55 protein-coding genes (1 of these 55 cut by a window edge) are annotated in these 53,827 nt (G+C 69.3%); 24 read left to right on the top strand and 31 right to left on the bottom strand.

Going from position 1 to position 53,827, the window contains the following annotated elements:
* The 4 genes from AC1RL8_RS23000 to AC1RL8_RS22985 all read left to right on the top strand — a co-directional run.
* Nucleotides 1-308, top strand: partial view of a DinB family protein gene (locus AC1RL8_RS23000; protein ID WP_070061437.1) — the 3' portion only. It extends 193 nt beyond the left edge of the window; only the last 308 of its 501 coding nucleotides appear in the window; its start codon lies off the left edge, out of view; its stop codon occupies nt 306-308.
* A 16-nt stretch (nt 309-324) separates the two neighbouring features.
* Nucleotides 325-924, top strand: coding sequence for a cob(I)yrinic acid a,c-diamide adenosyltransferase (locus tag AC1RL8_RS22995; RefSeq protein ID WP_062473752.1), 600 nt, complete (start codon nt 325-327; stop codon nt 922-924).
* Entirely contained in the window at nt 921-1,277 is a 357-nt protein-coding gene (locus AC1RL8_RS22990; protein WP_492686805.1) for a hypothetical protein, read from the top strand. The genes AC1RL8_RS22995 and AC1RL8_RS22990 overlap by 4 nt, the downstream gene beginning before the upstream one ends.
* Nucleotides 1,278-1,578: 301 nt before the next feature.
* Nucleotides 1,579-2,103: a class IV adenylate cyclase gene (locus tag AC1RL8_RS22985; protein WP_492686806.1), complete on the top strand. Its 525-nt coding sequence runs from the start codon at nt 1,579-1,581 to the stop codon at nt 2,101-2,103.
* Here AC1RL8_RS22985 and AC1RL8_RS22980 read toward each other — a convergent pair.
* Nucleotides 2,070-2,447, bottom strand: a complete 378-nt coding sequence (locus tag AC1RL8_RS22980) for a MerR family transcriptional regulator (RefSeq protein ID WP_159279054.1) — start codon at nt 2,445-2,447, stop codon at nt 2,070-2,072. The genes AC1RL8_RS22985 and AC1RL8_RS22980 overlap by 34 nt on opposite strands.
* Before the next feature lie 95 nt (nt 2,448-2,542).
* Between AC1RL8_RS22980 and AC1RL8_RS22975 the strand changes: the two genes are divergently transcribed.
* Nucleotides 2,543-3,001, top strand: a complete 459-nt coding sequence (locus tag AC1RL8_RS22975) for a hypothetical protein (RefSeq protein ID WP_095948440.1) — start codon at nt 2,543-2,545, stop codon at nt 2,999-3,001.
* Here AC1RL8_RS22975 and AC1RL8_RS22970 read toward each other — a convergent pair.
* On the bottom strand, nt 2,979-3,620 hold the full coding sequence (locus AC1RL8_RS22970) for a GDSL-type esterase/lipase family protein (RefSeq protein ID WP_492686807.1): 642 nt from the start codon (nt 3,618-3,620) through the stop codon (nt 2,979-2,981). The genes AC1RL8_RS22975 and AC1RL8_RS22970 overlap by 23 nt on opposite strands.
* A gap of 161 nt (nt 3,621-3,781) precedes the next feature.
* On the opposite strand from AC1RL8_RS22970, the gene AC1RL8_RS22965 reads away from it, so the two are divergent.
* From AC1RL8_RS22965 to AC1RL8_RS22940, 6 genes are read left to right on the top strand one after another with little or no spacing between them, the layout of a single operon-like run.
* On the top strand, nt 3,782-4,969 hold the full coding sequence (locus tag AC1RL8_RS22965; RefSeq protein WP_492686808.1) for an ABC transporter substrate-binding protein: 1,188 nt from the start codon (nt 3,782-3,784) through the stop codon (nt 4,967-4,969).
* Nucleotides 4,970-6,799, top strand: a complete 1,830-nt coding sequence (locus tag AC1RL8_RS22960) for an ABC transporter permease (RefSeq protein WP_489062296.1) — start codon at nt 4,970-4,972, stop codon at nt 6,797-6,799.
* A 17-nt stretch (nt 6,800-6,816) separates the two neighbouring features.
* The gene (locus AC1RL8_RS22955; protein WP_492686809.1) at nt 6,817-7,374 is read left to right on the top strand and encodes an OsmC family protein; all 558 of its coding nucleotides are present in this window, start codon (nt 6,817-6,819) and stop codon (nt 7,372-7,374) included.
* Nucleotides 7,358-8,206, top strand: a complete 849-nt coding sequence (locus AC1RL8_RS22950; protein ID WP_492686810.1) for an ABC transporter ATP-binding protein — start codon at nt 7,358-7,360, stop codon at nt 8,204-8,206. The genes AC1RL8_RS22955 and AC1RL8_RS22950 overlap by 17 nt, the downstream gene beginning before the upstream one ends.
* A complete protein-coding gene (locus AC1RL8_RS22945; RefSeq protein ID WP_492686811.1) occupies nt 8,203-9,048 on the top strand; it encodes an ABC transporter ATP-binding protein in 846 nt (281 codons plus the stop codon). Before AC1RL8_RS22950 ends, AC1RL8_RS22945 begins: the two co-directional genes overlap by 4 nt.
* 37 nt (nt 9,049-9,085) lie before the next feature.
* Complete coding sequence (locus AC1RL8_RS22940) at nt 9,086-9,979, top strand: VOC family protein (protein WP_070061427.1); 894 nt, start codon at nt 9,086-9,088, stop codon at nt 9,977-9,979.
* A 4-nt stretch (nt 9,980-9,983) separates the two neighbouring features.
* On the opposite strand, the gene AC1RL8_RS22935 is transcribed toward AC1RL8_RS22940, so the two are convergent.
* Nucleotides 9,984-10,406: a winged helix-turn-helix transcriptional regulator gene (locus AC1RL8_RS22935; RefSeq protein WP_492686812.1), complete on the bottom strand. Its 423-nt coding sequence runs from the start codon at nt 10,404-10,406 to the stop codon at nt 9,984-9,986.
* A gap of 110 nt (nt 10,407-10,516) precedes the next feature.
* Between AC1RL8_RS22935 and AC1RL8_RS22930 the strand changes: the two genes are divergently transcribed.
* Together AC1RL8_RS22930 and AC1RL8_RS22925 are read left to right on the top strand one after the other, a co-directional pair.
* Entirely contained in the window at nt 10,517-11,107 is a 591-nt protein-coding gene (locus AC1RL8_RS22930) for a dihydrofolate reductase family protein (protein ID WP_492686813.1), read from the top strand.
* A gap of 146 nt (nt 11,108-11,253) precedes the next feature.
* Nucleotides 11,254-11,715, top strand: a complete 462-nt coding sequence (locus AC1RL8_RS22925) for an RcnB family protein (RefSeq protein WP_159279047.1) — start codon at nt 11,254-11,256, stop codon at nt 11,713-11,715.
* A 90-nt stretch (nt 11,716-11,805) separates the two neighbouring features.
* On the opposite strand, the gene AC1RL8_RS22920 is transcribed toward AC1RL8_RS22925, so the two are convergent.
* Both AC1RL8_RS22920 and AC1RL8_RS22915 read right to left on the bottom strand, forming a co-directional pair.
* Nucleotides 11,806-12,072: a hypothetical protein gene (locus tag AC1RL8_RS22920; RefSeq protein WP_062473728.1), complete on the bottom strand. Its 267-nt coding sequence runs from the start codon at nt 12,070-12,072 to the stop codon at nt 11,806-11,808.
* A 113-nt stretch (nt 12,073-12,185) separates the two neighbouring features.
* Nucleotides 12,186-13,130, bottom strand: coding sequence for a CysB family HTH-type transcriptional regulator (locus tag AC1RL8_RS22915; RefSeq protein ID WP_062473726.1), 945 nt, complete (start codon nt 13,128-13,130; stop codon nt 12,186-12,188).
* A gap of 177 nt (nt 13,131-13,307) precedes the next feature.
* On the opposite strand from AC1RL8_RS22915, the gene AC1RL8_RS22910 reads away from it, so the two are divergent.
* The 3 genes from AC1RL8_RS22910 to AC1RL8_RS22900 all read left to right on the top strand — a co-directional run bounded on the left by AC1RL8_RS22910 (nt 13,308) and on the right by AC1RL8_RS22900 (nt 18,037).
* A complete protein-coding gene (locus tag AC1RL8_RS22910; RefSeq protein WP_062473724.1) occupies nt 13,308-13,910 on the top strand; it encodes a TetR/AcrR family transcriptional regulator in 603 nt (200 codons plus the stop codon).
* A gap of 218 nt (nt 13,911-14,128) precedes the next feature.
* Nucleotides 14,129-15,031: an alpha/beta fold hydrolase gene (locus AC1RL8_RS22905; protein ID WP_492686814.1), complete on the top strand. Its 903-nt coding sequence runs from the start codon at nt 14,129-14,131 to the stop codon at nt 15,029-15,031.
* A gap of 90 nt (nt 15,032-15,121) precedes the next feature.
* Entirely contained in the window at nt 15,122-18,037 is a 2,916-nt protein-coding gene (locus AC1RL8_RS22900; protein WP_492686815.1) for an SEL1-like repeat protein, read from the top strand.
* Nucleotides 18,038-18,061: 24 nt separating this feature from the next.
* On the opposite strand, the gene minE is transcribed toward AC1RL8_RS22900, so the two are convergent.
* From minE to AC1RL8_RS22875, 5 genes are all read right to left on the bottom strand, one after another.
* A complete protein-coding gene (gene minE, locus AC1RL8_RS22895) occupies nt 18,062-18,334 on the bottom strand; it encodes a cell division topological specificity factor MinE (protein ID WP_056574726.1) in 273 nt (90 codons plus the stop codon).
* A 2-nt stretch (nt 18,335-18,336) separates the two neighbouring features.
* Nucleotides 18,337-19,152, bottom strand: a complete 816-nt coding sequence (minD, locus tag AC1RL8_RS22890; RefSeq protein ID WP_095747381.1) for a septum site-determining protein MinD — start codon at nt 19,150-19,152, stop codon at nt 18,337-18,339.
* 68 nt (nt 19,153-19,220) lie between these two features.
* Nucleotides 19,221-19,997: a septum site-determining protein MinC gene (minC, locus tag AC1RL8_RS22885; protein WP_139704732.1), complete on the bottom strand. Its 777-nt coding sequence runs from the start codon at nt 19,995-19,997 to the stop codon at nt 19,221-19,223.
* Between the two features lie 131 nt (nt 19,998-20,128).
* A complete protein-coding gene (locus tag AC1RL8_RS22880; RefSeq protein WP_492686816.1) occupies nt 20,129-21,415 on the bottom strand; it encodes a solute carrier family 23 protein in 1,287 nt (428 codons plus the stop codon).
* A gap of 159 nt (nt 21,416-21,574) precedes the next feature.
* Nucleotides 21,575-21,997 carry a hotdog fold thioesterase gene (locus AC1RL8_RS22875; RefSeq protein ID WP_095948453.1) on the bottom strand — a complete coding sequence of 141 codons (423 nt, stop codon included), beginning with the start codon at nt 21,995-21,997 and terminating at the stop codon, nt 21,575-21,577.
* 87 nt (nt 21,998-22,084) lie between these two features.
* On the opposite strand from AC1RL8_RS22875, the gene AC1RL8_RS22870 reads away from it, so the two are divergent.
* Nucleotides 22,085-23,407, top strand: a complete 1,323-nt coding sequence (locus AC1RL8_RS22870) for an AsmA family protein (RefSeq protein ID WP_492686817.1) — start codon at nt 22,085-22,087, stop codon at nt 23,405-23,407.
* Between the two features lie 148 nt (nt 23,408-23,555).
* On the opposite strand, the gene AC1RL8_RS22865 is transcribed toward AC1RL8_RS22870, so the two are convergent.
* The 3 genes from AC1RL8_RS22865 to AC1RL8_RS22855 form a co-directional block, all read right to left on the bottom strand.
* A complete protein-coding gene (locus AC1RL8_RS22865; protein WP_139140391.1) occupies nt 23,556-24,899 on the bottom strand; it encodes a tripartite tricarboxylate transporter permease in 1,344 nt (447 codons plus the stop codon).
* A gap of 41 nt (nt 24,900-24,940) precedes the next feature.
* Nucleotides 24,941-25,396, bottom strand: a complete 456-nt coding sequence (locus AC1RL8_RS22860; RefSeq protein WP_307696823.1) for a hypothetical protein — start codon at nt 25,394-25,396, stop codon at nt 24,941-24,943.
* A gap of 93 nt (nt 25,397-25,489) precedes the next feature.
* Complete coding sequence (locus AC1RL8_RS22855; protein WP_492686818.1) at nt 25,490-26,776, bottom strand: hydroxymethylglutaryl-CoA reductase, degradative; 1,287 nt, start codon at nt 26,774-26,776, stop codon at nt 25,490-25,492.
* Between the two features lie 137 nt (nt 26,777-26,913).
* Between AC1RL8_RS22855 and AC1RL8_RS22850 the strand changes: the two genes are divergently transcribed.
* On the top strand, nt 26,914-28,302 hold the full coding sequence (locus tag AC1RL8_RS22850) for an aminotransferase-like domain-containing protein (RefSeq protein WP_139704741.1): 1,389 nt from the start codon (nt 26,914-26,916) through the stop codon (nt 28,300-28,302).
* 1 nt (nt 28,303) lies between these two features.
* On the opposite strand, the gene AC1RL8_RS22845 is transcribed toward AC1RL8_RS22850, so the two are convergent.
* The 5 genes from AC1RL8_RS22845 to AC1RL8_RS22825 form a co-directional block, all read right to left on the bottom strand.
* Nucleotides 28,304-29,089, bottom strand: a complete 786-nt coding sequence (locus AC1RL8_RS22845) for a crotonase/enoyl-CoA hydratase family protein (protein WP_492686819.1) — start codon at nt 29,087-29,089, stop codon at nt 28,304-28,306.
* A gap of 82 nt (nt 29,090-29,171) precedes the next feature.
* A complete protein-coding gene (locus AC1RL8_RS22840) occupies nt 29,172-30,980 on the bottom strand; it encodes a feruloyl-CoA synthase (RefSeq protein ID WP_492686820.1) in 1,809 nt (602 codons plus the stop codon).
* Nucleotide 30,981: 1 nt separating this feature from the next.
* Nucleotides 30,982-31,929, bottom strand: a complete 948-nt coding sequence (locus tag AC1RL8_RS22835; RefSeq protein ID WP_492686821.1) for a 3-hydroxyacyl-CoA dehydrogenase NAD-binding domain-containing protein — start codon at nt 31,927-31,929, stop codon at nt 30,982-30,984.
* Nucleotides 31,926-33,134: an ABC transporter substrate-binding protein gene (locus AC1RL8_RS22830; protein ID WP_492686822.1), complete on the bottom strand. Its 1,209-nt coding sequence runs from the start codon at nt 33,132-33,134 to the stop codon at nt 31,926-31,928. The genes AC1RL8_RS22835 and AC1RL8_RS22830 overlap by 4 nt, the downstream gene beginning before the upstream one ends.
* Nucleotides 33,135-33,169: 35 nt before the next feature.
* On the bottom strand, nt 33,170-34,090 hold the full coding sequence (locus AC1RL8_RS22825) for a beta-keto acid cleavage family enzyme (protein WP_369645773.1): 921 nt from the start codon (nt 34,088-34,090) through the stop codon (nt 33,170-33,172).
* 170 nt (nt 34,091-34,260) lie between these two features.
* Here AC1RL8_RS22825 and AC1RL8_RS22820 point away from each other — a divergent pair, with 170 nt between their 5' ends.
* Both AC1RL8_RS22820 and AC1RL8_RS22815 read left to right on the top strand, forming a co-directional pair.
* Nucleotides 34,261-34,641, top strand: a complete 381-nt coding sequence (locus AC1RL8_RS22820; RefSeq protein ID WP_492686823.1) for a DUF1090 domain-containing protein — start codon at nt 34,261-34,263, stop codon at nt 34,639-34,641.
* A gap of 14 nt (nt 34,642-34,655) precedes the next feature.
* On the top strand, nt 34,656-35,366 hold the full coding sequence (locus tag AC1RL8_RS22815) for a Crp/Fnr family transcriptional regulator (protein WP_070061409.1): 711 nt from the start codon (nt 34,656-34,658) through the stop codon (nt 35,364-35,366).
* Between the two features lie 39 nt (nt 35,367-35,405).
* Here AC1RL8_RS22815 and AC1RL8_RS22810 read toward each other — a convergent pair whose 3' ends face one another.
* Nucleotides 35,406-37,208, bottom strand: a complete 1,803-nt coding sequence (locus tag AC1RL8_RS22810) for an NAD(P)-binding domain-containing protein (RefSeq protein ID WP_492686824.1) — start codon at nt 37,206-37,208, stop codon at nt 35,406-35,408.
* Between the two features lie 225 nt (nt 37,209-37,433).
* Between AC1RL8_RS22810 and AC1RL8_RS22805 the strand changes: the two genes are divergently transcribed.
* Together AC1RL8_RS22805 and AC1RL8_RS22800 are read left to right on the top strand one after the other, a co-directional pair.
* Entirely contained in the window at nt 37,434-38,078 is a 645-nt protein-coding gene (locus tag AC1RL8_RS22805) for a TetR/AcrR family transcriptional regulator (protein WP_492686825.1), read from the top strand.
* Nucleotides 38,075-39,289 carry a glycosyltransferase gene (locus AC1RL8_RS22800; RefSeq protein ID WP_492686826.1) on the top strand — a complete coding sequence of 405 codons (1,215 nt, stop codon included), beginning with the start codon at nt 38,075-38,077 and terminating at the stop codon, nt 39,287-39,289. Before AC1RL8_RS22805 ends, AC1RL8_RS22800 begins: the two co-directional genes overlap by 4 nt.
* On the opposite strand, the gene AC1RL8_RS22795 is transcribed toward AC1RL8_RS22800, so the two are convergent.
* The 3 genes from AC1RL8_RS22795 to AC1RL8_RS22785 form a co-directional block, all read right to left on the bottom strand.
* Nucleotides 39,286-41,232 (bottom strand): sigma-54-dependent Fis family transcriptional regulator, encoded by a 1,947-nt coding sequence (locus AC1RL8_RS22795; protein ID WP_492686827.1) that lies wholly within the window; start codon nt 41,230-41,232, stop codon nt 39,286-39,288. The two genes, AC1RL8_RS22800 and AC1RL8_RS22795, sit on opposite strands and share 4 nt — an antisense overlap.
* A 162-nt stretch (nt 41,233-41,394) precedes the next feature.
* The gene (locus AC1RL8_RS22790; protein WP_139703453.1) at nt 41,395-41,619 is read right to left on the bottom strand and encodes a tautomerase family protein; all 225 of its coding nucleotides are present in this window, start codon (nt 41,617-41,619) and stop codon (nt 41,395-41,397) included.
* A 31-nt stretch (nt 41,620-41,650) separates the two neighbouring features.
* Nucleotides 41,651-42,391 (bottom strand): SDR family NAD(P)-dependent oxidoreductase, encoded by a 741-nt coding sequence (locus tag AC1RL8_RS22785; RefSeq protein ID WP_492686828.1) that lies wholly within the window; start codon nt 42,389-42,391, stop codon nt 41,651-41,653.
* A gap of 106 nt (nt 42,392-42,497) precedes the next feature.
* Here AC1RL8_RS22785 and AC1RL8_RS22780 point away from each other — a divergent pair, with 106 nt between their 5' ends.
* Nucleotides 42,498-43,409: a LysR family transcriptional regulator gene (locus AC1RL8_RS22780; protein ID WP_492686829.1), complete on the top strand. Its 912-nt coding sequence runs from the start codon at nt 42,498-42,500 to the stop codon at nt 43,407-43,409.
* Between the two features lie 16 nt (nt 43,410-43,425).
* Here the strand turns inward: AC1RL8_RS22780 and AC1RL8_RS22775 are convergent, their stop codons facing one another.
* From AC1RL8_RS22775 to AC1RL8_RS22735, 9 genes are all read right to left on the bottom strand, one after another.
* Complete coding sequence (locus AC1RL8_RS22775) at nt 43,426-44,127, bottom strand: ABC transporter ATP-binding protein (protein ID WP_492686830.1); 702 nt, start codon at nt 44,125-44,127, stop codon at nt 43,426-43,428.
* Nucleotides 44,127-44,879: an ABC transporter ATP-binding protein gene (locus tag AC1RL8_RS22770; RefSeq protein WP_492686831.1), complete on the bottom strand. Its 753-nt coding sequence runs from the start codon at nt 44,877-44,879 to the stop codon at nt 44,127-44,129. Before AC1RL8_RS22770 ends, AC1RL8_RS22775 begins: the two co-directional genes overlap by 1 nt.
* Nucleotides 44,876-45,859: a branched-chain amino acid ABC transporter permease gene (locus AC1RL8_RS22765; RefSeq protein WP_492686832.1), complete on the bottom strand. Its 984-nt coding sequence runs from the start codon at nt 45,857-45,859 to the stop codon at nt 44,876-44,878. The genes AC1RL8_RS22770 and AC1RL8_RS22765 overlap by 4 nt, the downstream gene beginning before the upstream one ends.
* Nucleotides 45,856-46,728, bottom strand: coding sequence for a branched-chain amino acid ABC transporter permease (locus tag AC1RL8_RS22760; protein ID WP_062470301.1), 873 nt, complete (start codon nt 46,726-46,728; stop codon nt 45,856-45,858). Before AC1RL8_RS22760 ends, AC1RL8_RS22765 begins: the two co-directional genes overlap by 4 nt.
* Before the next feature lie 105 nt (nt 46,729-46,833).
* On the bottom strand, nt 46,834-48,009 hold the full coding sequence (locus AC1RL8_RS22755) for an ABC transporter substrate-binding protein (RefSeq protein WP_139703460.1): 1,176 nt from the start codon (nt 48,007-48,009) through the stop codon (nt 46,834-46,836).
* On the bottom strand, nt 48,006-48,830 hold the full coding sequence (locus AC1RL8_RS22750; protein WP_492686833.1) for an alpha/beta fold hydrolase: 825 nt from the start codon (nt 48,828-48,830) through the stop codon (nt 48,006-48,008). The genes AC1RL8_RS22755 and AC1RL8_RS22750 overlap by 4 nt, the downstream gene beginning before the upstream one ends.
* Nucleotides 48,827-50,380, bottom strand: coding sequence for a benzoate-CoA ligase family protein (locus tag AC1RL8_RS22745; protein ID WP_492686834.1), 1,554 nt, complete (start codon nt 50,378-50,380; stop codon nt 48,827-48,829). Before AC1RL8_RS22745 ends, AC1RL8_RS22750 begins: the two co-directional genes overlap by 4 nt.
* Nucleotides 50,381-50,410: 30 nt before the next feature.
* Nucleotides 50,411-51,961: a 3,4-dehydroadipyl-CoA semialdehyde dehydrogenase gene (locus AC1RL8_RS22740; protein ID WP_492686835.1), complete on the bottom strand. Its 1,551-nt coding sequence runs from the start codon at nt 51,959-51,961 to the stop codon at nt 50,411-50,413.
* A complete protein-coding gene (locus AC1RL8_RS22735) occupies nt 51,958-52,452 on the bottom strand; it encodes a 4-hydroxylaminobenzoate lyase (protein ID WP_095743078.1) in 495 nt (164 codons plus the stop codon). The genes AC1RL8_RS22740 and AC1RL8_RS22735 overlap by 4 nt, the downstream gene beginning before the upstream one ends.
* A gap of 168 nt (nt 52,453-52,620) precedes the next feature.
* Between AC1RL8_RS22735 and AC1RL8_RS22730 the strand changes: the two genes are divergently transcribed.
* On the top strand, nt 52,621-53,565 hold the full coding sequence (locus AC1RL8_RS22730) for a helix-turn-helix transcriptional regulator (RefSeq protein ID WP_062470316.1): 945 nt from the start codon (nt 52,621-52,623) through the stop codon (nt 53,563-53,565).
* The last annotated feature ends 262 nt before the right edge of the window (nt 53,566-53,827 follow it).

Below are 53,827 nucleotides of genomic sequence, written 5' to 3'. Positions count from 1 at the left end.
GCCGCACGCTCGCCGAGACCCATCCGACGCTCGCATCGATCGACAGCGAGCCGCTGGCCATCGAGCGCCATTACGGCGCGGCCGACCCTGCAGCGGTGCTCGCCGAGTTCCGCCAGGCGCGCGTGCAGACGATGGAAATCATCTCGCAGCTGAGCGACGCGCAGCTCGCGCGCACGGCCGTGTTCGAGGGCTACGGGCCGCTCACGATGCGCAGCCTCATCCATTACCTGTGCAGCCACGACCATCAGCATCTGGCCGGACTGCAGTGGCTGGCCGGCAAGATCGACGCCGCCGGCCTCACGACCTGAACCGAGAGGAGCGCCCATGGGCAACCGACTTTCCCAGATCGCCACCCGCACCGGCGACGACGGCACCACCGGCCTGGGCGACAACACCCGCGTGCCCAAGGACCACTTGCGCGTGCACGCGATGGGCGACGTGGACGAACTCAACTCGCACATCGGCGTGCTGCTGTGCGAGCCGCTGCCAGAGCCCGTGCGCGAGCTTTTGGTCGATGTGCAGCACCAGCTCTTCAACCTTGGCGGCGAACTCTCGATGCCCGGTTTCACGCTGCTCAAGCCCGAAGCGCTGCTGCAGATCGACAACGCACTGGCCGACCACAACGCCGCCTTGCCGCGCCTGGCCGAATTCATCCTGCCCGCCGGCACGCGCGCCGCGTCGCTGGCGCACGTGTGCCGCACTGTGGCGCGGCGTGCCGAGCGCGCGGTGGTGTCGCTGGGCGCCACCACCGAACTCAACGACGCGCCGCGCCAGTACCTCAACCGGCTCAGCGACCTGCTCTTCGTGCTCGCACGCGTGCTCAACCGCATGAACGGCGGCGACGACGTGTACTGGAAGAGCGAACGCATGGCCCGCGCGGCCGCCGCCGAATCCGAAGACCACTCCCAGGGGACGACGCCATGAAGAAGCTTCACATCACCACCGCATCGCTCGCCGCCATCGCCGCCGCGCTCTGGCTGCCCGTCACCGCACAGGCGCAGAGCGCCGACAACCCGCCCCAGGCCGAACGCGCCCACACGATCAAGTCGCCCTCGCGCAGCGGCAAGGTGGTGGGCAGCGTGCAACGCGGCACCAACGCCGCCGGCCGCGGCGTCAACCGCGCCGATGCGGCCACGCGGCGCGGCGTGAGCAACGTGTCGGAAAAAGCCAGCCGGCCCGTGCGCAACGTGGGCGAGGCCTTCGGACGCAAGCTGGCACCGGGCTCGAGTGGGCGCGCGGCGGCGCCGCCTGTGGGGCCGCAGGGCAGCGCGCCCTGAGTCTTTGCTGTTGTTCGTTCAGGGCGACGCTCCCGCCGACGGGGTACCTTGCTCCGCGAATGTCCTCCGCCCTTCGGGCTCCCCCTTGATTTCGCTGCGCAAGGCACCCCATCGGCGTGAGCGTTGGGCGGTGCAGCCGTTGATCGACCGGCACAACGACAGCGCTCAGCGGGCGCAGGACACTGGGTGCTTCCCGCAGCGAAATTAAGGAGGAGGCCGCAGGCCGGGGGACATTCGCGGAGGGAAGTACCCGGTGGCCTGTGCACGCGCCCCGAACCCAGCCTCAAGAAAACGAGAAGACATGGCCAGAAACATAGAGATCAAGGCCCGCATCGACAGCGTGGACCGCATCGCAGAAATCGTCGCAACGCTCGCCGACCAGGGCCCCATCGAGATCGCGCAAGACGACACCTTCTTCCGCTGTGAACACAGCGCCGACCGCCTCAAGCTGCGCACCTTCGCGCCCGACCGCGCCGAACTCATCTTCTATCGTCGCGCCGACAGCACCGGCCCGAAGGAATCGTTCTACTTGATCACGCCCACCGCCACGCCCGACGCGCTGCGCGAATCGCTCACGCTCGCCTGGGGCCAGGCTGGCCGCGTGCGCAAGCAGCGCCGCCTGTTCCTCGTGGGCCGCACACGCGTGCACCTCGACCGCGTCGAAGGCCTCGGTGAATTCCTCGAACTCGAAGTGGTGCTGCAAGACGGCGAGCTTGCCGACGCCGGCGTGGCCGAAGCCCATGCACTCATGGCCCGGCTCGGCGTGGCCGAAAGCCAACTGGTGCAGGGCGCCTACGTCGACCTGTTGCGCGCGCAGGCCGCCTGAGCCATCGGGCAGCCGGCGGGCACGCGTGCCAGCAGGTCTTGCCGCAGCGCGTTCAGCTCGGCGATCTTCTGGTCGATGACCGCGACCTTGTCGGCCAGCAGCGCCGCAATCGCCTGGTCGGGTGCGGCCGACTCCCACACCGCGGGCAGGTTGTCGCCGATCTCATGCAGGCTGAAACCGAGCTTCTGCGCGGTGCGGATGTAGCCCACCATCTGCACGGTTTCCTTCGCATAGACGCGGTAGCCGTTGCTGCCGCGCTCTGCACGGATCAGGCCGCGCTCTTCGTAGAAGCGCAGCGTGTCGCGGCTCAAGCCCGTCGCCGAAGCCAGCTGGCCGATCTGCATGGTCGTGGTTCCTTCGCCGAAGAATGTGCTTGACCCTGGAGCGTACCCGAGGCTTTAGCTTCCGGGGCTTCTTCACTCCCGCAGGGCTCTTCTTCATGATCGCGCTTCCCACTTACCAACGCATCGTCCGCGCCAGCGCCTGGTACGACCTCGTGGTGACCATCGGCTTCGCCACGCCATGGACCTTCGCCGCCGTGCACACCCTGCTGCTGTGGACCATCCAGACGCTGCAACTGCCGGGCAGCTTTCCGGCCTTCGACCCCGTGCACATGCTGATGGCCAACTTGCTCGGCTCCGTGGTCACCGTCTGGGCTGTGCTGCGCATCCGCGATCCGCGTCTGCGCTATGGCCGCTACGACGCCGTGGCGCGCTTCCTGTTCGCGACCTGGCAGGTCTACGCCGTGACGCAGGGCGCCAGCCTGATCATCCTCGGCTTCACCGCGATGGAGCTGCTATTCGGCGTGCTCGAGAGCCTGCCGGTGCGCAGTGCCACAGCAGGCGCACCGATGCGCTCCAACAGCGCAACAAACCTCAGCGCCAGCCCGCAGCCTTGAGCTGCTCAGCCAATTGCTCCGCCACCTTGGCGTAGCCTTTAGCGTTCGCATGGATGCGGTCCGAGCGCAGGGCCGCATCCGACAGCACGCCCGAATACACACCGGCGACCAGCAACGCCTGCCCCGACTTCGCGACCTCTTCGTAGAACGGCGCGTCGCTGAGCGAGCCGACCACCGCGCGCATCGCATCGGGCGCCGGCGTGGCCAGCACCGCCACGTGCGACGTGTGCGCGCGCGCCTGCTCGATCAATGCCGCAAGGTTCTCGCGCGTGCTGGCGGGCGACACGCCGCGCAGCATGTCGTTGCCACCGATGCCGATCAGGATCGCGTCGTAGCTGCCGGCGGACAGCAGCGCGGGCAGGCGTTCCAGCGCACCCGCCGAGGTGTCGCCGTTGACGCCCGAGTTCTCGACCTGCCAGCCCGTGAGCTCGCCCAGCTTTGCGGGCCACGCCGTCTCGGGCGATGCGCCGTAGCCGAAGGTCAGGCTGTCGCCCAGCGCCAGCACGCGGGCATCGGGCTTCAGCGCGTTGGCTGAGGCCTTTCGTTTGCCGCACGCGGAGAGCAGCAGGGCGGTGGCCGGCACGCCGGCGAGCATCTGGAGGAGGTGGCGTCGCTTCATGTGGCGCGCAGCTTAAACGAGGCCGCGCGGCCGTTGGCGCTTGCCCCTTCGCTTGCTCGGAAAGCGCATAAGCCTCTCCGTTTTCGTTCCTTCCCGGCGCCGGGACAGCGGCGAAGAATCGCGGCCCTGCACATCCCTTCACTGCCACCGAGGTCCGTCCCATGCCGCCGCTGTTCACCCGCCATCGTTTCCTGCGCCATGCGGTCGCACTGTCCGCCGCCTTGCTGGCCGCGCCGCTCGCGGCCTGGGCCGCGCCCGCCAGCGGCGAGCCCGTGTGGTTCGGCGTGAGCGGCCCGCTCACCGGACAGAACGCGCAGTACGGCGCGCAGTGGAAGGCCGGCTTCGACCTTGCGCTCGAGCACATCAACGCGCAGGGCGGCATCCACGGCCGGCCGCTGGCCTACAACTTCGAGGACAGCCAGAGCGACCCGCGCCAGTCCGTCGCCATTGCGCAGAAGCTCGTGAACGACAAGCGCGTGCTCATCGAACTCGGCGACTTCTCCAGCCCCGCTTCGATGGCCGCCTCGCCCATCTACCAGCGCGCGGGCCTCGTGCAGCTGGGCTTCACCAACTCGCACCCCGACTTCACCAAGGGCGGCGACTACATCTGGAGCCCGTCGATCAGCCAGGCCGACGCACAGCCGCTGCTGGCCGACCTGGCCGTGAAGACGCTGGGCTTCAAGCGCATCGCCGTGCTGTTCCTGAACACCGACTGGGGCCGCACCAGCAAGGACGTGCTCGTGAAGGCCGCGCAGGAGCGCGGCGCGCAGCTCGCCATTGCCGAGGGCTACCAGCCCGACGAGAAGGACTTCCGCTCGACCCTGGTGCGCGTGCGCGACGCCAACCCCGACGGCGTGGTGCTCATCTCGTACTACCCCGACGGCGCGCTCATCGCGGGCCAGGTGCGCAGCGTGGGTCTGAAGCAGCCCATCGCCGCCGTGGGCTCGGTGTACTCGCCCAAGTTCATCGAGCTCGGCGGCGCGGCCGTGAACGGCATCCACACCAACACCGCCTTCTATCCCGACGAGCCGCGCACCGAAGTGCAGGCCTTCGTGAAGAGCTTCCGCGCCAAGTACAGCAAGGAGCCCGACGCCTTCAACGCCTATGCCTACGACGCCGTGGTGTACGCCGCCGCCGCGCTGCGCGAAGCCGGCCCCAAGGCTGATCGCAAGGCCGTGCGCGATGCGTTCTACAAGATCAAGGACGTGCCCAGCGTCATCTTCGGCAAGGCCACCTTCGATGCGCAGACGCGCCGCGTGATCGGCGTGAAGAGCGTCAACCTCGTGGTGAAGGACGGCAAGTGGGCGCAGATCGACGAGAAGGCGGCGGCGCTGGCATCGGCCAAGTAGATGAGCTTCACCTCCTTCTTCGACCACACGGTCAACGGCCTGATCATCGGCAACATCTATGCGTTGCTGGCGGTCGGGCTCGCGCTGATCTTCGGCGTCTCGCACCTCATCAACTTCGCGCACGGCTCGGTGTACACCGTGGGCGCGTACATCGGCTGGGCGAGCATCACCTACCTGCACACGCCGCTGCCCATCACTATCGCGCTGGTGGTGCTCGGCTCGGGCGCTCTCGGCATGCTCATCGAGCGCGTGGGGCTGCGGCCGCTGCAGGGCGCCGCGCGCATCGCGCCGCTCCTGGCCACCATCGGCATCAGCTTCGTGCTCGACATCCTCGTGCAGCTGGTGTTCAGCCCCGACCCGCGCGCGCTGCCCACGCAGCTGCCCGACTGGCGCCTGCAGATCGGCACCGGCACCATCGGCGCGCTCGACCTCTTGATTGCGGGCATCGGCATCGCGAGCGCGGCCGTGCTGTTCGGCTTCCTGCGTTTCACGAAGCTAGGCTGGGCCGTGCGCGCCACCGCGCAAGACCGCGACGCCGCGCAGCAGATGGGCGTGGACGTGAACCGCGTGAACCAGACCGTGTTCGCCATCGCCGCCGCACTGGGCGGGCTCTCGGGCCTGCTGGTGGGCATGTACTACAACAACATCAGCCCGGCGATGAGCTTCCAGGCCACGCTCAAGGGCGTGGTGGCGACGGTGGTCGGCGGCGTGGGCAACGTGCCGGGCGCCATCGTCGGCAGCCTGCTGCTGGGGCTCATCGAAAGCTATGGCGTGGCCATTCTCGGCACGCCGTACCGCAACCTCTTTGCCTTCGCGCTGCTGCTGGTCATCCTGGTGTGGAAGCCCAACGGCCTCTTCGGCCGCCAGCGCGCGCTGCCGCCCGAGCCACTCACCGGCACCTTCATCGCACCGAGCAAGCCGTGGCGCGTGCCGCCGCGCCTGTTGCTCGCGCTGTTCGCCGCGGCCGTGCTGCTGCCGCTGTTCGATCCGTCGCCCTACGTGCTGCAGACGCTCACCAACGCGTGGCTCTACGGTGCGCTCGCGTTGAGCCTCACGCTGGTGGCCGGCACCATCGGCCAGATCTCGCTGGGCCACGCGGGGCTGCTGGCCATCGGCGCGTACGCCTCCTCGCTGCTGGTGCTCGACCTGCACTTGCCCGTGGGCACGGGCATCGTGGCCGCGGGCGTGCTCACGTCGCTGATCGGCACCGCATTGATCTTCCCGGCCTTCCGGCTGCGCGGGCACTACGTGTCGATCGCCACGCTGGGCATCGGCGAGATCGTGGCGCTCACCATCCTCAACTGGGAAAGCCTCACGCGCGGGCCCATCGGCGTGTCGGGCATTCCGCCGCTGTCGCTGTTCGGGCGCGATGCGTCGTCGAACGAGGCGATCTACTGGGCCTCGTTCGGCGCACTGGTGCTGCTGGCCCTGCTGCAGTGGCGCCTCTTGCGCTCGCACCTGGGCCGCACCTTCCGCGCGGTGCGCGAAGACGAGGTCGCCGCGCGCGCCTACGGCGTGAGCCCCGACCGCTACAAGGCGCTGGCCTTCGGCTTCGGCGGCTTCGCGGCGGGCGTGAGCGGCGCCTTCACCGCGCACATGTACTCGTACATCAACCACGAGACCTTCGGCTCGCAAATCTCGATCCTCGCGCTCACGATGGTGATCCTCGGCGGGCTCGGGAACATCAGCGGTGCACTGCTGGGTGCGGTCGCGCTCGTGAGCCTGCCCGAGCTGTTCCGCGTGACGGCCGAGTACCGCATGTTGATCTACGGCGTGGCGCTCCTGCTCCTGATTCGCTTCCGTCCCCAAGGCCTGCTCGGCACCGTCTGAAAGAACCACCACACACCATGAGTCACCTCAACGACTACCTCGCCGAGAAACGCGTCGCCGTGCTGGCTCGCAACGCCGCCGTCGCGGCCGGCACCGCACAGCCCTCGCAGCTCAAGGCCAGCGTGCGCGCCGAAGGCCGCAGCGGCGTGCGCCGCCTGCGCATCCGCGAGCACCAGGTCATCAGCGACAGCCCGCCCGATTTCGCGGGCTACAACCTCGGCCCGAGTTCGCCCGAGCTGCAGCTGGGCGTTCTCGGCACCTGCGTGACGCACATCTTCCTGATCCAGGCGGCCGAACGCCAGGTGCCGCTCGAAAGCCTCGAGGTCGAGGTGACGGGCGTCATCGATCCGCGCGGCGGCAAGCCGGGCCACGAGCAGACGCCGATCTGGCCGCACGAGATCGGCTACACCGTGCACATCGATTCGCCCGCGAGCCGCGAGGAGATCGATGCGCTGTTCGAAGCGGTGGAGCGCAACTGCCCCATCCTCAACCTGCTGCGCAACCCGCAGACGATCCGCGCCGAGGTGAAGCTCGTGAACTCGAAGGCGAAGGTCGCCGATGCCGTCGCTGCTTGAGGTCCGCGGCCTCGTGCGCCGCTTCGGCGGGCTCACGGCCGTCAACGCCGTCGACCTGCAGGTGGGCGAGGGCGAACTGCTGAGCGTGATCGGCCCGAACGGTGCCGGCAAGACCACGCTGTTCAACCTCGTCACCGGCCTCGACAAGCCCGATGCCGGGCAGGTGCGCTTCGACGGCCACGACATCACCGGCCTGCCCGCGCAAGAGCTCGCACAGCGCGGCCTGGCGCGCACCTTCCAGCACGGGCGCGTGTTCGCGAACCTCTCGGTGCTCGACAACGTGCTGGTCGGCGCGCACACGCGGCTGCGCGCCGTGAAACCGCGCGTGGGCGGCGTGCCGGGCCTCGGGGCGCTGGCCGAGCTGGCGCTTGCGCTGGTGCAGCCAGGGGCGGTGCGGCGCGAGGAAGAAGCGCTGCGCGACGAGGCGCGCGAGATCATCGCGCTCTTCGGCGAACGCCTCACGCCGCGCACCGACCATCCGGCCTACAGCCTCTCGTACGCCAACCGCCGCCGCGTGGAGATCGCGCGCGCGCTCGCGCTGCGGCCGCGCCTGCTGCTGCTCGACGAGCCCACGGCCGGCATGAACGAGAGCGAGACGGCCGAGATGCTGGAGATCATTCGCGGCCTCAAAGCACGCGGCCAGACCATCCTGTTGATCGAGCACAAGCTGGACCTCGTCATGCAGCTGTCCGACCGCGTGGCCGTGCTCGACGACGGCCGCAAGATCGCCGAAGGGCTACCCGACGACGTGCGCAACGACCCCGCGGTGATCGAGGCCTACCTCGGCCATCGCCATGTCGGCGAAGCGCAGGAAGAGGCGGTGCCCGCATGATCGCCACCGTCGCGCGCACCGGCCTGTCGCCTTCTTCCCTCTGGGGAGAGGGGAGAAACGACGACCTGCCTGAACGTGCCGTCACGCAGGCGCCGGCGGGTGCGGTTGCGCCCCTGCTGCAGCTCAAGAAGGTCAACAGCTTCTACGGCCCCGTGCAGGCGCACTTCGACCTCGACATCGAAGTGCGCAAGGGCCAGATCGTCAGCCTGCTCGGCGGCAATGCCAGCGGCAAGTCGACCACGATGAAGATCGTGCTCGGCCTGCTCAAGCCGCGCTCGGGCGAGGTCCGCTTCAACGGCGAATCGACGCTCGACCTGAGCACGCCGCAGATCATCCGCAAGGGCATCGGCTCGGTGCCCGAGGCGCGCCGCCTGTTCCCCGCAATGACCGTGCGCGAGAACCTGCTCATGGGCGCCTATGCGCGCCGCGACCGCGCGGCCGTGGCCGACGACCTGGACCGCATGCTCGAGCTGTTTCCGCGCGTGGCGCAGCGCCTGGGCTTCCTGGCCGGCACGCTCTCGGGCGGCGAGCAGCAGATGGTGGCCATGGCGCGCGCGCTCATGGGCCGGCCGCAGCTGCTGTGCATGGACGAGCCCACCATGGGCCTGTCGCCGCTGTACGTCGACAAGGTGCTCGAGCTCATCGCGCGCATCAACGCGCAGGGCGTCTCGGTCTTCATGGTCGAGCAGAACGCCAGCCTCGCGCTGCAGATCGCGCACCACGGCTACGTGCTGCAGACCGGCCGCATCGTGCTCTCGGGCCCGGCGCGCGCGCTGCTGGCCGACGCGCGCATCCGCGATGCCTACCTGGGCGGCGAGGGCGCTGCCCGCACCGCCTCCTGACCACGACGACCCCTTTGCCGCGAGGAAGACCTTCACCATGCCCCTGACCCTCGACCACGTCGTCATCGCCGTGCACGACCTCGAACGCGCCATTGCCGACTACGCCGCGCTCGGCTTCCACGTGCTGCGCGGCGGCGACCATCCGGGCCGCAGCACGCACAACGCGCTCGTCGTGTTCAGCGACGGCAGCTACTTCGAACTCATCGCATGGCGCGAACCGGCGCCCGCCGAGCGCTGGTGGCAGCTGCTGCAGCGGCACGGCGAAGGCATCGTCGACTTCGCCCTGCTGCCGCGCGACACCGCCGTCACCGTGGCCGATGCGAAGGCGCGCGGCCTCGTGCTCGAAGGCCCGCTCGACGGCGGGCGCGTGCGCCCCGACGGCGAACACCTGCGCTGGCAGACCGCGCGCGCGCCGTCGGCCGACCTGCCGTTCCTGTGCGGCGACCTCACGCGGCGCGCCCTGCGCGTGCCCGAGGGCGCCGCGCGCGTGCATCCCAATGGCGTGCTCGGCGTGGCCAGCCTGGCCATCGCCGTGCGCGACCTCGACGCCACGCTGGCGCGCTACCGGGCCTTGCTGGGCACGGTCTCCGACGATACGAGCACGCACATCGGCGAGCCTGTGGCGGTGCCTGCCAGCCAGGTGCGCGTGGCGGTGATCGCCCTGGGCAGCAGCGTGCTCGTGCTGTCGTCGCCGCGCGACCGTGCCCCAGCGGCGGAGCTGGGCGGTGACGCGCTCGCACAGCGCCTCGCCGTGCGCGGCGAGGGCCCCTACGCGCTGGTGCTGCACACCGACCGGCCGCAGTCGACCGGTACTTTCGACCTCGCACGTGCGCACGGCGCGTGGATCGAACTCGACCTGCCGCCGGTGGATGCGCTGGAGGCGCAGGGCCGCGTACGCGCCGACGCGGCGAACAGCACGGTGGGCGGGTAGGGCCTTACCTGGCGCCCAGGTGCGCCTTGCGCAGCGCGGCCCGCATCTTCTTCTGCAGCGCCGGTCCGCCCTTTTCCAGCGCAGCCGCGGGCGCGCCGCTCTCGGGCGTCACCGGCCGGTGCTTGCGTCCCCAGATGCCGAGCTGCGTGATCACCGGCAGCAGGTCGATGCCCACCGGCGTGAGGCTGTAGAGCGCCTTCTGCTTGTGCGTGGGGTCGTCGGTCTTGCTGAGCACGCCGTGTTCGACCAGCGTGTTCAGCCGCTCCGTGAGGATGTTCGAGGAGATGCCTTCCTCGGACTGCAGGAACTCGCGGAAGTGCCGCTTGTCGGCAAACATCAGGTCGCGAACGATCAGCAGGCTCCAGCGGTCGCCGACGACTTCGAGCGCGAGGTTGATCGGGCACAGGGACTTCTGCTGGATGGCCATCGGGATTCCGCCGGTTCAAGAAACTGCTTGCATTTTTGCATCGGTTTGAGAATACTGAAACTGCTTGCATTTCAAGAGCGGTTTGCGCAAGCGACTTTCAGGAGGCTCCGATGCGAAAGCTCATCGTGCAAATGCAGATGTCGGTCGACGGGTTCGTGTCGCCGGCCAACGGCGACATCGACTGGCAGCTGTGGGGTTGGGGCGACCGGTGGCGATGGGATGCGGCGCTCAAGCGTGACTTCAATGCCGTGTTCGCAGGCGTCGACACGATCCTGCTGAGCCGCAAGATCCTCGAGGAGGGCTATCTCGATCACTGGGGCCGCGCGGCGACGCGCTTTCCGGCGAACCCCGACTACGCCTTTGCCCAGCGGATCGTCGAGGCGCGCAAGGTCGTGCTCACGAACAAGCTGCAGGCCTCGCGCTGGGAACGCACCGACATCGCGCGCGGCGCCATGGCCGATGAGGTGAACGCGCTCAAGCGCCAGCCGGGCCAGGACATCCTCAGCATCGGCGGTGTCGGCTTCGCGTCGTCGCTCACGTCGGCAGGGCTGGTCGACGAGTTCCAGTTCTTCGTGAACCCCACGGCCGTCGGCGCGGGCCGCTCGGTGTTCCACGACACGCGCCATGGCCATGCGCTGCGCCTGCTCGGATCGAGGGCCTACGACTGCGGCATGGTGGTGAACCGCTACGCGCCCGCGTGAAGTACGTCACGCGCGTGCAGGACAACACGCCGTGGAGATACCTGCGCTTACCGGATTTCATCTGACGGTGACCTGACGCACCCGAAGCAGACACACGCGCTGCACAGAATGGAGGCGTCATCACAGACACACCAAAGGAGTTCCAGATGATCTTTCGTACCAAGCGCCTGACCACTGCCGCCGTTGCGGCGCTCGCAATGTCCCTGGCGGCAGGCAGCGCGCTGGCGCAAGATCGCCGGGGCGACGACCACCGCCCGGGCGGTGGCCGCTACGAGCAGCGCGATGACCACCGTCCTGGTGGCGGTCGTTATGACCAGCGCGACGACCATCGCGGGCATCGCGGCCCTCACGCCGGCTATCGCGGCGACCAGGACTTCCGCGACGGCCGCCAGTTCGACCGCCGGGGCTTCCCGCAGCCGCACAGCGAGTGGCGCCGTGGCGGCCGCGTGCCGACCGAGTACCGGGGCCGCAACTACGTGGTGAACGACTGGCGCGCCTACCGCCTGCAGCAGCCGCCGCGCGGCTACCAGTGGGTGGGCGTGGGTGGCGACTACGTGCTCGCAGCCATTGCCACCGGCCTCATCGCGCAGATCATCGCGGGTCAGTAAGCCTTCGCACTGCGCTCGCACCGCGCACATGCAAAAACCGCCACAGGAGACTGTGGCGGTTTTTCTTTGGGGAACTGGGAGGAGGGCTTGTCAGGCCACCGCGGTGGCGGCCGATTGGGCGCACACGTTGCGCCCGGTGATGGTGAGGCGCAAACCGCCGCCATGCCATTCGAGCCAGTTGAGATCGACATACGCGTCGATGTCGCGATCGTCGATGCGATCGGCCTGGCGGCTTTGCAGCAGCTCGACCGTGGCGGGCAGGGCACGTTTCAGGCGTTCGCGCTTCTCCGCTGCATCGGCCGCCTTTTGGGCGGCCCGGGTGGCCTGTAGTTGCTGCTGCTGCGAAGTCGATGCCATTGCTGATCCGTTCCGGAAGCCAAGGAATTAACCCGAATGTACGCCGCTTGTGTGAAGCTGCGCGCATTCTTTTCAACCCTGGAGCCGGAAGTGTCGATTTCGTTGCGCTTGAGCTAAATCTCGTAGTGAGACACCTTGACCTCGTCGCCCAAGGCCTTCTCGACAATGGCGCGCGTCAAGGTCGGCGCAAACGACTCGATGAACGCATAGACATATTTGCGCAGGTAGGTGCCGCGCCGCACCGCCAGCTTGGTGAGGTTGATGCCGAACAGCCGCCCCGCATCGAGCGCGCGTAGCTGGGTGTCGCGCTCGGCCTCGTAGGCCACGCCGGCGACGATGCCCACGCCCAGGCCCAGCTGCACATAGGTCTTGATGACGTCGGCGTCCATCGCGGCCAGCACGATGTTGGGCTGCAGGCCGCGCTGTTCAAAAGCCTCGTCGATGCGCGAGCGGCCCGTGAAGCCCGTGTCGTAGGTGATCAGCGGATGCTGCGTGAGCGCCTCCAGCGTGAGCGGCGCGTCGAGCAGCGGGTGCCCTGGCGGCACGATCACCGAGTGCGTCCAGCGGTAGCAGGGCAGGGCGACCAGCTGCGGGTAGTCGCCCAGCGCCTCGGTGGCGATGCCCACGTCGGCCTCGCCGTCGAGCAGCATCTGCGCGATCTGCTTGGGCGAGCCCTGGTGCAGGTGCAGTTTCACGTTCGGGAACTGCGCGCGGAATTCCTGCACCGCCACCGGCATCGCATAGCGCGCCTGTGAGTGCGTGGCCGCCACCGAGAGCAGGCCGCTTTGCTGCGCCACGAACTCCTGGCCCGCGTGCTTGAGGTTGCTGCTTTCCATCAGCATGCGCTCGATGATCGGCAGCACGTGGCCGCCAGGCTCGGTGAGGCCCGTGAGCCGCTTGCCGGCGCGCACGAAGAGCTCGATGCCGAGCTCTTCCTCGAGTTCGCGGATCTGCCGGCTCACGCCGGGCTGCGAGGTGTGAAGGGTGTGGGCGACCTCGGTCAGGTTGAAGCCGCAACGAACGGCCTCGCGTACCGAGCGCAGTTGTTGAAAGTTCATCGGGCGCGCAGGAGGTGAAAAGAGGTCCGGACCCCGAGTGGGGCCGACCGGCGATTCTCGGCAGAAGGGCTTATGCAGGGAACGATGCGTTTGTTGGTTCCACATGAGCAAAACATCTATGAGGCCCTTCTGCGTGGGGAGGTTGATATTTCGCACGACTGTGCTAAAGTCCGCCGCATGGACGCCAAGACCCAGAAAAGCGAACTCACCCGTGCCGCCATCGTCGGCGCGGCGATGCATCTCGCGCTGGCCGAGGGGCTGGAGGCGATCTCGCTGCAGGCCGTGGCGAGCCGGCTCGGGCTGTCCAAGAGCGGCGTGTTCTCGCGCGTGGGGTCGCGCGAGGCGCTGCAGAAGGCCGTCATCGAGGAATACGGCCGCGGCTTCCTGGCCGAGGTGTTCGTGCCCGCGATGCAGAAGCCCAAGGGCCTGCCCCGCCTGAACGACATCGTCGCGCGCTGGATCGCCCGCACGCGCGACGTGGAGGCGCAGAACGGCTGCCTCTACGTGGCCGGCGCCTTCGAGTTCGACGACCGCGAAGGCGAACTGCGCGACCTGCTGTTCGACGAGATCACGCGCTGGCGTGCCGCGCTGCGCCGCACGGTGCTGCAGGCGGTCGAGACCGGCGAGCTCCAGGCCGACACCGACCCGGCCCAGCTCGTGAGCGAGATCAACGGGATCATGATGAACCAGCTGCACGACGCGCGCTTCCTGCGCGACGGGCATGCGGCCGAGCGCGCGGGCCAGACCTGGCAGCGCCTTCTTTCCAGCTACCGCGCCTGAGGCGCACCCGCAGACGACGGCCACCGCCTCTTCGTTTGCCTTAATTTCGCACCACCGTGCGATAAAAAAGGAGAAGCACCATGCTGATCATTGCCCTCTTTCTCGCCGCCTACGCGGTGCTCCTCGGTGTGCGCGGCGTGCAGGACACGCTGCGCAGCCTGCCGCGCAGCAACCAGGACTGGGTCTGGTACTGAGCCCCCCGAACGAAAGCCTTCCCCATGACCACCACCACCAGCAGCACCACCGCCCCCGTGGGCTACTACAGCGCCAGTCCATTGATGCGCGCGATGCGCTTCGGCCTCGGCGCCTCGCAGCGCCTGTGGCCCGCGCTCGGCGTGCGCGCGGCCTACCGCGTGTTCGGCACGCCGCTGCCGCCCAAATGGCTGTACCGCGGCCAGCAGCCCGGTGCCGACTGGCGCCGCGAGGCATGGTCCTTCGAGGACGCGAACCTTGGCATCTACCACCTGGCCGCGCAGGACTCGGGGGCCGAGTCGGCGCCGGTCGTGCTGCTGGTGCACGGCTGGGGCGGCCACGCGGGCCAGATGCTGCCGCTGGCGCAGGCCGTCGCTGCGCAAGGCCTGCGGCCCGTGCTGCTGGAGATGCCGGCCCACGGCCGCAGCGCAGGCACGGCCAGCAACCTGCCGCAGTTCGCGCGCGCCATCGACTACGTGGCGGCGCGGCTGGGCGCCGACGGGCACGTGCTGCGCGCGGCGGTCGCGCATTCGCTGGGGGCCAATGCGCTGGCCTATGCGGCGGGGCGCGGGCTGCCGGCGCAGCGGCTGGTGCTGCTGGCACCGCCGGCTTCGCCGCGCGAGTACACGCGCTACTTCGCGCAGGTGTTCGGCCTCAGCGAGCGCACGCGTGCGGGCATGCAGCGCCTGATCGAGGCGCGCGAAGGCATCCTGATGCAGCAGCTGGAGCCCGCCGCCGTGGGCCCGCGCATCGCGCAGCCGACGCTCATCGTGCATGACCGCGACGACCGCGTGAACCGCTTCGCCGACGCCGAGGCCTTTCGCGACGCGATCGCCGGCGCGCGGCTCTTTCCCACGCAGGGCTGGGGCCATCGCCGCATCCTCAAGGAGCAGGCCGTGCTCGCGCAGGTCACGCAGTTCCTGGCGTAGCGGCTGGCGGTCACGTGCGCGTGAAACGGCGCCTCTAAACTGGGCGCCACCCATGGCCTTCGCCATGGACGACACACGCACCGACCACACATGGGCAATCGTTCCTGGCTCTATCTCGAACACAGTCTTCCCGACACCGAAGAAGCATCGGCCGACGAAATCGCCGAAGCCAACAACAACTTCCCCGTGCTCTGGCAGCTCCTGCTGGCCGATGGCGCGGCCGGCGATGCCATCGACCACCAGCGCGTCTTCGGCGATGCCGGCACCGACAACCTCGTCAGCGACGCGCATGCCGCGCTCGCGCGCATCCGGCAGCTGCACGCCTTTGTCGAACGGCATCCGATGCTGCACACGCTGCCGCAGATCGCGCTGCAGTTCGAAGCCGTGGCGCTGCACCTGGCCGAGCTGATCGACGACACGCCCGACGACAGCGCGCCGCGCTTCTCGGCGAACCTCGACGAGTTGTCCTGGCTCGGCGGCGATGCGGATGGCGAGGGCTTCATCGAGCGCAACCGCCGCGAGTGCAATGAACTGTGGGCCGAGGTGCAGCGCTGCATCGACAGCGGCAACCACCCGGGCGTGGACGCGGCGCTCGGCGTCAAACGTTTCGCAGACTGGGAGTCCTGGGCCTGGCAGTTCGGCTTCGGTGGGATGTCGCATCCGTACTTCGACGGCTACGAGGCGCCGCGCGACGAGCGCTTTGCCGATTTCGTACCCGATGAAGAAGACGAAGACGACGGCGAACGCCCCGATTACGACAACCACCTGGGCGAGGACCTCTGGCGCTTCGAGGTCGACGGCCGCTGGGGCGTGATGCGCGTGGTGTACGACGACGACGGGCGCAGCCAGCGCACCACCGTGGTCGAGCCCGCGTGGGACGACATCCGCTACGCCGGCGCCAACGATCCGCGCCTGCTCTGGATCTCGCAAGGCGAGCGCTCCGGCCTGCTGCATGCCGACGCCGAGGCGCCGCGCGTGCTGCTCGAACCGCAGCTCGACGAGGTCTGGGCCTTCGAGGACGACATCGCCACGGCCCTGGTCGGCGACCACGTCGGCCTGCTGCGCACCGACGGCAGCTGGCTGCTCGCGCCCTCGGTCGACGAGGTCTGGAGCTTTGTCGAAGGCCGGGTGCGCGCCCGCGTGGGCCAGCGCATCGGCTACATCGACCTGCAGGGCCAATGGACGATTTCGCCCCGGTTCGAAGAAGCCGAAGACTTCACGCCTTTCGGCCTCGCGCCCGCGCGCGCCGACAAGGGCGGCTGGGGGCTGGTGCGCTCGGACGGCGAATGGGCCGTGCCGCCGCATTTCGAAAGCCTTCAGTGGCGCCATGACTGGGAGGGCTTCGACGCCAAGCGCGACGGCAAGAGCGGTCTGCTCGATGCGCAAGGCCGCGTCGTGATCGAGCCGGTGTACGAACAGGTCGACCTGCTCGAGGAATACCCCATCGAGATCCTGACGACCGAAGACACCGACCCGTCGAACGAACGCGGCACCCCGGCCCGGCCGAAGCGCTTCGCCGTGGAACGCGCCGACGGCCTGTGCGGCCTCGTCGATGGGCAGGGCCACGTGCTCGTGCCCTTCGACTACGGCCGCTTCGAGACCCTGGAGCCGCTGACCGGCCAGGAGCGCGCGCACGCCATGGTCCGGCGCGACCTGGTGCGCGTGGCGTCCAAGGGCGGGCGCACGGCGAAGAACGCGCCGTGGCTGCGCGGCATCTACGACGTGGCCACCGGCCGCGAACTGGTGCCGTGCCGGCACCGCACGCTCCAGCCGCTGGCCTGGGGCACGCAGGACATTGGCTGGCTGGTCGCCGATCCGGTGCCGCGCGCCGCGAAGGTCGAGAAGGGGCAACTCGCCGTGGGCGTGTTGCGCGCCGATGGCGCCGTGCTGCACCCGCAGGCCTACCCGTGGATCACCGCCGCCTTGTCGGTCGCCGACGGCTGGATGGCCGTCGCGGTCCGCTCGCAGCTGTGCAAGCGCTGGAGCGCGGGCGAGCCGGTGCAGGCCGCGCGCAACGACTCCGGCCTGTACGTCTGGCTGCATGCCGACGGCCGCGAGCAGGCGCACGCCGAGCACATGGCCGCGCGCCATGCCGCCGGCGACCTGCGGGCCGCCTACGAACTGGCCTGCCACCTGCGCGACGGCGAGGGCATCGAGGCCGACCCGCGCGAAGCCCTGCGCTGGATGGCGCGCGCCGCCGGCGTGCGCGCGCCCGGCGACGCCCCCGCGACCGCCTCACCCGATGGCCTGCCCGTGGCGATGTGCGAGCTCTCGAAGATGCTGCGCTGGGACACGGCGGGCCTCGGCGCCGAACCCGCCCTGGCGCGCGCGTGGCTGCTGCACGCCATCGCCCACGGCGGCGAGGACGACGCCGCCACGCACGCCCAGCTCGGCTACATGCTGACGGAAGGCGAGGGGGGCGAGCGCGACCTGGAAGGCGGCATGCGGCACTACGAACGGGCCGCAGAGCAGAACAACACGATGGCGCTCTACAACCTCGGCCTGGCGTACAAGCTCGGCGAACCCGGAGAGCCCGACCTGGCCCGCGCGATCTGCTACTTCCGCCGCGGCCACGAAGCCGGCGACGTCAGCGCCACGATGCAGCTCGGTCGCACGCTGTGCCTGCACGCAGGGGCGTTGGCCGAACAGGGCCAGGGAGAAGCGGAAGTGAACGTCCTGTACGCCGAAGCCCTCTATGCGCTGCAGAAGGTGGCGGAAGACAGCACAAAACGCCAGCAGGGCTGGGCCTGCTACGAGCTGGGCTGGATGCGCATGCAGGGTCAGGGCGCGCCGGAAGACGCTGCGGCCGCCGAGCGCTGGCTGCTCACCGGTGCCGCGCTCGATGACTGCGAAGAGAACCTGGAGAGCCAGCGCGCCTGCGTGGAATCTCTGGCGGCGCAGTTCTACGGCGACCGCGAAAGTCCGCTCTTCGATGAGGACAAGGCCCGAGAGTGGGCGCAGCGGGTGGAGGCGCTGCCCGCTGCGGCCCCGGATCAACCGGCGTGAGCCGGTTGATCGGGGCTCTGGCGCTCAGCGCGCCGGAACCGGATCGGGCAGTTCGATCTTGATGTCCAGCACTTCGAGGTTGTCCTGGGTTTCCAGGTGCACCTTGATGTCGTCGGCGTTGATCGACACGTACTTGGAAATCACCGCCACCAGCTCGCGCTGGAGCTCGGGCAGGTAATCGGGGCGCTTCTTGCCGCTGAGGCTGGAGCGCTCGTGAGCGAGGATGATCTGCAGGCGCTCCTTGGCGACGCTCGCAGTCTTCTTCTTCTCACCAAGCAGGAACGAAAGAAACGACATGCCTACTTGCTCCCGAAAATCCGTTTGAAGAAGCCGGGCTTCTCGGCGTCGACAAAGCGCATCGGCTTGTCTTCGCCAAGGAAGCGCGCGACCACGTCGCTGTACGCCTGGGCCACGTCGGTGTCCTTGTCGTGGATGGCAGGCACGCCCTGGTTGGAGGCGTGCAGCACGCTTTCCGACTCGGGGATCACGCCGATCAGCTTGATGCGCAGGATGTCCTGGATGTCTTCCAGCGAGAGCATCTGGCCGCCGGCCACCCGGTTCGGGTTGTAGCGGGTGATCAGCAGGTGCTCCTTGATCGGCTCGCCGCCGTCCTTGGCGCGCTTGGTCTTGCTGCTGAGCATGCCCAGGATGCGGTCCGAGTCGCGCACCGAAGAGACTTCGGGGTTGGTGACGATCAGCGCCTCGTCGGCGAAGTGCATCGCCATCATGGCGCCGGTTTCGATGCCCGCGGGGGAGTCGCAGATGATGTAGTCGAACTCCATGGCCGACAGGTCGTTCAGGATCTTTTCGACGCCTTCCTGCGACAGGGCTTCCTTGTCGCGCGTCTGCGAGGCGGCCAGCACGAACAGGTTGTCGCACTGCTTGTCCTTGATGAGCGCCTGGCTCAGGTTGGCCTCGCCCTGGATCACGTTGATCAGGTCGTACACCACACGGCGTTCGCAGCCCATGATCAGGTCGAGATTGCGCAGGCCCACGTCGAAGTCGATCACGGCCGTCTTCTTGCCGGCGAGCGCAAGGCCCGACGCGAAGCTGGCGCTCGTGGTCGTCTTGCCGACGCCGCCCTTGCCCGAGGTCACCACCACAATTTTGGCCATCGCCATTCCTTCTTGTTTCGATTCAGTTGTCGATTGATGCTCAGCGCTGCCGCGTTCCTGGTTTTTCATCAGGGAATCGCGTCGATCGCTATTTTTTTGCCGTCCAGGCGCACCTGGGCGGGCTTGCCCAGCACGGGCTCGGGCAGCGGCACTTCGTTCGTGCGATAGATGCCCGCAATGGCCACCAGCTGCGCTTCCATGCAGGTCGAGAAGATCCGCGCCTCGGTGTTCCCGCGCGCGCCGGCAATGGCCTTGCCGCGCAGCGGCGCGTACACATGCACGTTGCCGTCGGCGATGACTTCGGCGCCGAAGCTCACGATGGCCGTCACCACCACGTCGCCGCCACGCGCGTAGATCTGCTGGCCCGAGCGCAGCGGCTTGTCGATCAGCAGCGTGCCGTTGGCCGGCACCGGCAGCTCGCGCACGATCTGCGGGGCTTCCGACGGCGCGGGCGCCTCGGCGGGCGGGGCCGGCGGGCGGGGCGCGGGGGCCGCGGGCATGGCGGCCACCGACAGGCCGGCTTCACGTGCCGCGGCATGCTGCTCGGGGCTGCCGCCGCGCACGGCGATCGGCTGGGTCTGGTGGCGCGCCAGCAGGCTGCGCAGGGCGGCAAAGTCGATTTCGGGGGCGTCGGTGCCGCCTTCGGCCGCCTGTTCCTGCAGCAGCGAGAGGTCGATCACCACCGGCTCCTGCTCGAAGAAGTCGGGCGAATCCGCCAACTGGGCGTCGAGCGCCTCGGCCAGCACGTCGAGGTCGGCTGTCTTGAGGATCACTGCGATCAGCGGCAGTGTGGCGCTCTTGAATTCGAAAACCGCCTTGGTACGAGCGGCGGAAACATCGGCCATTGGAAAACGTGTGTGAACGTCGGTGCGAAAAGCGTTGGAGTCTAACGGGCGCCGGCCAAAGCCCGGTGACCGGCACCGCGTTCACTGACCCCGCACAACAGTTATTGCACGAGGTTTCACTTTGTCTGCGCTCAGGCGTTGCGCGAACGGCCCAGCAGGGCGTAGAGGATGATCGCGCCGAAAGTGGCGGTTCCGATGCCGCCCAGCGCGAAGTCGCCGAACTTCAGCGTGAAGTCGCCGGTGCCGATGATCAGCGTGATGGCGGCCACGATCAGGTTCTTGTTCTGCGAGAAATCGACCTTGTTGTCGACCCAGATCTTGGCGCCGGCAATGGCGATCAGGCCGAACACCACGATGCTCACGCCGCCCATCACCGGCAGCGGAATGGCCTGGATCAGCGCGCCGAACTTGGGGCTGAAGCCCAGGATGAGCGCAATGAAGGCCGCCACCACGAACACCGCCGTCGAGTAGATGCGCGTGGCCGCCATCACGCCGATGTTCTCGGCGTAGGTGGTCACGCCCGTGCCGCCCGCGGCGCCGCTCACCACCGTGGCGATGCCGTCGCCGATGAAGGCGCGGCCCATGTACGGGTCGAGGTTGCGCCCGGTCATGGCCGTCACGGCCTTCAGGTGGCCGAGGTTTTCCGCCACCAGGATGATCGCCACGGGCGCGATCAGCAGCATCGCGTTGGCCGTGAACACCGGCGCCGTGAAGGTCGGCAGGCCGAACCAGGCCGCGTTGGCGATGCCGCTGAGGTCGACCGGCTTGCCCAGGCCCATGCCGTTGGTGAGCGCGGCGTACACCAGCGTGGCCAGGATCAGGCCGATGAGGATCAGCAGGCGCTGCACCATGCCGCGCGTGAACACCGCCACCAGGCCCACGCACAGGAAGGTCACGGCCTGCATCCAAGAATCGAAGTTGCTGGCCGCCATGTTCTTGATGGGAATGCCCGCCAGGTTCAGCCCGATCACCGCCACCACCGCGCCCGTGACCACGGGCGGCATGAAGCGCTCGATCCAGCCCGTGCCCACGGCCTGCACGATGGCCCCGATCAGGATGTAGACCACCCCGCAGGCCACGATGCCGCCCAGCGCTACCGCGATGTTGGCGTTGGCCCCCTTGCCCGCGTAGCCGCTGGCCGCGATCACCACGCCGATGAAGGCGAAGCTCGAACCCAGGTAGCTGGGCACCTTGCCGCCGGTCACGAAGTAGAAGATGAGCGTGCCGATGCCGCTCATCAGGATCGCGATGTTGGGGTTGAAGCCCATCAGGATCGGCGCCAGCACCGTGGCGCCGAACATCGCGATCACGTGCTGGATGCCCATCGCGCCGGTCTGCAGCCAGGGCAGCCGCTCGTCGGGCGCAATGACGGCGCCATTGGCCAGTGTGGACACCGGCTTTTCAGTCCAGTTGAACATGTGTTTTCTTCTCCTCGGTTGGTGTGTGTTTGGGGGGTCGACGCGCTCCCTGGGGCGAGATTGTGGTCGATCCACCCCGTGCTGAACACGGGTGCCACCCGCAAGAGGCGTACCAGCGGGAGAAGAAAGAAAAGAAGCGCCCGGAAGGCGCGCCCGCGCTCAGCGCGGCTGCAGCACCGCCATGGTGATGCGCGAGACGCAGGTCAGCTCACCCGCCTCGTTCGTCAGGTCGATCTGCCAGACCTGCGTGGTGCGCCCGCGGTGCACCGGCCGCGCCGTGCCGATGACCCAGCCGCTGGTGGCCGAGCGGATGTGGTTGGCGTTGATGTCCAGGCCCACGGCGCGGTCGCCCTCGGGGGCCGAGTAGTGCGCGCCGCAGGAGCCCAGCGTCTCGGCCAGCACCACCGACACGCCGCCGTGCAGGATGCCGTAGGGCTGGCGGGTGCGCTCGTCCACCGGCACGCGGGCGCGGATGAAGTCGTCACCCACCTCCAGGAATTCGATGCCCAGGGCGGCCACGGCCGTGCCCACGTGGTTGGCGGTCAGCGATTCGACCGAGATCTCTTTCTTCCAGATACGCATGCAGGGGTCTCCGATACAGGGGGTGCGAGGGCACTATAGCGACGACGGCTGACAACCGCAGTCGCCTTTGCGTGCTACCTTGGCCCGATGACCTTCCCTTCGGTGCGGCGGTGGCTTCTGGGCTCGGTGGCGGTGCTGCTGCTGGGCATCGGCGCGCTGGCGCTCGTGGTGGCCGCGCGCCTGCCCGACGACGAGGAGGTGGCGGCCCGCATCGCCGCGGGCTTCTCGCAGCGCTACGGCGTCGAGCTGACGGTGGGCGGCGCCCACTGGTCGCTGTGGCCGGTGCCCGTGCTGGCGCTGTCCGAGCTGGCGACCGACCAGCCGCAACCCATCACCCTGCGCCGCGTGAGCGTGCGGCTGCACCTGTGGCCGCTGCTGCTGCGCCGCGAGGTGGCCATCGACGAGATCGCGCTCGAGAGCCTGGTGCTGCCGCGCGCCTCGGTGCGCGCCTTCCGGGACAAGGGCCCCGAGCCGCAGGAAAGCGAGCGCATCGTGCCGCTGCCCGCGCCCTGGACCCTGGCGCCCGTGCCGGTGGAGCGCGTGCGCTGGCGCGACGTGGTCTGGATCGACCGCCGCGACATCGCGCTGGCCTACGACGGCGAGGTGACGTTCGACGACAACTGGCGCCCTCGCAACCTGCGTCTGGAGCGCGCCGGCGCCGCATCGCCCGTGCGCCTGCGGCTGGACCGCGAGGGCACGGAAGACCGCTGGCGCACCCGCATCGACGCCGGGGGCGGCACGTGGAACGGTGAATCGCGGCTCGAGGTGCTGCCCGAGGGGCGGGGCTTGCGCGTGTCGGCCGAACTCGACCCGCGGCAGGTCGACATCGAGCCGCTGGTGCAGGCCTTCGGGCGCCGCTCGGCGGTGGCGGGCAAGGTCTCGGGCCACACCTCGCTGGTGGCCGAGGCCCGCGAGGTGGGCGCGCTGATCCGCGGCCTGCACACGCGCACCACCTTCTCGGTGCAGCCCGCCACGCTGACCCGGCTCGACCTGGCCAAGGCCGTGACCACCGCCGGCATCAGCCGCGGCGGCACCACGGCGCTGGACGAGCTCACGGGCACGCTCGACACGCAGGGCACCGAAGACGGCATCGTGATGCGCTACACGAACCTCAAGGCGCGCTCGGGCGTGCTCACCGCCAGCGGCAACCTGCGGCTGTTCAACCGGCAGATGTCGGGCGAGATGGCGGTGGACCTGGTCGATGGCGTGGTCGGCGTGCCGCTGAAGATCGGCGGCAGCGTGGCCGAGCCTGAGGTCTCGATGACCGGCGGTGCGCTCGCGGGGGCGGCGGTCGGCAGCGCGGTGCTGCCGGGGGTGGGCACGGCGATCGGGGCGCGCGTGGGGCAGCAGGTGGAGAAGCTGTTCGGCGGGGATGAGCCGGCGAAGAAGAAGCCTGCATTGAAGCGCTGACTGGCTGCCGCCGGGCTCAGGGCGTGTGCCCAGGCCACCGGGTACTTCCCTCCGCGAATGTCCCCCGGGGCTTCGCCCCTCCTCCTTGATTTCGCTGCGGGAAGCACCCAGTGCCCTGGGCACGGGACACGCTGTGGGTGCTCGCCGATCAGGAGAATGCCTTGATCACCGCAGGCACCGTCAACACCGCCGTGTAGTACCCCATGAACTGCACGCCCGTGTTGAAGCCGATGGCGCGCGACAGCAGGCCGCCGAGCAGGCCCATCGTGAGGATCACCAGGAGGCCGAGCAGTTGGCCTTCCCACACGCTGATCACCACGATCAAGCCGACGAAGGTCGCGATGATCGCCTCGTGGCTCACCTTGCGCGACACGAACAGCGCCGCGCGGCGCGCGAAGTTCATCGTGAAGGGGTAGGCCACCAGCGCCGCGAGCACCACGGCCAGCATGCCGTAGCCCAGGAACTCCCAGTGGTTCAGCAGGTTGTGCAGGTTGTGCGTCTGGCCCGTGGCCGAGTCGATGGTGAACACCGGCGGCGCATTGAAGAGCGGCGCGGCGGGGCCGGCCGCCACCGGGCTCAGCGGCAGGCCGATGGCGATCAGCGGGATCAGCGCCTCGGCGATGTAGGTGGCCTCGGTCACGCCGTTGCGTGCGGCCAGCGTGGTCGTGAGGCGGTGGTACGCATGCTTGATGCGCGAGCCCACCAGCTCGCCCAGCACCACCGTCATCGCGACGGGGCTGAACACGAAGGTGGCGCTGGAGATTGCGGCGGTCGCGAAGGTCCACTTCACCTGGCCGCGGTCGAGCACCTTGAACGGGTTGGGGAAGTAGCCCGACCAGCCCTTCACGTCCGGTGCGAGCGAGAAGGTGCGGACCTTGTCGCGCTTCATGCGCGCACGCGCCGCCGGCGAGATCACCGAGAAGAGGTCGGCCACCAGCGGCCCGATCGCAATGCCCAGGAAGTAGCTGATGCTGAGCTTCACGCCGTACTTGCCGGTGAGCGCCTGCAGCGCCACGATCACCATCACGAACGGCACCAGCGTGGCCACCGAGGCCCAGCGCCCGCTCGAGAAGTAGGCGATGGCCACCGCCGCCACCACGAAGATCCACGGCGCCGCCTTGGTGATGGCCGCGCCGTAGGGCGCGAGCAGCACCGCGAACAACACGGCCAGTGGCACCGCGAGAAAGGCCGCGATGATCGCGCCCGACACCATCTTGCGCAGCGCGATGTGCGGCACGCCCAGGTTGCGCAGCACGTTGGCGTCCTGCAGCAGCGGCGTGGCCATGGTGTCGCCCGGAATGCCCAGCAGCGCGGTGGGCACCGCGTGCGTCATGTGCTTGGCCACGGCCGCGGCCAGGAAGAAGGTGAACACGCCTTCGGGCGGCACGCCCAGCAGCACCACCAGCAGGGTGAGCGGTGCGAGCGTGGTGGTTTCGTCGGTGCCCGAGACGAGGCCGATGGCCGCGAACACGATCGCGCCCACGAGGCCCATGCCGGTGGCGACGAGGATCTGGTTGAAGAGGGCAGCATCGATCACGAGGCGGCTCCTTCAACGGCCTTGGCGGCCTGGGGCTTGTACGACGCGAACAGCTCGTAGATCTCGAGCTCCTTCATCTCGCGCACCACCACCGGCGGCAGGTCGTCCACCGAGCCCAGGTCGCCGTGCTCGGCGGCCAGCTCGGCCAACACCTCTTCACGCCAGCGCGGATCGGCGGCGGTGCCTTCGACCACTTCGCGCTTGGGCGTGAAGAGCTTCGCGCAGATCACGCCCGAGACCACGCAGCCGCCCAGGCCCGCGAGCATCGCGTAGGCGCGTGCCAGTTCGGGCGTGCTCACCACGCTCGCGAGCACGCGGCTCGCCACGAGATAGCCCGTGAGGCTCACGGCGACGCCGATCGCGATCGACCACGCGAGGTGGCCCAGGTCGGCCGTGTCGCCCCATATCTCCACCAGCCGCCAGCGGGCGGGCGTTGCACTGTCTGCGTTCATTCGAGTTGTCTCCGTCTGTGGTTGTGTGACGGCCGCGTGCGCGACCGCCGCGGTGTCGGCCGCGGACCGTGGTGCGGGAGGCTCCCGCGTTGCTTACTTCTTGCGCAGCGCGTCGAGCAGCGCCACGGCGCGGTCGGTGCGCACGTCGTGCTCGGCGGCCATCTGTCTGGCGATGGCGTCGATCTCGTCGCCGGTGGCGCCCGCGACGAGCGCGATGTTGCGGGCGTGCAGCGCCATGTGGCCGCGCTGGATGCCTTCGGTGGCGAGCGCGCGCAGGGCGCCGAGGTTCTGCGCGAGGCCCACGGCCACGGCGACTTCGCCGAGCTCCTGCGCCGACTTCACGTCGAGGATCTTCAAAGCGAGCCGTGCGAGCGGGTGCGTCTTCGTGGCGCCGCCGACGAGGCCCACCGGCATCGGCATCTCGATGGTGCCGACCAGCGCGCCGCCTGCGTCCTTCTCCCACGTGGTGAGCGAGGTGTAGCGCCCGCTGCGGCAGGCGTACGCATGCGCGCCGGCTTCCACCGCGCGCCAGTCGTTGCCCGTCGCGACGATCACCGGGTCGATGCCGTTCATGATCCCCTTGTTGTGCGTCGCCGCGCGGTAGGGGTCGATGGCCGCGAAGGTGTAGGCGTCGATCACGCCCTCGACCACCTCTTCGCCGCTGCGCTCGCGCGTGGCCAGCACGGCGGGCGCGAGCCGCACGCGCGCACGCGACAGCCGCAGGTCCGCCAGGTTCGACAGGATGCGCAGGCGCACCGTGCCGCCGGTGAGCTTCTCGACCAGCGGCGACACCGCCTCGGCCATGGTGTTGACGGTGTTCGCGCCCATCGCGTCGCGCACGTCGACGATCAGGTGCATCACCACCATCGCGCCGCGTGGCGTGTCGCCGAACACATGCACCTCGATGTCGCGGCAGCCGCCGCCGAGATCGATCAGCACCTTGTCGCGGCTGTTCGCCACGGCCAGGATCTCGTCGCGCGCACGCAGCAGCGCGAGCCGTGCGCCGTAGGGGTCGGTGATGCCGATCACCTGCACCTGCGCGCGCATCAGCGGCCCGGTGCTCGAGGCCTCGAAGCCGCCGCCTTCGCGCGCCAGCTTGGCCATGAAGGAGGCGGCGGCGACCACCGAGGGTTCTTCCACCGCCATCGGCACGAGGTAGTCGCGCCCATTCACGGTGAAGTTGCCGGCCACGCCCAGCGGCAGCTCGAAGGTGCCGATCACGTTCTCGACCATGCCGTTGGCGCGCTCCACGCCCAGCGCGCCGGGTTGGGCGAGCAGCGCCACCTCGTCGTCGGTGAGCGCGGCGGCCTGTGCGATGTGGGCCAGGCGTTGGGCGGGCGTGAGTGCGCGGAAATTGGGAATGCGGGAATCGGCGGCCATCGGTGCGTGTCTCTTCGGAGGGTGAATTCGGGAGCAGGCAATTTAGGCCGGCTGTACCGCCCGCGGAAGGCACAGTTTGGCGGGACAGTGCGGACAGTGGTGCGCCGCCACGCCTCGCTGTGTCACAGTCCAAACCCATGACCACGATCGCCGATTCGCTCGCCGACACCCTCGCGCGCCAGATCGCGAGCGGCGCCTACAAGGCCGGCGACAAGCTGCCCTCGCTGCGCGAACTCGCGCAGCTGCACGGCTATGCCAAGAACACCGTGGTAGCCGCCTTCGAGCTGCTGGTGTCGCGCGGCCTCGTCGAGCCGCGGCGCGGTTCGGGCTACTACGTGCTGGCGCAGGCCACGGCCACACCCAAGCCGGCCGAGGACGACGCGGGCAGCCTCGGCCGCGCGATGGACATCGTGTGGCTCATGCGCGAGCAGCTCAAGACCCAGCCCGATGCGGTGGCCGTGGGCGACGGCTTTCCGCCCGTCGAATGGCTGGCCGATGTGCGGCTGGACAAGTACCACCCGAAGGTCGTGCGCACGGGGCTCGGTGCGCTGTTCCGCTACGGCAGCCGCTTCGGCTACGCGCCACTGCGCGACCACCTCGTGCGCAAGCTGGCCGACTTCGGCATCGGCGCCGAGCCGCGGCAGATCGTGCTCACGCACGGCGCCAACGAGGCCATGGACATCGTCATCCGCTATTTCGTGCCGCCCGGCGGCAAGGTGCTGGTGGACGACCCGGGCTACTACCCGCTGTTCGGCAAGCTCAAGCTCGCGGGCGCGCAGATGCTCGCGGTGCCGCGCTTGGCCGACGGACCCGACCTCGAGGTGCTGGAGCAGCTGCTCATCGCCGAACGGCCGCGCCTGTTCTTCACGCAGTCGCTCGCGCACAACCCCACGGGCTCCGACATCTCGCCGGCCAAGGCGTTTCGCGTGCTGCAGCTGGCGCAGAAGTACGACCTGCTGATCGTCGAGAACGACCCGCTGGCCGACTTCAAGCCGACGGCGCTGCCGCGGCTCTCGGCGCTCGACCAGCTCGAGCGCACGATCTACATCGGCAGTTTTTCCAAGTCGTTCTCGGCCGCGCTGCGCGTGGGCTTCATCGCCTGCGGGGCGGACCTGGCGAGCGACCTGGCCGACCTGAAGGCGCTGATCCACGTGAGCAGCTCGGAGTACAGCGAGCGCACGGTCGACGTCATCCTGAGCGAGGGCCACTACCAGCGGCACCTCAAGCGGCTGCAGCAGCGGCTGGGCGAGGCCACGCGCGACGCGCTGAAGCTGTTCGACGCCGTGGACGCCGAGGTCTTCGCGCGCAGCCCGCAGTCGCTTTACATCTGGGCTGCGCTGCCCGGCGTGGAGGACTCGCTGGCCTTCGCGAAGGAGCTGCTGCCGCGCAAGATCGTGATGGCGCCGGGGCGCATCTTCAGTGTCGACTCGACACAGGTCTCGCGCTGGTCGCGCTTCAACGTGGGCGCCATGGCCGACCCGCGCTTTGCGAAGGCGCTGCGCACCGCGTTGCGGCGGCGCGCTTGAATCAGCCGGTGAAGGTGCCGTGCCGGCCCGCACCGCCGGCAAAGCGCGCGGCGCCGGCTTCGCCTTCGGCCGCGACGATCGGCACGCCCTGCGCGCCTTCGCGGCGCAGCGCCTCGGCCAGCGGCAGGTCCCACTGTTCGAAGGCGGAGCGGCGGTCGACCAGCATGCATTGCTGCGGAAAGGCGGCGATCTGCTGCGCCAGTTCCTGCGCGGCAGCGAGCGCGCCGCCCGGCGGCGTGGTGCGGTTCACCAGGCCCATCGCCAGCGCCTCGGCGGCGGACACCGGCCGGCCCGTGAGGATCAGGTCGAGCGCGCGCCCCATGCCCACGAGGCGCGGCAGCCGCACGGTGCCGCCGTCGATCAGCGGCACGCCCCAGCGGCGGCAGAACACGCCGAACACCGCGTCGTCGTCGGCCACGCGCAGGTCGGCCAGCAGCGCCAGCTCGAGCCCGCCCGCCACCGCGTAGCCGTTCACCGCTGCGATCAGCGGTTTGGACAGCGCCATGCGCGTCGGCCCCATCGGGCCGGCGCCGCCGCCGTCGGGGTCGAGCTCGTTGCGGCGCGCCGGATCGCTCACCGCGCCCAGGTCGGCACCCGCGCAGAAATGGCCGCCCGCGCCCGTCAGCACGGCCACGCGCAGCGCGTCGTCGGCCTCGAAGCGTTCGAAGGCCGCGCGCAACGCGGCGGCCACCACGCCGTCCACGGCGTTGCGCTTGTCGGGACGGTTCAGCGTGAGCGTGCAGACGGGGCCGTCCGCTTCGAAGGTCACGCAGGGTGGGGTGGACATGGGCGGCGTCTCCGGGAAGTTGAAATGGCGGGTGGCCCGGCCATCGTAGAAAACATTCCCGGGTTCTCCAACCCCGCCGCGTTCAGGTGGCGCGGATCACGTCCGCATCGCCCGGCGCCGGCGCATGCAGCCGCGCCACCTCGGCCGCGCGCCGCGTGAGCACGGCGCGCTGGTTGATGTAGCCCTTGTCGGTGATCTCGCCCGCATCGAGGCTGGGCGGTTCGGCCAGCACCAGCGCGCAGGCCGGGCACTGCGACGAGCCCGCGCCTTCATCGCGCAGGGCGCGCAGCACTTCGGCAATGCGCGTGGCCAGCGCCCCGGGCGCGAGGGCGGCGCCTTGCGGGCTGGCGAACACCAGCATGCCGATCGCGTCGCGGTCGTGGCCCGTGAGCACGATGTCCTGCACATGCGGCGCCAGCAGCGACACCAGCTTCACGCGCAGCGTGCCCACCGACACCCAGGTGCCGGTCGAGAGCTTGAAGTCTTCCGCCACACGGCCGTTGAAGATCACGCCCTGCGTCGGGTCGCCGGGGTTCGCGAGGTAGCCCGCGTCGCCGATGCGGTAGTAGCCCTCGGCGTCGAAGGCGCTGGCGGTCTCGCGCGGTGCGTCGCGGTAGCCGGGGAACACCGAGACGCCCTTGACGCGCATCTCCAGCTTCTCGCCGTTGGGCACGAACTTCAGCTCCAGCCCCGGCAGCGGGGCACCGATGCAGCCGGCGCCGTCGAGCTGCCAGTGCGCCGAGGTGATGGCGGGCGAGGTCTCGGTGGCGCCCCACGAGGTCGTGAGCCACAGCGGGCGCGCGGGCCGCACGCGCCGCGCCACGGCTTCGAGCCGCTGCCAGGTCGAAGGCGCGAGCGCCGCCGCCGCGTAGAAGGCCAGGCGCAGCCGCGAGAACACTTCGGCGGCGAGCGCGTCGTCGGCTTCGAGAAAAGGCAGCAGCATGTCGAAGCCGCGCGGCACGTTGAACAGCAGCGTGGGTTTCACTTCGCGCAGGTTGCGCACGGTCTTCTCGATGAGGCCCGGCGCAGGCCGGCCTTCGTCGATGTAGAGCGCGCCGCCGTGGCACAGCACCATGTGCAGGTTGTGGTTCGCGCCGAAGGTGTGGCTCCACGGCAGCCAGTCGACCAGCACGGGCTTCTCTTGCGACAGGAAGCGCCAGGTCTGCGCCATCATCTGCTGGTTGGCGCACAGCATGCGGTGCGTGTTGATCACCACCTTGGGCTGGCCGGTGGAGCCGGAGGTCAGCAGGTACTTGGCGTGCGTGTCGGGGCCCACGGCGGCGAAGGCCTGCATGACGGCGGGCGTTTCCTTCGCGTCGAGCAACTGGTCGAAAGCCAGCGCGCCCGGATGCGTGTCGGCATTGCGGCTGAACACGGTGACTGCCTCGATGCCGCTGCCTGCGAGCGATGCGCCGTACACCTTCGCGTCGGAGGCGTAGATCAGCCCGGGCTGCAGCGCCTTCAACATGCCGTGCAGCCGCGACGGGTCTTTCGCCATGCGCGAGTAGGCGCTGGACAGCGAGCAGGCCGTGCGGCCGATGTGCATCGTCGCGAGCATCAGCACGGCATGGTCGATGGCGTTGTCCGAGAGGATCACGACCGGGCGGCCGGCGGGCAGGTCCAGGTCGAGCAGGCCCTGCGCCACGGCGCCGACGGCCGCGCGCAGCGCGCGGTAGTCGAGCGTGCGCCAGCCTTCGCCGCTGTCATCGCGCTCGGCGAAGGCCAGCGCGTCGGGCGTCTCGCGCGCCCAGCGCTCGATCCATTCGCCGATGCAGCGCGCATACGGCTGCAACGTCGTCGGCGAGCGCAGCACGAACGAGCCGTCGTCGAAGTCGATGCGCACCGTGCGGGGCGGCGCGACCAGGGTGTCGTCGAGAAGGAAGTCGGTCATGTCAATCCAGCGTACCCGTCTCGGCCTTGGCGCGAATCAGGTTCAACAGCAGGGTGTCGCGCGCGGCTTCGAGGTCGGCGGTGTGGCGCGTGCCCAGGGCGTCGTCCACGCCTTTCACCACTTGCTGCTTCAGCTCGGCCGTCATCGACGGCGCGCCCAGGTCCTTCCACCAGTCTTCGATGGGCCCGCCCAGGTGCGCGAGCAGGTGCTCGATGCCGCCCGCACCACCCGAGAGGTGCAGGTTCATGAACGGCCCCATCACGGCCCAGCGCAGGCCGGGGCCGTGCGCGATGGCGGTGTCGATGTCGGCCACGCTCGCCACGCCTTCGTTGACGAGGTGAAAAGCCTCGCGCCACAGCGCGGCCTGCAGCCGGTTCGCGATGTGGCCTTTCACCTCGCGCTTCACGTGGATCGGCCGCTTGCCGATGGCCGCGTAGAACGCCATCGTGCGCGCGATGGTGTCGGCCGAGGTCTGTTCGCCGCCGATCACCTCGACCAGCGGGATCAGGTGCGGCGGGTTGAACGGATGCCCCAGCACCACGCGCTGCGGGTGCGCGCAGCCCGACTGCACGCCGCTGATCGCCAGGCCCGACGAGCTCGACGCAAGGATGGTCTCGGGCGGTGCCGCCGCGTCCATGCGGCGGAACAGGTCGATCTTGAAGTCCATGCGCTCGGGGCCGTTCTCCTGCACGAAGTCGGCCACAGCCACCGCGTCTTCCAGGCTGTCGTGAAAGCGCAGGCGATCGACCGAGGCGCCCTCGGCGAGGCCGAAGCGCGCCAGCGTCGGCCAGTGCTGCGCCACGGCGGCGCGCAGCCGGTCTTCGGCGCCGGGCGAGGGGTCGGTCGCGTTCACGTCGAGCCCGCGCGCGAGGAAGTGCGCGGCCCAGCTCGCGCCGATCACGCCGGTGCCGACGACGGCGACGCGCTTCACATCATTGATAGGGGTCATGCCGATTTCCACCGCGCGCAGCGGCTCTCCGTCTTGGTGGTCCACGCGGCTTCGCCGGGGATGTTCTCGATCACCTTGTAATAGTCCCACGGCTCCTTCGACTCGGCCGGTGTCTTCACCTGCATGAGGTGCATGTCGTGCACCATGAGGCCGTCGTCGCGCAGCCAGCCGCCCTTGACGAACATGTCGTTGAACTTCGTCTTGCGCAGCTGCGCCATCACCTTGTCGGCGTCGTCGCTGCCCGCGGCCTTCACGGCCTGCAGGTACTGCAGCGCGGCGGAGTAGTCGCCGGCATGGAAGGAGGAGGGCATGCGCTTGTGCTTGTCGAAGAAGCGCCGCGCCCAGGCGCGCGACTCGGGGCTCTGGTTCCAGTACCAGCTGTCGGTGAGGTACATGCCCTGCGAGGCCTTCAGGCCCAGCGCGTGCACGTCGTTGATGGTGATGATCATGCCGGCGAGTTTCATGTTCTTGCTGATGCCGAACTCCGCCGCCGACTTGATGGCGTTCACCGTGTCGCCGCCCGCATTCGCGAGCGCCAGCACCTGCGCCTTCGAGCTTTGCGCCTGCAGCATGAACGACGAGAAGTCGCTCGCGCCCAGCGGGTGCTTCACCGAGCCTGCCACCGTGCCGCCGCTGGCCTGCACGGTCTTGGTGGCGTCGCTCTGCAGCGCGGCGCCGAAGGCGTAGTCGGCCGCCACGAAGTACCAGCTCTTGCCGCCGGCCTTGACCACCGCGCTCGCGGTGCCGCGCGCCATGGCCACCGTGTCGTAGGCGTAGTGCACGGTGTAGGGCGAGCAGTACTCGTTGGTGAGGCTCGACGCGCCCGAGCCCACCACGAAGTACGGCTTCTTCTTGTCGGCCGCCACGCCCGCCATGGCAATGGCCGCGCCCGAGTTCACGCCGCCGATCAGCATGTCGACCTTGTTCACGTCGAACCATTCGCGCGCCTTGGCGGCGGCGATGTCGGGCTTGTTCTGGTGGTCGGCCGTGACCAGCTCGATCTTCTTGCCATTGATGGCGCCGCCCATGTCGGCGATGGCCATGCGGATGGCTTCGGCGCCGGCCGGGCCGTCGTAGTCGCGGTACAGGCCCGACATGTCGCTGATGAAGCCGATGCGGATGGTGTCGTCGGACACCTGGGCGAAGGCGCTCGATGCAAAGAGGGCGCCGAGCGCGAGGGCCAGTGCGGTGCGGGAAGTGTTCATGTGTCGTGTCTCTGTTCGTTGTCGTTGTTGTCTTGTCAGCCGAGTGCGAACTCGGGCCGCGGTCCACCCACGCGCGGCAGGCCCATGATCTGGCGCGCCTCGGCCGGCGTGGCCACCTCCATGTCGAGCTCGCGGATCACGCGCACGATGCGCTCGGTGAGCTGCACGTTGGTGGCCAGCTCGCCGTGGCGGAAGTAGAGGTTGTCTTCCAGGCCCACGCGCGCATGCCCGCCCAGCAGCAGCGCCGCCACGTTGGCTTCGAGCTGCGACATGCCGATGCCGCTCACGCCGAAGATGGCGCCTTTGGGCAGCGTGTCGACCATCATCTGCAGGTTGCGCGGCGAGTACGGCATCGCGTTCTGGAAGTTGCGGTGCACGTTCATCACGAGGTTGATGAAGTAGGGCTCGTCGTCATGGCCTTCCTCGATCAGCGTGGTCGTGTCCTGCAGGATGTGCGTGGGGCTGAACACCTCCCACTCGGGCTTGATGCCGCGCGCCTTCATGCCGGCGGCCAGCTCGCGCCCGCGCGTGATCGGCGTGTCCATCAGGATCTGCTTGCCTTCGAAGCTCAGGTTGAGGGTGGTGGCGTCCAGCGTGCACATCTCGGCGCCGGCGTCCATGCCCTTGATGCGCTCTTCCCACGCGATCTCCCAGCGATCGCCGGCCAGCGGCTTCACCATGTCGCCGTGCACGCCGCCGCCGGTGGAGTTGTTCAGCACGATGTCGCTGCCGAGCGCACGGATGCGGCTGTTGATGTCGCGGTACACCTCGGCGTTGCAGGTGGCGCCGTCGTCGGGGCGGCGCGCGTGGATGGCGACCACGCTGGCGCCGGCGTTCCAGCAGCGCAGCACATCGGCGGCGATCTCGGCGGGCTGGGTGGGGAGGTGGGGGTTCTGCGACTTGTGCGCCATGCCGCCGGTGGGGGCGATGGTCACGATCACTTTGCGCTTCGACATGCTCGGGGCTCCTGGGGTCGGTCGTTCGGTCAGTCAGTCAGGGGGGCGCGCCATTATTTTTTGTGATGCGTTCGTACTCAGTCATCGCGACGACATTCAGGGGCAGGGTTTACGCGGCGCCAGCCGCTAAAGTCGCCCCTGCGCCGTTGCGCACACAAGGAGCCTCCTCTATGAAACTTCTGCCTCTCCTGCTGGCCGCCGCGGCCGCGTTCACCACCCTCGGCGCCGCCGCGCAACCCGCCGGCCCCGCCACCTGCGACGCCAAGCGCGAGGCCATCGGCCGCGACATCGAGATGGCAAAGTCCAAGGGCCAGAAGCAGCGCGTGCGCGGGCTCGAGACGGCGCTGGCCGAAGTGAACCGCCATTGCACCGACGCCAAGCTCGCGGCCGAGCACCAGAAGCGCATCCGCGCCCAGGAGCGCAAGGTGGCCGAGCGCGAGCGCGACCTGCGCGCGGCGCAGGAGAAGGGACGTGCCAGCAAGATCGCCGACCGCGAGAAGAAGCTGCACGAGGCGCAGGCCGAGCTGCAGCAGCTCAAGGGCGCGCAGTAAACAAAAAAGACAGCATGCCCCCGACCAAGCCGGCGATCCCCGCGGCCTCCCTGACCATTCCCCAGCTGCTGCAGGGCTCGGCCTGGTTCCCGCTGCTCGACGTGGGCGCGGGCGAGCGCGTGCTCGACGAGATGCGCGAGGTCGAGGTGGCCGCCGGTGCCGCGCTGTGCCGGCGCGGCGACACGCCGCTGCACTGGTACGGCACGCTCGAAGGGCTGCTCAAGTGGTCGATCACCTCCAGCGACGGCCGCTCGGTCACGCTGGGCGGGCTGTCGGTGGGCAGCTGGTTCGGCGAAGGCACGCTGCTGCGCGCCGTGCCGCGCTCGGCCGACATCATCGCGCTGCGGCCCAGCCGCGTGGCGCAGCTGCCGCTGGAGACCTTCGAGTGGCTGCACCGCACGCAGCGCGGCTTCGATCACTTCCTGCTGCAGCAGATCAACGAGCGGCTGCACTGGTTCATGGGCAGCTACGCCGCGCACCGGCTGCTCGACGCCGACAGCCAGGTGGCGCGCGCGCTGGCCGGCCTGTTCCACCCCTGGCTGCACCCGGGCAGCGAGCCGCACCTGCAGACCTCGCAGGAAGAGATCGCCAACCTGTCGGGTGTGTCGCGCCAGCGCTGCAACGCGGCGCTGAACCGGTTGAAGGAAGCCGGGTTCCTGCACATCGAGTACGGCGGCATCACCGTGACCGACCTCGAAGGCTTGCGCCGCTTCATCCAGGAGTGAATGACTCCCTCTCCCCGAGGGGAGAGGAAACCGGGCCGCTCAGCGCTTGTGGTGCGACGCCGCCAGTTCGTACACCGGCGTATCGATCCCTTCCATGCGCGCCTTCAGCTGCAGCGCCAAAAACTGCGAGTAGTGGCGCGACTGGTGCAGGTTGCCGCCGTGGAACCATAGCTGGGGCACCTGCGTCGGCTTCCACATGTTGCGCAGCTCGCCCTCCCACGGACCCGGGTCCTTCGGCGTGTCGGAGCCCAGGCCCCAGCACTTGCCGACCTTGTCGGCGGTCTCGGGCGAGATCAGGTCGGCCAGCCAGCCGTTCATCGAGCCGTAACCCGTGGCGTACACCAGCAGGTCGGCCGGCAGCTCGGTGCCGTCGGTGAGCGTGACCGAGCGTTCGTTCACGCGCTCGATGTTCACGCCGCTCTTGAGGTGGATGCTGCCGTTGGCCACCAGCTCCGAGGCGCCCACGTCGATGTAGTAGCCCGAGCCGCGCCGCAGGTACTTCATGAACAGGCCCGAGCCGTCCACGCCGAAGTCGAGCAGGAAGCCGGCCTTCTCCAGCCGCGCGTACAGGTCGGCGTCGCGCTTCTTCATCTCCTCGTACACCGGGATGTGGAAGGTGTGCATGATCTTGTAGGGCACCGAGGCGAAGATCAGGTCGCCCTTGTGGTGGTCGATGCCGCTCTTCACCGCCTGCTCGGAATACAGCCCGCCCAGCGCCAGCTCCATGAGCGACTGCGACGGCGCGATGTGCGTGGACGAGCGCTGCACCATCGTCACGTCGGCACCGTGCTCCCACAGCGCCGCGCAGATGTCGTGCGCCGAGTTGTTCGAGCCCAGCACCACGCACTTCTTGCCCGCGTAGGCCTCGGGCCCCGGGTGCTGGCTGGAGTGGTGCTGGTCGCCCAGGAAGTTCTCGGCGCCCGCCACCTTCGGCACGTTCGGGTAGCCCGACACGCCGAGCGCGAACACCAGCTGCTTCGGGCGCAGCGTCACGGGCTTGCCCTCGCGCTCCACCTGCACCTCCCAGCGCTGCGTGGCCTCGTCGAAGCGCGCCTTGGTCGCGTTGGTGGAACTCCAGTAGTTGAGCTCCATGATCTTCGTGTACATCTCGAGCCAGTCGCCGATCTTGTCCTTGGGCGCGAACACCGGCCAGTCGTCGGGGAAGGGCATGTAGGGCAGGTGGTCGTACCAGACCGGGTCGTGCAGGCACAGCGACTTGTAGCGCTTGCGCCAGGAGTCGCCGGCCTTGGCGTTGCGCTCCACGATGATGGTGGGCACGCCCAGCCGACGCAGCCGCGCCCCCAGCGCGATGCCGCCCTGGCCGCCGCCGATGATCACCACCTCGGGCTGCTCGGTGTAGCCCAGCGCGGCCTCTTCGTCGCGGCGCTTCTCGAGCCAGTTCTTGCGGCCTTTGTGCACGCCGTGCTCCGCGCCCTTGATGCGGTTGTCGCCGGTCTTTTCCTCGAAGCCCTTCAGCTCGGTCATGGTGGTGAGCAGCGTCCAGGCCTTGCCGTCACGAAGGCGTACATGGCCGCGCCCGCGCGCCACGCGCGTCTCGAAGGTGAACCATGCATCGACCACGCCCTCGGCCTCGGTCGCTTCGCCTTCGAGCGCGAAGGCCGTGGGCTGCGTGTCGGCCAGGCGCGCCTGCAGCATCGCGCGGATGGCGCCCGCGCCTTCCTGCGTGCGGATGTTCCAGGTGAAGGCGACGAGGTCGCGCCAGTAGCTGTCGGCCTCGAACAGCGAGACGGCCGCATCGATGTCGCCGCGTGCGAGCGCGGCGGCGAAGTCGGCCAGCCATTGGGCGGCGGCCCGGGTGGGGCCGGTGGTCGGGTCTGTCATTGCATGTCTCCGTGTGTCGTTGAACGAATCGAATCGCGGCGCGGCAAGGCGCACGCGGGAGTCGTGGCGCAGCTTTCGTGCCGTGCGGAGGGCGACGAGGAATCAAGGGGTTGGCGGGGGTTTTGTCGCAGGCGCCTGTCGCTGTCTCACCGAGACTGAGACGATGCGTGAGAATTTGAACGACGTATAAAATTGGACGACGTTCAAATTCAAGGGCCCAAAACCGTGACCGAACCAGAACCGCCAGGCCGCCGCGAGCGCCGCCGCACCCAGACGCTCGACCACGTCGCGTCCACCGCCATGCGCCTGTTCGAAGCCCAGGGCTACGACGCGACGACCATGGAGCAGATCGCGCAGCAGTCCGACGTGGCCAAGGGCACGCTCTACAACCACTTCCCGACCAAGGAAGCGATCCTGGCGCACTGGGTGCACCTCGAACTCGTGGTCGATGCGCAGCGCCTGCACGAGGCCATCGACCCGAAGGCGGGCTTCACCGAGCAGCTCACCGGCCTGCTCGATGCCTCGGCCGAATGGTCCGAGCGCTACCGGGCCTACCTGCTCGACTACTTCCGCTTTCGCTTCCTCAACATCGAGAGCGAACTCGGCGGCGGCGACCGCGGCACGCCGCGCGACCTGTCGGGGCTGTTCGAAGCGCTCATCGCCGCCGCCCAGCAGGCCGGCACGCTGCGCACCGACGTCTCGGCCGCGCACCTCGCGAGCCTGCTGCACCACCTGTACTTCGGCGCGCTGATGCGCTGGCTCACGTTGCCGGGCCTCGTGCTGCGTGACGAGTTCGCGGTGGTCGTCGACCTCTTCGTCGGCGGCGCACGCGCAGCCCCCAAACCCGTCGCAAGGAGACGCGCCCCATGAAGATCGCCGTGCTCACTTATGGCACCGAGGGCGACGCGCGCCCGCTCGCTGCGCTGTGCCGCGCGATGGACGACGCGGGCCATGCGTCGGTGCTGCTGGCGGACGCCACCACGCTCGGCGCGGCCGAACGGCTCGGCGTGCGCTCGCAGGCGCTGGCCGGCGACATCCGGCAGGCGCTCGGCGGCGTCATCGCGCAGGGCGACAAGCCGGCCGCCGCCGCGAAGGCGCTGGCGGACATCGCCAATGCCAACGCCACGCCCTGGCTGCGCCAGACCGTCGAGGCCGCGCAGGGCTGCGACGCGATCGTCTGCGCGGGGCTCGCGGCTTTCGTGGGCCTGTCGGCGGCCGAGGCGCTGGGCGTGCCGGCCATCGGCGCGGGCATGTTCCCGCTCACGCCGACGGCCGCCTTCGCCTCGCCCTTTCTGCCGCCCGCGCGCGTGCCGCGCTTTCTGAATCGCGCGAGCCACCACCTCGTCAACGGGTTGCTCTGGCGCGCCTTCCGGCCGGCCGTGAATGCCGCGCGCGCCGAGGTCTGCGGCCTGCCGCCGCGCCGCCGCCTGTGGACCACGCACCCGGTGCTCTACGGCTACTCGCCGAGCCTGCTGCCGCGCCCCACCGATTGGCCCGCCAATGCCGCCGTGTGCGGCCAGTGGCTGGCGCCCGCGCCCGACTGGCAGCCACCGGCGGCGCTGCGCGACTTCTTCGCGGCCGGCGAGGCTCCCGTCTACATCGGCTTCGGCAGCATGACGGGCTTCGACAAGGCGCGGCTGCTCGCCGCCCTCGTCGACGGCATGGCCGGCAGGCGCGCGGTGCTGCATCCCGGATGGAGCGGCCTCGAAGTGGGGCAGCTGCCGCCGAACTTCCACGTCATCGGCGACACCCCGCACGACTGGCTGTTTCCGCAGATGGCGTTGGTGGTGCACCACGGCGGCTCGGGCACCAGCCACTCGGCCGCGCGCGCGGGCGTGCCGTCGGTGGTCGTGCCCTTCGCGGGCGACCAGGCGTTCTGGGCCCACCACCTCGCGCTGGCGGGCGTGGCACCGCCCGCGGTGGCGGGTGCCCGGTTCAGCGCCGACGACCTGGTGCGCGGCATCGCGTTCGCGCACGACCCGCAGGTGCGCGCGCGGGCCCGGGCGCTGGGCGAACGCATGCGCGCGGAAGACGGCCTGGGCACGGCCGTGCACGCCATCGAGCAGATCCTGAGGCGTTAGCCGCGCTGCGGCGCCACGATGCCGAAGCGCTTCATGTGCCGGTACGCGGTGGCGCGGCTGATGCCGAGCGCCTGCGCGGCCCGCGCCACGTGCCAGCGGTGGCGCTGCAACGCGTCGAGCAGGCGCGTGGCGTCGGCGGCGCTGTCGTCGTCTGCGAGCGCGGGTGATGTGTCACAGCGGTCGAGCGACGGACGATGTGGCGCCAAGCGCAGTTCCTCGGGCGTGATGCTCGCCCCCGTGCAGAGCGCCAACGCCAGCCGCAGCACATTGCGCAACTCGCGCAGGTTGCCCGGCCAGTCATGCGCCATCAGCCGCAGCATCGCCGCCTCCGACAGCCGCGCCGTCGAGCCCATCGCCGCCGCCTCTTCATGGAACATCGCCTCGATCAGGTGGCGCCGGTCGCGCCGCGCGCGCAGCGGCGGCAGCTTCAGCACCGCGCCGCACAGGCGGTAGTACAGGTCCTCGCGAAAGCGCCCGGCCGCGACCAGCGCCGACAGGTCGCGGTGCGTGGCCGCCACCACCGCAAGGTCCACGCGCTGCGGCGACTCGGCGCCCAGCGGCAGCACCTCGCCTTCGGACAGCACGCGCAGCAGCCGCGTCTGCAGCGCCATCGGCATGTCGCCGATCTCGTCGAGAAACAGCGTGCCGCGGTCGGCCTGCGCGATCAGCCCCTTCATGCCCTTGGCGCGGCCGCCCGTGAAGCTGCCGGGCGTGTAGCCGAAGAGCTCGCTCTCGATCAGCGAATCGGGAATGGCCGCGCAGTTCACCGCCACGAAGGGCAGCGCCGCGCGCCGGCTCGCGCCATGCAGCGCGCGCGCCAGCACCTCCTTGCCGCTGCCGGTCTCGCCCTCGACCAGCACATGGATGCCGCGGTCCACGAGCCGGCGCGCCTGCGCGATCAGCTGCTGCATCGCGGGGTCGTCATCGCCCGCGATGCGTTCGAGTGGCGGCAAACGGTCTGAAGGTTGTGCCGGCGATGAGGGCGCGGTGACCGGCGAGCGCCGCAGGCGCGGCGCGATCAACGAGGCGTGGTACTCGCCGCCGCCGGGCAGCAGCACCGTGTGCGCAAACGGCAGGGCCGACGCGCCGCCATTGCCCAGACGCCAGATCGCGTCCATCGGCAGGTGCAGCAGCTCCGACACCGCGCCGCCCAGCAGTTGTTGCTGCGGCCCCGAAAAGACCTCGCGCGCCCCGCCGTTGGCGCCCACCACCGTGCCGCCCTCGTCGAAGGCCAGCATCACTTCGCCTGCCACGTCGACCAGCCCGAAGGCGCTGCCAAGCCGCAGGATCCAGTGGCCGCGAAAGTGCCGCAGGAAGTCGGCGTCCTCGATCATCCGCGCGTAGATCGACACCAGGTGGCGCACCAGGTGCTGGCTCTCGCGCGCCTCGGGCGAACGCAGCGCCGACACGTCGAGGATGGCCGTGAGCTTGCCGCTGTGGTCGAACAGCGGCGCCGTCGTGCAGGTGAGCGCGATGTGCGTGGCGTCGAAGTGCTCGGTCTGGTGGCAGGTCATCGGCTGGCGCTCGATGAGGCAGGTGCCCACGCCGCAGGTGCCGGCGTGCGCCTCGTTCCAGTCGGCGCCCAGGTACAGGCCGGCGCGGCGCAGCTGGTCGTCCCAGGCCGGGTTGCCGATGTAGTCGACCGTGATGCCCTCGGCATCGGTCAGCAGCACCATGTAGCCCAGCTCGGCCACGCGGCGGTAGATGTCTTCCATGCCCGCGCGCGCGGCGCGCAGGAAGTGCTCGAGCTGCTGCTGGTGCACGCGCACCTCCTGCGCCGGCAGGATGCGCGCCGGCGTCGGCCGCGACGGATCGAGCCCGTGGTCGCGCACGCAGCGCGCCCACGACTTGTGCACCAGGCTCGCCGCCGGATCGGCCCGCAGCGCCGTGCCGGTGGCGATCGAATAGACGTTGTCGATGTGGCGCGATTGCAGGGACGTCATGCGCAGCCTCGTGCGTGGAGTGGGCGCGGCACGGGGAGGGGCTGCGCAGCCGGACATGATTCGGCTGTCGCGCTGTCGCAGGACAGAGGTGAAACCCGGTGGAACGGACGTGTTACTCCCCCTCACATCGAGGGCAATGCGGCCCGATCCGGCGCCATTCCTTCACTGCGGCGGCTTCGCACGGTCGGCCAGCCGCTTGCGGTACTCGGTGGTCGTCAGGCCCGCGAAGCCCCAGTCGTCGGTGTCGATCTCCTCGATCACGATGTGCGTCCATTCCGGCGGCTTCTTCAGCACCCGTTCGAGCGTTTCCGTGAACTCGGCAATGACCTGGGTTTTCTGTTCGCGCGTGACGCCGTCACGGGTGATCTTCAGGTTGATGAAAGGCATGGTGTGCTCCTTGGGTGAATGACTGAGGTGATTACCACTTGCCGGTGCTCATGCCGCCATCCACGGGCAGCACGACGCCGGTCGTGAAATCGGCGCTCGTGAGGTAGAGCACCGCATCGGCGATCTCCTGCACGGTCGCGATGCGGCCGGCGGGTGCCAGGCCGTTGAGGAATCCGTGCTGCTCGGGCGTGTACAGCGGCGTGTCCACGATGCCGGGTGCCACCGCATTCACCTTGACGTTGTGCGGTGCGAGTTCGAGCGCCAGCGCGCGCGTCGCTGCATTGATGCCGCCCTTGATCAGCACCGGCAACACGGCCGGCACCTGCTGGTTCGGCTGCAGCGCGATGCTCGCGGTGATGTTCACGATGTGTCCCTGGCGGCGCGCGACCATGTGCTTCGCCGCGGCCTGCGAGGCATAGACGAAGCCCTTGAGGTTCGTGGCGACCAGTTGGTCGAGTTCGTCTTCGGTGTAGTCGACGAAGGGCTTGGCGTTGAAGATGCCCGCGTTGTTGATGAGCACGTCGACCTGGCCGAAGCGCGCCACGGCGCGGTCGACGAGCTGCTGCGCCGTGTCGCGGCGGCCGATGTCGCCCGCGACGCCGAGAAGGCGCGCCGGGTTGCCGAGCTGCTTCGCGGCGGCTGCGAGCCGCTCTTCGGTGCGCGCATTCGCGACCACGTTGAAGCCGCGCGCGAGATACGCCTGAGCAAGGCCCAGGCCGATGCCGCTCGAGGCGCCGGTGATGACCACGGTGGGGGATGTGTCGTCCTGCATGTCGGTTCTCCAAGGAAGTTGATGACGTGGGAGAACTGTATTGATGACAGAGAAACAGATAAATCACTAGACTCGCACTTCACTTGATACACAAGGTAATCAATCCATGCAGCGGCAGTTCGGCGACATCCTTCTGGGCAGCATCGAGTTGTTCTGCCTCGCTGCGGAGAGCGGCGGCTTCACCTCGGCGGCACTCGCGGCCGGCGTGACGCCCGCGGCCGTGAGCCGATCGATCTCCCGGCTCGAGAAGCGGCTGGGATTGCGGCTTTTCGTGCGCACCACGCGCAGCGTGCGGCTCACCGACGCGGGCCGTGTCTACTTTGCGCAGTGCCGACAGGCGCTGGCGCAGCTCGCCGAGGCCGAGCGCGAGGTGATGGGCCAGCAGGCGCTGCCTTCGGGCACGCTGCGCATCAGCGTGCCGACCACCTACGGCCACCACCGCATCCTGCCGATGCTGCCGGCGTTTCGCGAACGCTTTCCCGACATCCGGCTGCACGTGCACCTGAGCAACCGCAACATCGATTTCGTGGAAGAGGGCTACGACATGGCCGTGCGCGTGCGGGCCCAGCCCGACTCCACGCTGATCGCGCGGCACCTCGAGGATGCGGACCTGGTCGTGGTCGCCACGCGCAAATACCTGAGGAGGGCCGGCACGCCGCGCACGCTGGACGATCTCGCCGCGCACGAGTGCATCCAGTTCGAGCTGCCCAGCAGCGGCCGCCGCATTTCGTGGCTCTTCAAGGAGAACGGCAAGGACCGCGAAGTCTTCGCGGACGGCGCCTACAGCTGCTCCGACGACGTGCTCGGAGGCGTCACGCTCGCGAAAAGCGGCGCCGGGTTGTTCCAGACCTACCGCTTCGTCGTGGAGAAGGAACTGGCCGACGGCGCGCTCGTCGAGGTGCTGAAACCTTTCGCCGGTCGCTCGCGGCCCTACACGCTGCTGTACCCGGACGGGCGCCACGTGCCGCTGCGCATGCGGGTGTTCATCGATTTCCTGATGGCGCAGCGGACCGGGTGACGCCCGCCACGCATGCTCACACGCCCAGCAGTTCCTCCAGCACCTTCGGCTCGGCCAGCAGATCCGCCGACGCCCCGTGCCGCACGATCTGCCCCTTCTCCATCACCACCGCCAGGTCGGTGTGCGCGAGCACCTTGCGGTAGTCGCGGTCGACGATCAGCGTGGCGATGCCCGTCGCGCGGATCTCGCTGATCACGCGCCAGATCTCGGCCACGATCAGCGGCGCGAGGCCTTCGGTGGCTTCGTCGAGGATCAAGAGGCGCGGGTTGGTCATGAGCGCGCGGCCGATGGAGAGCATCTGCTGCTCGCCGCCCGACAGCTGCTGGCCGCCGTGGGAGAGCCGTTCCGACAGGCGAGGAAAGGTGGCCATCACGCGGTCGAAGGTCCAGGCGCGCTGGCCGTCGATGCCGGCGCGTTCGCTCATCACGAGGTTCTCGCGCACCGACAGGTTCGGGAAGATGCCGCGCCCCTCGGGCACATAGCCGATGCCCAGGCGTGCCATCTTCTCGGGCGGCAGGCCGGTGACGGTGCGGCCGTCGACCTGCACTTCGCCGGAGGCCGGGCGCACGTAGCCCATGATGGTGCGGATGAGCGTGGTCTTGCCCATGCCGTTGCGCCCGAGCAGGCCGACGGAGGTCGCCGCGGGAATGCCGGCGTGCACGCCGCGCAGGATGTGGCTGTTGCCGTAGTAGGTGTTGAGGTCGCGAACGATCAGCATCAGTGTTGCTCCTCGCCGAGGTACGCCGTGCGCACTTCGGGGTTCTCGCGGATCGACGTCGGGTCGCCGGTCGCGATGACGGTGCCGTTCACCATCACGGTGATGCGGTCGGCGATGCGGAACACGGCGTCCATGTCGTGCTCGACCAGCAGGATGGCGTGCGTGGCCTTCAGCCGCGCGAGCAGCGTGAGCATGCGGTCGGTTTCTTCGGCACCCATGCCGGCGAGCGGTTCGTCCAGCAGCAGCACGCGCGGGTGGGTGGCCAGGCACATCGCCACTTCGAGCTGGCGTTGCGCGCCGTGGCTCAGCGTGCCGGCGACGCGCCGGGCTTCGGCCGTGAGGCCGGCGGCTTCGAGCGCGGCGTCGGCCGAGGCGTTGCTGGTGGCGCAGCGCTGCGACGACTGCCAGATCGCCCAGGGCTTCGCCGTGGCGGCCTGCGCGGCGAGGCGGCAGTTCTCGTGCACGCTGAACTCCGGGAAGATGGTGGTGCGCTGGTAGCTGCGGCCCACGCCGTCGCGGGCGCGGCGCGATTGCGCGCGCGCGGTGATGTCCACGCCGTCCAGTGCGATGCGGCCTTCGGAGGCCTCGATCTCGCCCGAGAGCATGTTGATGAGTGTCGACTTGCCGGCGCCATTGGTGCCGATCACCGCATGCACCTCGCCGATGTGCAGGTCGAGCGTGACGGCGTTGACGGCCGTGAGGCCGCCGAAGCGGCGCGTGAGCTTGTCCACGGACAGCAGTGCGGCGGTCATGCGCCTCCCTTCGGCGACAGGCGCTGCACCAGGCCGATCAGGCCCTTGGGCAGCAGCGCCACGAACACGATGATGGCAATGCCCAGCGTGAGCTGCCAGTGGTCGGCCAGCGGGCCCATCACGGCGTGGGTGGAGAAGATTTCCTTCAGCAGCGTGAAGGCCACGGCGCCGATCACCGCGCCGCGCAGGTGGCCGAGGCCGCCCAGGATCACCATCAGCAGCACCTCGCCCGAGTTGTGCCAGGCCATCAGCTCGGGGTTGACCACGCCGTCGCGCGAGGCCAGCAGGAAGCCCGCGAGCCCGGCCAGCGCGCCCGCGAGCACGAAGGCCGCGAGCTTGTAGCCGTACACCGCGAAGCCCGCCGCGCGCATGCGCTGCTCGTTCACGCGGATGCCCGCGAGCGCCGCGCCGAAGCGCGAGCGGCGGATGAGCGCCAGCAGGCCGTAGGTGAACACCAGCGCCGCCAGCACCACGTAGAACAGCACCGTGCGGTTCTCCATGTCGAGCGCGCCGATGGCCGGGCGCACGTACAGGTAGATGCCGTCGCTGCCGCCGCCGACCTTGGTGTCGTGGAACACGAAGAAGGCCATCTGCGCAAAGGCCAGCGTGACCATGATGAAGTACACGCCGCGCGTGCGCAGGCTCAGCGCGCCCACGAAGAGCGCGTACAGCGCCGCCGCGCCCATCGACAGCACCAGCAGCACTGCGAAGTTGCCGCCCTCGTTGCCCGAGGCCAGCACGGTGACGTAGGCGCCGATGCCGTAGAAGGCCGCATGGCCCAGGCTCACGAGCCCGGTCATGCCCACCAGCAGCTCCAGACTGAGCGCGAAGATCGACAGGATCATCACCTTGACGATGAAGTCCGACGCGTAGTTGCCCAGCAGCGGGCCGGCCACGCCGAGCGCGATGGCGCACAGCACGGGCACGATGAGGGCACCACGCCGCGGCGACGAAGGTGCGGATGCAACCACCGGGCTCATGGCCGCCTCCCCATCAAGCCTTCGGGCTTCCAGATCAGCACGATGGCCATCAGAAGGTAGATGCCGATGCCCGCCAGGTCGGCGAAGAACACCTTGCCGAAGGTGTCGACGAAACCCACCAGCAGCGAGGCCACGAGCGCCCCGGTGATCGAGCCGATGCCGCCGATCACCACCAGCACGAAGCAGATGATGAGCACGCTCGCGCCCATGTTCGGGTACACCGAGGACATCGGCGCGGCGATCATGCCGGCCAGTGCCGCCAGCGCCACGCCGGCCGCGAACACGATGCGGTACAGCCGCTTCACGTCGATGCCCAGGCCGCGCACCATGTCGCGATTGCTGGCGCCGGCGCGGATCATCATGCCCAGGCGCGTGCGGTTCACCACGTAGTACAGGCCCACGGCCAGCACGATGCAGGCGGCCGAGGCAAACAGGCGATACCACGGGTAGCTCATGACGTTGCCCAGCGCAAAGCTGCCGTCGAGCCACGCGGGCACCTTCACGCCGTGCACGTCGTTGCCCACGAAGATGGAGCGCAGTTCCTCGAACACCAGGATGAGCCCGTAGGTCATGAGCACCTGCTGCAGGTGGTCGCGCTGGTAGAGGTAGCTGAAGAAGGCCCACTCCAGCACGTAGCCGAAGATCGCGGCCAGCACCACGCCGGCCACCAGCATCAGCAGGAACTGGTCGCCGAACAGCGGCGCCAGCGAGAACGCCATGTAGGCGCCGATCATGTAGAAGCTCCCGTGGGCGAGGTTGATGACGCCCATGATCCCGAAGATCAGCGTCAGCCCCGAGGCCACGAGAAAGAGCAGCAGGCCGTACTGAACGGAGTTCAGGCACTGCACGAGAAAGGTTCCGAAATCCACCGTGAGATCCCAGTTGGTTGTGGTTGCCGCAAGGCGGCTCGCAGCCCCGTGAAATGGATCGGGGCCGCGAGGGAACGAGAGAGAACCGAAGGCCCGTGGCCCTGCTTACATCCGGCAGCCGCGAGCCGGATCGGACAGGCCCTTGATGGCCGTGCTGACGAGCTTGTTTTCCTTGCCTTCCACCTTGCGCAGGTAGATGTCCTGCACCGGGTTGTGCGACTTGCTCACCGTGAAGGTGCCGCGCGGGCTGTCGATCTTCGCCTTCTCGATCGCGCCCGTGAACTCGGCCTTCTTCGAGATGTCGCCCTTGGTGGCATTCAGGCCTACGCCCAGCATCTGCGCGGCGTCGTAGCCCTGCACCGCGTACACGTCGGGCTGCAGCTTGAACGACTTGGCGTACGCCACGCGGAAGGCGTTATCGCGCGGGGTGTTCAGGCCGTCGGCATAGTGCAGCGTGGTGAGCATGCCTTGCGCCGATTCGCCCTGCGCGTCGAGCGTGCCGTCGGTCAGGAAGCCGGGGCCGTACAGCGGGATGGTCTTGTTCAGGCCGGCGGCCTGGTAGTCCTTGACGAATTTCACCGCGCCGCCGCCCGCGAAGAAGGCGTACACCGCATCGGGCTTGGCCGCCGCGATCTCGGTCAGCAGGGCCTGGAACTCAACGTTGGGGAAGGGCAGGGTGAGCTGCTTGTCGACCTTGCCGCCGTTCTTCTCGAAGCCTTCCTTGAAGCCGTTGACCGACTCTTCGCCGGCCGCGTACTTCCAGGTGATGGTCATGACCTTCTTCTTGCCCTGCTGCTTGGCCGCCACCTCGCCCATGGCGAAAGCCGGCTGCCAGTTGCTGAACGAGCTGCGGAAGATGTTGGGCGCGCACATCGGGCCCGTCACCGCGTCGGCGCCGGCGTTCGGCACGATGAGCACGGTGCCGCTTTCCTTGGCGGCCTTGGCCATGGCCATGGCCACGCCCGAGTGCACGGTGCCCACGATCACGTCGACGTTGTCGCGCTTGATGAGCTTGTTGACGTTGTCGGTGGCCTTGGCCGGGTCGGACTCGTCGTCGACCTTGAAGTATTCGATCTCGCGGCCGGCCAGCTTGCCGCCTTGCTGTTCCACGTAGAGCTTGAAGCCGTTTTCAATGGCCACGCCCAGGGCGGTGTAGGTACCGCTGTAGGGCAGCATGAGGCCGACCTTGAGCTTTGCCGTGCCCTGTGCGCCGGCCGCGGAGGCCAGGGCGGCGAGGGCGATGGCCGTGAGCGCCAGGCGCGCGGTGCGAAGGTTCGTCATGGTGTCTGTCTCCTGTTGTTGGTGATGAAAGAAGCGGTCGCGACGATGACACGATCCGGCTGATCGCGATGCGGGGAATGCCCGCATTCAGGGATTTCGAGCAGCTCGCATGTCCCCGCCACGCGCGGGGCGATGTCGCGGATCTGCGCGAGCGTGCCGTACGCGTCGTCGATGCCCTGCACCGCGAGCACGGGGCAGCGGATCGTGGCCAGCTCGGCCTCGATGTTCCAGTCGCGAAAGGGCGGGTGCAGCCAGATGCGGTTCCAGCCCCAGAAGGCCGAGTCGGCGCTGTCGTGGTAGCGGCCGAGCTTGCCGGGCAGGTCGCTCGTGCGGTAGGCGTCGCGTGCGATCTCGATGTTCGCGACGGTCTTGTCTTCCACGAAGATGTGCGGCGCGAGCACCACGAGGCCCGCGACCCTGTCGGAAAAGCGCGAGGCATACAGCAGCGAGATCGAGCCGCCGTCGCTGTGGCCGAAGAGCCAGGGCTTCTCGTCGCCGAACTTCAGCGCGGCGAACAGCGCGGGCAGCACCTCGTGCGCCTGGCGGTGCATGAAGTCGACGTCCCAGATCTCGTCCTCGGCGCGCGGCGTGGAGCGGCCGTAGCCGGGGCGCGAGAACACGAGCCCGCGCGCGCCGGCGGCCTCGCAGACCTGGGCGGGGAAGTCCTTCCACATCGCGACGGAGCCCAGGCCCTCGTGCAGGAACACGATGAGCGGGGTGTCGGCGCCGCGCTCGGGGGCGATCCACCGGCACTCGATGCGCACGGTGCGCTCGCGCCAGTCGATGGTGGCGAAATCGGTGGCAACCGTCGGCGTGCTCATGCCTGCTTCTCGCGTTCGCGCAGCCGGAAGCGCTGGATCTTGCCGGTGGCCGTCTTCGGCAGCTCGTTCACGAACTCCAGGAAGCGCGGGTACTTGTAGGGCGCCAGGCGTTCCTTCACGAAGGCCTTGAGCTCGTCCTCGGTGGCGGCGGCGCCGTCTTTCAGCACCACGAAGGCCTTGGTCTTCGTGAGCCCGTCGGCGTCGTCCTTGCCGATGACGGCGGCCTCGAGCACGGCGGGGTGCTGCATCAGCGTGGCCTCGACCTCGAAGGGCGAGACGTAGATGCCGCTGACCTTGAGCATGTCGTCGCTGCGCCCCGCATAGGTGAAGTAGCCGTCGGCGTCGCGCGTGTACTTGTCGCCGCTCTTGGTCCAGCCGCCCTGGAAGGTGTCGCGCGATTTCTCGCGGTTGCACCAGTACATGAGCGCCGAGCTCGGGCCGCGGATGTACAGGTCGCCCACCTCGCCGTCGGGCACGGGGCGGCCGTCTTCGCCGCGCAGCTCGACCTCGTAGCCGTCCACCGGCTTGCCCGTGGTGCCGTAGCGCACGTCGCCGGGGCGGTTGGAGATGAAGATGTGCAGCATCTCGGTGGAGCCGATGCCGTCGATGATTTCGCAGCCGAAGTGCGCCTTGAAGCGCTGCGCGATCTCGCCGGGCAGCGCCTCGCCGGCGGACGAGCACATGCGCAACGCGACGGCTTCGCGCGCCGGCAGCTTCGGCGAGGCGAGCATGCCGGCGAAGCCCGTGGGCGCGCCGAAGAACACGGTGGGCTTGTGCTCGGTCCAGCGGCGGAAGGTGGCATCGGGCGTGGGCCGCTCGGCCATCAGCACCACGGTGGCGCCCACCGACAGCGGGAAGGTCAGCGCATTGCCCAGGCCGTATGCGAAGTACATCTTGGCGGCCGAGAAGCACACGTCGCCTTCGGTGAGGCCAAGCACGGGCTTGCCGTAGAGCTCGGCGGTCCACCACAGGTTGGCGTGCGTGTGCACCGTGCCCTTGGGCTTGCCGGTGGAGCCGGAGGAATAGAGCCAGAAGCCCGGGTCGTCCGACGCGGTGAGCGCGGGTGCGGGCAGGGGCTCGGCGGCGGCGAGCGCAGCTTCGAACGCCTGCGCGCCTTGGGGCAATGCGCCCGTCGGTTGCGACACGAACAGCGTCTGCACTTCATGGCCGCCGCGCGCCATCGCATCTTGCAAGGTCGGCAGCAGCGCGCCCGACACCAGCACCGCCTGAGCGCGGCTGTGGTCGAGCATGTAGGCGTAGTCGTCGGGCGTGAGCAGCGTGTTCACGGCCACGGGCACGATGCCCGCGTACAGGCACCCCAGGAAGCTCACGGGCCAGTCGTTGCCGTCGAGCATGAGCAGCAGCACGCGCTCTTCGCGGCGGATGCCCGCGGCCTTCAGCGCGGCGGCCAGGCGGCGCGCGCGGTCTTCGAGCTGGCCGTAGCCCAGCGTGCCGCGGTCGTCGATGTAGGCGGTGCGCTCGGCGCGGCCGCGGTTGAGGGCGAACAGGTGTTCGGAAAAGTTGAATCGTGCGGGCAGGCTGCTGTTCATCGTGTGTCTCCTTGGGGCCTGTGCGTGGCGCTAGAGGCCGAGCGCGGCGAGCACGCCGGGGCTCGCCTGCACCGCGCTCCTGCGGTGATAGAAATCGAGCGCGCGCAGGCCGCCCAGTTCGGCGCCGCCACCCGCGCGGCCGGGGCCGCCGTGCATCGACATCGGCATCACGTTGCCGTGGCCGGTGTGGGCCTGCGCCACCTCGGGCGTGATGACGTGCACGCGGCCATGGCTCGGCGCGACCGACAGCGCAGCCTGGGCGAGCGCGGCATCGTCGCTGCCATACAGCGAGGTGACGAGCGAACCCTGGCCACGGTGCGCGAGCGCGATGCCGTGTGCCAGGTCGTTGTAGGGCAGCAGCGTGGCGACGGGGCCGAACACTTCGACGTCGTGCACGCGCTGCGCCGCGTCGGCGTCGCGCGCGCCCAGCAGCACGGGGCCGATGCAGGCGGCCACGGCGGGGTCGGCGTCGATGAGGGGCTTGTTGCTGCTGTCGTGCAGCACGGTGGTCTGCGCGGCCAGCGCGTCGAGGCCGTCGCGCACCGCGTTCAGCTGCGCGCGGCTCACGAGCGAGCCCATGCGCACGCCCTCGTTGCGCGGGTTGCCGACCGTGACGCCCGCGAGCTTCGCGCCGATGGCTTCGGCGGCGGCGTCGTACACCTCGGCCGGCACCAGGATGCGGCGGATGGCGGTGCACTTCTGGCCCGACTTGACCGTCATCTCGCGCACCACTTCGCGCACGAGGAGGTTGAACGCCTCGCTGCCGGGCGCGGCGCCGGGCAGCAGCAAAGCGCTGTTGAGGCTGTCGGCCTCGATGTTCACGCGCACCGAACGCTCGGCCACGGCCGGGTGCGAACGGATGATGGCGGCCGTCTCGGCCGAGCCGGTGAACGAGACCACGTCGAAGGGCTGCAGCTGGTCCATCAGCCCGGCCGAGCTGCCGCAGATGACCGACAGCGCGCCGGCCGGCAGCACGCCCGCATCGACCACGTCTTTCACCATGCGTTGCGTGAGCCAGGCGGTGGCCGTGGCGGGCTTGACGATCACGGGCACGCCCGACAGCAGCGCGGGCGCGGCCTTTTCCCACAGGCCCCACGAGGGGAAGTTGAAGGCGTTGATGAACAGCGCCACGCCGTGCGTCGGCACCTGCAGGTGCTGCGACTGGAACACCGGCTCCTTGCCGAGCTTCACGGCCTCGCCGTCGCGCAGCGCACGCACGTCGCCGAGCGCGTCGCCCCACTTGGCGTACTGGCCGAGCGTGAAGATCGCGCCGTCGATGTCGACGGCCGAGTCGTTCTTCACCGTGCCGCAGTTCGCGGTGGCGATCTCGTAGTACACGTCGCGGTTCGCCTGCAGCACCTTCACGAGCGCGGCGAGCAGGCCGGCGCGTTGGCGGTAGGTGAGGGCGCGCAGCGCGCGGCCGCCCTGTTCGCGTGCAAAGGCGAAGGCTTCGGGCAGGTCGAGGCCGGTGGCGTCGACGCGCGCGAGTTCGGTGCCGAGCACCGGGTCGAACAGGGGCGTGCCGGCGCCCGTGCCGCTTTGCCAGCGGCCGGCGACGTGGTTGGCGAGAAGGTCGGTCATGAAGTGAACTTGATCTGCCCCTCGGGCAGCAGGTAGAGGACGAGCGCGCGGCCCTGGGCCACGGTCGGGCGGTGTGCGGTGCCGGGCCCGTAGACGCACCAGCCCGCGGGCCGGCCGTCGAAGGTGGCGGCGGGGGTGTCGTCCAGCGGCATGATCAGGTCGATCTCGCCGTTCGGGTGCGTGTGGTGCGGGCCGGCGAGGTCCTGCATGTCGACCACGTCGACCGAGAAGCGATGCAGCGCGTCCTCGGCCTTGAAGACGCGGCCGTACTTGATGCCGCCGCCTTCGCGGTCGCACAGCCAGCCTTCGGCGACGCCGCCGATGCAGGCCTGGCGCAGTTGCGCAAAACGGGCGCTGCCGGCGCCGTGGGTGGCGTTGAGCCACTGGTCGAGCGTGGCGTCCAGCGGCTGGCCGGCGATCTCGGCGGTCAGGTCGGCGATCAGCTGGTGAAATGCCGCCTTGCCGGTGGCGGGCGTGGGGGTGTCGGACATCGTGGGCCTCGAACGGATGAACTATCGACTTCTTGCAGGAAGTCTGCGTGTGCAGTATCTTGCGTGTGATCGAACAATAAGCAGCGAGACAACAGGTGTCAAGCAATATAGTGCATCTATGGTGTTTACCCTGAGCGCGCACAATCCCGGCGAAGAACGAGGAATGGCATGAACGAGCATGTAGACGCGGTGCTGGCCACCGCGCCCGAGGGCGGCACCGGCAACCACGGCGCCGCCGTGGCCGGGGAGGCCAAGAACCCGCTGCTGGTGGCACTGGGCGACCGCGTGCGCAACCTGCGCGCGCAGCGCGGCCTCACGCGCAAGGCGGTGGCCCTGTCGGCCGACGTGTCGGAGCGCCACCTGGCGAACCTGGAATACGGCATCGGCAACGCATCGATCCTGGTGCTGCAGCAGGTGGCCGGGGCGCTGCACTGCTCGCTGGCCGAGCTGGTGGGCGACGTGACGACCAGCTCGCCCGAGTGGCTGCTGATCCGCGAATTGCTCGAGCACCGCAGCGAAGCCGACCTGCGCCGCGTGCGCGTGGCGCTCGGCGAGATGCTGGGCACGGCTTCGGTCGACCCGGCGCGGCACCGGCGCATCGCGCTCGTGGGGCTGCGCGGCGCGGGCAAGTCGACGCTGGGCCAGATGCTGGCCGAAGACCTCGAAATTCCGTTCATCGAACTGAGCCGCGAGATCGAGAAGCTCGCGGGCTGCAGCGTGCGCGAAATCCACGACCTGTACGGCACCAACGCCTACCGCCGCTACGAGCGCCGCGCGCTGGAAGAGGCGGTGCAGATCTACAGCGAGGTGGTCATCGCCACGCCCGGCGGCATCGTGTCCGACCCGGCCACCTTCAACGAGCTGCTCGCCCACTGCACCACCGTGTGGCTGCAGGCCGCGCCCGAGGAGCACATGGGCCGCGTGGCCGCGCAGGGCGACACCCGCCCGATGGCGGCCAGCAAGGAAGCGATGGAAGACCTGCGGCGCATCCTGAATGGCCGCGCTGCCTTCTATTCGAAGGCCGATCTGTCGGTCGATACCAGTGGGAAGACCTTGCCGCAGAGCTTCCAGGCCTTGCGCGCGGTTGCCCGGCAGTCGATGGGGCTGGCCTGAGTTTTTTGCTGCTGGCGTTGGGGCGTTCGCTGTTCAGGGCGACGCTCCCGCCGACGAGGTACCTTGCTCCGCGAATGTCCCCCGGGGCTTCGCCCTCCTCCTTGATTTCGCTGCGCAAGGCACCCCATCGGCGTGAGCGTCTTCAGGGCAGTTGTTGATCGGCCGTGAACCGACCGCGTGCCCCCGTGCGCAGGGCACTGGGTGCTTCCCGCAGCGAAATCAAGGAGGAGGGCGAAGCCCGGGGGACATTCGCGGAGGGAAG

It is taken from the genome of Variovorax sp. GW822-FHT04E09 (genome assembly GCF_058800845.1).
The sequence above is the reverse complement of the archived record's forward strand: the minus strand, read 5'-3'. Positions and strand labels throughout refer to the sequence as shown.

Excerpts from the sequence above, each read along its gene's own strand:
- AC1RL8_RS22790 (WP_139703453.1), bottom strand. The coding sequence starts at position 41,619 with ATGCCTTTCATCAACCTGAAGATCACCCGTGACGGCGTCACGCGCGAA.
- AC1RL8_RS22940 (WP_070061427.1), top strand. The coding sequence starts at position 9,086 with ATGCCCCTGACCCTCGACCACGTCGTCATCGCCGTGCACGACCTCGAA.
- AC1RL8_RS22780 (WP_492686829.1), top strand. The coding sequence starts at position 42,498 with ATGCAGCGGCAGTTCGGCGACATCCTTCTGGGCAGCATCGAGTTGTTC.
- AC1RL8_RS22770 (WP_492686831.1), bottom strand. The coding sequence starts at position 44,879 with ATGACCGCCGCACTGCTGTCCGTGGACAAGCTCACGCGCCGCTTCGGC.
- AC1RL8_RS22930 (WP_492686813.1), top strand. The coding sequence starts at position 10,517 with ATGCGAAAGCTCATCGTGCAAATGCAGATGTCGGTCGACGGGTTCGTG.
- AC1RL8_RS22825 (WP_369645773.1), bottom strand. The coding sequence starts at position 34,090 with ATGTCGAAGCGCAAAGTGATCGTGACCATCGCCCCCACCGGCGGCATG.
- AC1RL8_RS22745 (WP_492686834.1), bottom strand. The coding sequence starts at position 50,380 with ATGAACAGCAGCCTGCCCGCACGATTCAACTTTTCCGAACACCTGTTC.
- minC (WP_139704732.1), bottom strand. The coding sequence starts at position 19,997 with ATGGCCGATGTTTCCGCCGCTCGTACCAAGGCGGTTTTCGAATTCAAG.
- AC1RL8_RS22970 (WP_492686807.1), bottom strand. The coding sequence starts at position 3,620 with ATGAAGCGACGCCACCTCCTCCAGATGCTCGCCGGCGTGCCGGCCACC.
- AC1RL8_RS22875 (WP_095948453.1), bottom strand. The coding sequence starts at position 21,997 with ATGCGTATCTGGAAGAAAGAGATCTCGGTCGAATCGCTGACCGCCAAC.
- AC1RL8_RS22800 (WP_492686826.1), top strand. The coding sequence starts at position 38,075 with ATGAAGATCGCCGTGCTCACTTATGGCACCGAGGGCGACGCGCGCCCG.
- minD (WP_095747381.1), bottom strand. The coding sequence starts at position 19,152 with ATGGCCAAAATTGTGGTGGTGACCTCGGGCAAGGGCGGCGTCGGCAAG.
- AC1RL8_RS22910 (WP_062473724.1), top strand. The coding sequence starts at position 13,308 with ATGGACGCCAAGACCCAGAAAAGCGAACTCACCCGTGCCGCCATCGTC.
- AC1RL8_RS22935 (WP_492686812.1), bottom strand. The coding sequence starts at position 10,406 with ATGGCCATCCAGCAGAAGTCCCTGTGCCCGATCAACCTCGCGCTCGAA.
- AC1RL8_RS22925 (WP_159279047.1), top strand. The coding sequence starts at position 11,254 with ATGATCTTTCGTACCAAGCGCCTGACCACTGCCGCCGTTGCGGCGCTC.
- AC1RL8_RS22840 (WP_492686820.1), bottom strand. The coding sequence starts at position 30,980 with ATGACCGACTTCCTTCTCGACGACACCCTGGTCGCGCCGCCCCGCACG.
- AC1RL8_RS22795 (WP_492686827.1), bottom strand. The coding sequence starts at position 41,232 with ATGACGTCCCTGCAATCGCGCCACATCGACAACGTCTATTCGATCGCC.
- AC1RL8_RS22945 (WP_492686811.1), top strand. The coding sequence starts at position 8,203 with ATGATCGCCACCGTCGCGCGCACCGGCCTGTCGCCTTCTTCCCTCTGG.
- AC1RL8_RS22740 (WP_492686835.1), bottom strand. The coding sequence starts at position 51,961 with ATGACCGACCTTCTCGCCAACCACGTCGCCGGCCGCTGGCAAAGCGGC.
- AC1RL8_RS22810 (WP_492686824.1), bottom strand. The coding sequence starts at position 37,208 with ATGACAGACCCGACCACCGGCCCCACCCGGGCCGCCGCCCAATGGCTG.
- AC1RL8_RS22860 (WP_307696823.1), bottom strand. The coding sequence starts at position 25,396 with ATGAACGCAGACAGTGCAACGCCCGCCCGCTGGCGGCTGGTGGAGATA.
- AC1RL8_RS22950 (WP_492686810.1), top strand. The coding sequence starts at position 7,358 with ATGCCGTCGCTGCTTGAGGTCCGCGGCCTCGTGCGCCGCTTCGGCGGG.
- AC1RL8_RS22855 (WP_492686818.1), bottom strand. The coding sequence starts at position 26,776 with ATGGCCGCCGATTCCCGCATTCCCAATTTCCGCGCACTCACGCCCGCC.
- minE (WP_056574726.1), bottom strand. The coding sequence starts at position 18,334 with ATGTCGTTTCTTTCGTTCCTGCTTGGTGAGAAGAAGAAGACTGCGAGC.
- AC1RL8_RS22905 (WP_492686814.1), top strand. The coding sequence starts at position 14,129 with ATGACCACCACCACCAGCAGCACCACCGCCCCCGTGGGCTACTACAGC.
- AC1RL8_RS22975 (WP_095948440.1), top strand. The coding sequence starts at position 2,543 with ATGATCGCGCTTCCCACTTACCAACGCATCGTCCGCGCCAGCGCCTGG.
- AC1RL8_RS22995 (WP_062473752.1), top strand. The coding sequence starts at position 325 with ATGGGCAACCGACTTTCCCAGATCGCCACCCGCACCGGCGACGACGGC.
- AC1RL8_RS22845 (WP_492686819.1), bottom strand. The coding sequence starts at position 29,089 with ATGTCCACCCCACCCTGCGTGACCTTCGAAGCGGACGGCCCCGTCTGC.
- AC1RL8_RS22785 (WP_492686828.1), bottom strand. The coding sequence starts at position 42,391 with ATGCAGGACGACACATCCCCCACCGTGGTCATCACCGGCGCCTCGAGC.
- AC1RL8_RS22965 (WP_492686808.1), top strand. The coding sequence starts at position 3,782 with ATGCCGCCGCTGTTCACCCGCCATCGTTTCCTGCGCCATGCGGTCGCA.
- AC1RL8_RS22990 (WP_492686805.1), top strand. The coding sequence starts at position 921 with ATGAAGAAGCTTCACATCACCACCGCATCGCTCGCCGCCATCGCCGCC.
- AC1RL8_RS22835 (WP_492686821.1), bottom strand. The coding sequence starts at position 31,929 with ATGACCCCTATCAATGATGTGAAGCGCGTCGCCGTCGTCGGCACCGGC.
- AC1RL8_RS22920 (WP_062473728.1), bottom strand. The coding sequence starts at position 12,072 with ATGGCATCGACTTCGCAGCAGCAGCAACTACAGGCCACCCGGGCCGCC.
- AC1RL8_RS22765 (WP_492686832.1), bottom strand. The coding sequence starts at position 45,859 with ATGAGCCCGGTGGTTGCATCCGCACCTTCGTCGCCGCGGCGTGGTGCC.
- AC1RL8_RS22900 (WP_492686815.1), top strand. The coding sequence starts at position 15,122 with ATGGGCAATCGTTCCTGGCTCTATCTCGAACACAGTCTTCCCGACACC.
- AC1RL8_RS22980 (WP_159279054.1), bottom strand. The coding sequence starts at position 2,447 with ATGCAGATCGGCCAGCTGGCTTCGGCGACGGGCTTGAGCCGCGACACG.
- AC1RL8_RS22865 (WP_139140391.1), bottom strand. The coding sequence starts at position 24,899 with ATGGGCCTCGTGGGCGCGATCGTGTTCGCGGCCATCGGCCTCGTCTCG.
- AC1RL8_RS22775 (WP_492686830.1), bottom strand. The coding sequence starts at position 44,127 with ATGCTGATCGTTCGCGACCTCAACACCTACTACGGCAACAGCCACATC.
- AC1RL8_RS22750 (WP_492686833.1), bottom strand. The coding sequence starts at position 48,830 with ATGAGCACGCCGACGGTTGCCACCGATTTCGCCACCATCGACTGGCGC.
- AC1RL8_RS22755 (WP_139703460.1), bottom strand. The coding sequence starts at position 48,009 with ATGACGAACCTTCGCACCGCGCGCCTGGCGCTCACGGCCATCGCCCTC.
- AC1RL8_RS22960 (WP_489062296.1), top strand. The coding sequence starts at position 4,970 with ATGAGCTTCACCTCCTTCTTCGACCACACGGTCAACGGCCTGATCATC.
- AC1RL8_RS22815 (WP_070061409.1), top strand. The coding sequence starts at position 34,656 with ATGCCCCCGACCAAGCCGGCGATCCCCGCGGCCTCCCTGACCATTCCC.
- AC1RL8_RS22985 (WP_492686806.1), top strand. The coding sequence starts at position 1,579 with ATGGCCAGAAACATAGAGATCAAGGCCCGCATCGACAGCGTGGACCGC.
- AC1RL8_RS22730 (WP_062470316.1), top strand. The coding sequence starts at position 52,621 with ATGAACGAGCATGTAGACGCGGTGCTGGCCACCGCGCCCGAGGGCGGC.
- AC1RL8_RS22955 (WP_492686809.1), top strand. The coding sequence starts at position 6,817 with ATGAGTCACCTCAACGACTACCTCGCCGAGAAACGCGTCGCCGTGCTG.
- AC1RL8_RS22820 (WP_492686823.1), top strand. The coding sequence starts at position 34,261 with ATGAAACTTCTGCCTCTCCTGCTGGCCGCCGCGGCCGCGTTCACCACC.
- AC1RL8_RS22880 (WP_492686816.1), bottom strand. The coding sequence starts at position 21,415 with ATGTTCAACTGGACTGAAAAGCCGGTGTCCACACTGGCCAATGGCGCC.
- AC1RL8_RS22850 (WP_139704741.1), top strand. The coding sequence starts at position 26,914 with ATGACCACGATCGCCGATTCGCTCGCCGACACCCTCGCGCGCCAGATC.
- AC1RL8_RS22830 (WP_492686822.1), bottom strand. The coding sequence starts at position 33,134 with ATGAACACTTCCCGCACCGCACTGGCCCTCGCGCTCGGCGCCCTCTTT.
- AC1RL8_RS22915 (WP_062473726.1), bottom strand. The coding sequence starts at position 13,130 with ATGAACTTTCAACAACTGCGCTCGGTACGCGAGGCCGTTCGTTGCGGC.
- AC1RL8_RS22870 (WP_492686817.1), top strand. The coding sequence starts at position 22,085 with ATGACCTTCCCTTCGGTGCGGCGGTGGCTTCTGGGCTCGGTGGCGGTG.
- AC1RL8_RS22735 (WP_095743078.1), bottom strand. The coding sequence starts at position 52,452 with ATGTCCGACACCCCCACGCCCGCCACCGGCAAGGCGGCATTTCACCAG.